At 56.4% G+C, this 55,082-nt stretch carries 63 protein-coding genes, 4 tRNA genes and 1 pseudogene (2 of these 68 cut by a window edge); 12 read left to right on the top strand and 56 right to left on the bottom strand.

Going from position 1 to position 55,082, the window contains the following annotated elements; genetic code table 11:
* A protein-coding gene (locus ACOYXE_RS25980; RefSeq protein ID WP_460926831.1) for a mechanosensitive ion channel family protein crosses the window boundary here: on the bottom strand, positions 1-1,244 show its 5' portion. Its footprint begins 853 nt before the window's first position; 1,244 of the gene's 2,097 nt are visible here — the first part of the coding sequence; the start codon lies at positions 1,242-1,244; its stop codon lies beyond the left edge, outside the window.
* A gap of 454 nt (positions 1,245-1,698) precedes the next feature.
* Between ACOYXE_RS25980 and ACOYXE_RS25975 the strand changes: the two genes are divergently transcribed.
* From ACOYXE_RS25975 to ACOYXE_RS25960, 4 genes are read left to right on the top strand one after another with little or no spacing between them, the layout of a single operon-like run.
* Positions 1,699-2,625 (top strand): DUF72 domain-containing protein, encoded by a 927-nt coding sequence (locus ACOYXE_RS25975; protein WP_160059606.1) that lies wholly within the window; start codon positions 1,699-1,701, stop codon positions 2,623-2,625.
* Positions 2,622-3,419 carry an endonuclease/exonuclease/phosphatase family protein gene (locus ACOYXE_RS25970; protein WP_160059607.1) on the top strand — a complete coding sequence of 266 codons (798 nt, stop codon included), beginning with the start codon at positions 2,622-2,624 and terminating at the stop codon, positions 3,417-3,419. Before ACOYXE_RS25975 ends, ACOYXE_RS25970 begins: the two co-directional genes overlap by 4 nt.
* Positions 3,416-4,690, top strand: coding sequence for a cardiolipin synthase ClsB (clsB, locus tag ACOYXE_RS25965; RefSeq protein WP_160059608.1), 1,275 nt, complete (start codon positions 3,416-3,418; stop codon positions 4,688-4,690). The genes ACOYXE_RS25970 and clsB overlap by 4 nt, the downstream gene beginning before the upstream one ends.
* The gene (locus ACOYXE_RS25960) at positions 4,687-5,673 is read left to right on the top strand and encodes a lysylphosphatidylglycerol synthase domain-containing protein (RefSeq protein ID WP_460926830.1); all 987 of its coding nucleotides are present in this window, start codon (positions 4,687-4,689) and stop codon (positions 5,671-5,673) included. The genes clsB and ACOYXE_RS25960 overlap by 4 nt, the downstream gene beginning before the upstream one ends.
* Positions 5,674-5,787: 114 nt before the next feature.
* Here the strand turns inward: ACOYXE_RS25960 and ACOYXE_RS25955 are convergent, their stop codons facing one another.
* The 3 genes from ACOYXE_RS25955 to ACOYXE_RS25945 all read right to left on the bottom strand — a co-directional run bounded on the left by ACOYXE_RS25955 (position 5,788) and on the right by ACOYXE_RS25945 (position 8,929).
* Positions 5,788-6,546, bottom strand: coding sequence for an alpha/beta hydrolase family protein (locus ACOYXE_RS25955; protein ID WP_016983578.1), 759 nt, complete (start codon positions 6,544-6,546; stop codon positions 5,788-5,790).
* Complete coding sequence (locus ACOYXE_RS25950) at positions 6,536-7,645, bottom strand: DUF3182 family protein (RefSeq protein WP_160059610.1); 1,110 nt, start codon at positions 7,643-7,645, stop codon at positions 6,536-6,538. The genes ACOYXE_RS25955 and ACOYXE_RS25950 overlap by 11 nt, the downstream gene beginning before the upstream one ends.
* Positions 7,646-7,927: 282 nt before the next feature.
* Positions 7,928-8,929, bottom strand: a complete 1,002-nt coding sequence (locus ACOYXE_RS25945) for a GlxA family transcriptional regulator (protein WP_160059611.1) — start codon at positions 8,927-8,929, stop codon at positions 7,928-7,930.
* A 101-nt stretch (positions 8,930-9,030) separates the two neighbouring features.
* Here ACOYXE_RS25945 and ACOYXE_RS25940 point away from each other — a divergent pair, with 101 nt between their 5' ends.
* From ACOYXE_RS25940 to ACOYXE_RS25910, 7 genes are all read left to right on the top strand, one after another.
* Complete coding sequence (locus ACOYXE_RS25940) at positions 9,031-9,585, top strand: cysteine hydrolase family protein (protein WP_160059612.1); 555 nt, start codon at positions 9,031-9,033, stop codon at positions 9,583-9,585.
* A 145-nt stretch (positions 9,586-9,730) separates the two neighbouring features.
* A complete protein-coding gene (locus ACOYXE_RS25935) occupies positions 9,731-10,399 on the top strand; it encodes a YjfI family protein (protein WP_460926829.1) in 669 nt (222 codons plus the stop codon).
* Between the two features lie 17 nt (positions 10,400-10,416).
* On the top strand, positions 10,417-11,115 hold the full coding sequence (locus tag ACOYXE_RS25930; protein WP_064118871.1) for a PspA/IM30 family protein: 699 nt from the start codon (positions 10,417-10,419) through the stop codon (positions 11,113-11,115).
* A 213-nt stretch (positions 11,116-11,328) separates the two neighbouring features.
* Positions 11,329-11,979, top strand: coding sequence for a DUF2491 family protein (locus tag ACOYXE_RS25925; RefSeq protein WP_160059613.1), 651 nt, complete (start codon positions 11,329-11,331; stop codon positions 11,977-11,979).
* Between the two features lie 15 nt (positions 11,980-11,994).
* Positions 11,995-12,420, top strand: coding sequence for a DUF350 domain-containing protein (locus ACOYXE_RS25920; protein ID WP_160059614.1), 426 nt, complete (start codon positions 11,995-11,997; stop codon positions 12,418-12,420).
* Positions 12,421-12,437: 17 nt separating this feature from the next.
* Complete coding sequence (locus ACOYXE_RS25915) at positions 12,438-13,139, top strand: DUF1190 domain-containing protein (RefSeq protein ID WP_460926828.1); 702 nt, start codon at positions 12,438-12,440, stop codon at positions 13,137-13,139.
* Between the two features lie 2 nt (positions 13,140-13,141).
* Positions 13,142-14,299 carry a glutathionylspermidine synthase family protein gene (locus tag ACOYXE_RS25910; protein WP_160059616.1) on the top strand — a complete coding sequence of 386 codons (1,158 nt, stop codon included), beginning with the start codon at positions 13,142-13,144 and terminating at the stop codon, positions 14,297-14,299.
* A 118-nt stretch (positions 14,300-14,417) separates the two neighbouring features.
* Here the strand turns inward: ACOYXE_RS25910 and ACOYXE_RS25905 are convergent, their stop codons facing one another.
* Both ACOYXE_RS25905 and ACOYXE_RS25900 read right to left on the bottom strand, forming a co-directional pair.
* Positions 14,418-14,945: a single-stranded DNA-binding protein gene (locus ACOYXE_RS25905; RefSeq protein WP_127929967.1), complete on the bottom strand. Its 528-nt coding sequence runs from the start codon at positions 14,943-14,945 to the stop codon at positions 14,418-14,420.
* 9 nt (positions 14,946-14,954) lie between these two features.
* Positions 14,955-16,352, bottom strand: a complete 1,398-nt coding sequence (locus ACOYXE_RS25900) for an MFS transporter (RefSeq protein ID WP_160059617.1) — start codon at positions 16,350-16,352, stop codon at positions 14,955-14,957.
* Positions 16,353-16,543: 191 nt separating this feature from the next.
* Here ACOYXE_RS25900 and uvrA point away from each other — a divergent pair, with 191 nt between their 5' ends.
* Positions 16,544-19,378, top strand: coding sequence for an excinuclease ABC subunit UvrA (gene uvrA, locus ACOYXE_RS25895; protein ID WP_160059618.1), 2,835 nt, complete (start codon positions 16,544-16,546; stop codon positions 19,376-19,378).
* Positions 19,379-19,443: 65 nt separating this feature from the next.
* Here uvrA and bfr read toward each other — a convergent pair whose 3' ends face one another.
* The 50 genes and pseudogenes from bfr to birA all read right to left on the bottom strand — a co-directional run.
* Complete coding sequence (gene bfr / locus ACOYXE_RS25890; protein ID WP_007918444.1) at positions 19,444-19,911, bottom strand: bacterioferritin; 468 nt, start codon at positions 19,909-19,911, stop codon at positions 19,444-19,446.
* Between the two features lie 149 nt (positions 19,912-20,060).
* Complete coding sequence (locus tag ACOYXE_RS25885) at positions 20,061-21,515, bottom strand: catalase (protein ID WP_160059619.1); 1,455 nt, start codon at positions 21,513-21,515, stop codon at positions 20,061-20,063.
* Positions 21,516-21,755: 240 nt separating this feature from the next.
* Entirely contained in the window at positions 21,756-22,142 is a 387-nt protein-coding gene (gene rplQ, locus ACOYXE_RS25880) for a 50S ribosomal protein L17 (protein ID WP_007918448.1), read from the bottom strand.
* Between the two features lie 42 nt (positions 22,143-22,184).
* On the bottom strand, positions 22,185-23,186 hold the full coding sequence (locus ACOYXE_RS25875; protein WP_003186012.1) for a DNA-directed RNA polymerase subunit alpha: 1,002 nt from the start codon (positions 23,184-23,186) through the stop codon (positions 22,185-22,187).
* 22 nt (positions 23,187-23,208) lie between these two features.
* A complete protein-coding gene (rpsD, locus tag ACOYXE_RS25870; RefSeq protein WP_003176404.1) occupies positions 23,209-23,829 on the bottom strand; it encodes a 30S ribosomal protein S4 in 621 nt (206 codons plus the stop codon).
* An 18-nt stretch (positions 23,830-23,847) separates the two neighbouring features.
* Positions 23,848-24,237, bottom strand: coding sequence for a 30S ribosomal protein S11 (gene rpsK, locus ACOYXE_RS25865; RefSeq protein WP_002555466.1), 390 nt, complete (start codon positions 24,235-24,237; stop codon positions 23,848-23,850).
* 30 nt (positions 24,238-24,267) lie between these two features.
* Positions 24,268-24,624 carry a 30S ribosomal protein S13 gene (gene rpsM, locus ACOYXE_RS25860; RefSeq protein WP_009045849.1) on the bottom strand — a complete coding sequence of 119 codons (357 nt, stop codon included), beginning with the start codon at positions 24,622-24,624 and terminating at the stop codon, positions 24,268-24,270.
* 129 nt (positions 24,625-24,753) lie between these two features.
* Positions 24,754-24,870: a 50S ribosomal protein L36 gene (gene rpmJ, locus ACOYXE_RS25855; RefSeq protein ID WP_002555468.1), complete on the bottom strand. Its 117-nt coding sequence runs from the start codon at positions 24,868-24,870 to the stop codon at positions 24,754-24,756.
* Positions 24,871-24,897: 27 nt separating this feature from the next.
* The gene (secY, locus tag ACOYXE_RS25850; RefSeq protein ID WP_003228718.1) at positions 24,898-26,226 is read right to left on the bottom strand and encodes a preprotein translocase subunit SecY; all 1,329 of its coding nucleotides are present in this window, start codon (positions 26,224-26,226) and stop codon (positions 24,898-24,900) included.
* Positions 26,227-26,664, bottom strand: a complete 438-nt coding sequence (rplO, locus tag ACOYXE_RS25845; protein WP_003228720.1) for a 50S ribosomal protein L15 — start codon at positions 26,662-26,664, stop codon at positions 26,227-26,229.
* Between the two features lie 3 nt (positions 26,665-26,667).
* Positions 26,668-26,844 (bottom strand): 50S ribosomal protein L30, encoded by a 177-nt coding sequence (rpmD, locus tag ACOYXE_RS25840; protein ID WP_003176408.1) that lies wholly within the window; start codon positions 26,842-26,844, stop codon positions 26,668-26,670.
* A 2-nt stretch (positions 26,845-26,846) separates the two neighbouring features.
* Positions 26,847-27,347, bottom strand: coding sequence for a 30S ribosomal protein S5 (rpsE, locus tag ACOYXE_RS25835; RefSeq protein WP_003186035.1), 501 nt, complete (start codon positions 27,345-27,347; stop codon positions 26,847-26,849).
* 3 nt (positions 27,348-27,350) lie between these two features.
* Positions 27,351-27,701, bottom strand: a complete 351-nt coding sequence (gene rplR / locus ACOYXE_RS25830) for a 50S ribosomal protein L18 (protein WP_003186037.1) — start codon at positions 27,699-27,701, stop codon at positions 27,351-27,353.
* A gap of 10 nt (positions 27,702-27,711) precedes the next feature.
* Positions 27,712-28,245 (bottom strand): 50S ribosomal protein L6, encoded by a 534-nt coding sequence (gene rplF, locus ACOYXE_RS25825; protein WP_003176412.1) that lies wholly within the window; start codon positions 28,243-28,245, stop codon positions 27,712-27,714.
* Between the two features lie 12 nt (positions 28,246-28,257).
* Positions 28,258-28,650, bottom strand: coding sequence for a 30S ribosomal protein S8 (rpsH, locus tag ACOYXE_RS25820; RefSeq protein WP_007918458.1), 393 nt, complete (start codon positions 28,648-28,650; stop codon positions 28,258-28,260).
* 209 nt (positions 28,651-28,859) lie between these two features.
* Complete coding sequence (gene rpsN, locus ACOYXE_RS25815; protein ID WP_007918460.1) at positions 28,860-29,165, bottom strand: 30S ribosomal protein S14; 306 nt, start codon at positions 29,163-29,165, stop codon at positions 28,860-28,862.
* 13 nt (positions 29,166-29,178) lie between these two features.
* On the bottom strand, positions 29,179-29,718 hold the full coding sequence (rplE, locus tag ACOYXE_RS25810) for a 50S ribosomal protein L5 (protein ID WP_003176415.1): 540 nt from the start codon (positions 29,716-29,718) through the stop codon (positions 29,179-29,181).
* 20 nt (positions 29,719-29,738) lie between these two features.
* Entirely contained in the window at positions 29,739-30,053 is a 315-nt protein-coding gene (gene rplX, locus ACOYXE_RS25805) for a 50S ribosomal protein L24 (RefSeq protein ID WP_003176416.1), read from the bottom strand.
* Positions 30,054-30,064: 11 nt separating this feature from the next.
* Positions 30,065-30,433 carry a 50S ribosomal protein L14 gene (gene rplN, locus ACOYXE_RS25800; RefSeq protein WP_002555479.1) on the bottom strand — a complete coding sequence of 123 codons (369 nt, stop codon included), beginning with the start codon at positions 30,431-30,433 and terminating at the stop codon, positions 30,065-30,067.
* A gap of 23 nt (positions 30,434-30,456) precedes the next feature.
* Positions 30,457-30,723 (bottom strand): 30S ribosomal protein S17, encoded by a 267-nt coding sequence (rpsQ, locus tag ACOYXE_RS25795; RefSeq protein ID WP_003176419.1) that lies wholly within the window; start codon positions 30,721-30,723, stop codon positions 30,457-30,459.
* Positions 30,724-30,725: 2 nt separating this feature from the next.
* A complete protein-coding gene (rpmC, locus tag ACOYXE_RS25790) occupies positions 30,726-30,917 on the bottom strand; it encodes a 50S ribosomal protein L29 (protein WP_002555481.1) in 192 nt (63 codons plus the stop codon).
* Positions 30,917-31,330: a 50S ribosomal protein L16 gene (gene rplP, locus ACOYXE_RS25785; protein ID WP_007896757.1), complete on the bottom strand. Its 414-nt coding sequence runs from the start codon at positions 31,328-31,330 to the stop codon at positions 30,917-30,919. Before rplP ends, rpmC begins: the two co-directional genes overlap by 1 nt.
* Positions 31,331-31,342: 12 nt before the next feature.
* Entirely contained in the window at positions 31,343-32,029 is a 687-nt protein-coding gene (gene rpsC, locus ACOYXE_RS25780; protein ID WP_003176422.1) for a 30S ribosomal protein S3, read from the bottom strand.
* A gap of 13 nt (positions 32,030-32,042) precedes the next feature.
* Positions 32,043-32,375, bottom strand: a complete 333-nt coding sequence (gene rplV / locus ACOYXE_RS25775) for a 50S ribosomal protein L22 (RefSeq protein ID WP_003103908.1) — start codon at positions 32,373-32,375, stop codon at positions 32,043-32,045.
* 11 nt (positions 32,376-32,386) lie between these two features.
* Positions 32,387-32,662: a 30S ribosomal protein S19 gene (gene rpsS, locus ACOYXE_RS25770; RefSeq protein ID WP_003228731.1), complete on the bottom strand. Its 276-nt coding sequence runs from the start codon at positions 32,660-32,662 to the stop codon at positions 32,387-32,389.
* 16 nt (positions 32,663-32,678) lie between these two features.
* Complete coding sequence (gene rplB, locus ACOYXE_RS25765; protein WP_003228734.1) at positions 32,679-33,503, bottom strand: 50S ribosomal protein L2; 825 nt, start codon at positions 33,501-33,503, stop codon at positions 32,679-32,681.
* Positions 33,504-33,517: 14 nt separating this feature from the next.
* Positions 33,518-33,817: a 50S ribosomal protein L23 gene (gene rplW, locus ACOYXE_RS25760; protein WP_002555488.1), complete on the bottom strand. Its 300-nt coding sequence runs from the start codon at positions 33,815-33,817 to the stop codon at positions 33,518-33,520.
* Positions 33,814-34,416 (bottom strand): 50S ribosomal protein L4, encoded by a 603-nt coding sequence (gene rplD / locus ACOYXE_RS25755; RefSeq protein WP_007918468.1) that lies wholly within the window; start codon positions 34,414-34,416, stop codon positions 33,814-33,816. The genes rplW and rplD overlap by 4 nt, the downstream gene beginning before the upstream one ends.
* 12 nt (positions 34,417-34,428) lie before the next feature.
* Entirely contained in the window at positions 34,429-35,064 is a 636-nt protein-coding gene (gene rplC, locus ACOYXE_RS25750) for a 50S ribosomal protein L3 (protein WP_003228738.1), read from the bottom strand.
* An 80-nt stretch (positions 35,065-35,144) separates the two neighbouring features.
* On the bottom strand, positions 35,145-35,456 hold the full coding sequence (gene rpsJ, locus ACOYXE_RS25745; protein ID WP_003186070.1) for a 30S ribosomal protein S10: 312 nt from the start codon (positions 35,454-35,456) through the stop codon (positions 35,145-35,147).
* A 156-nt stretch (positions 35,457-35,612) separates the two neighbouring features.
* Positions 35,613-36,806: an elongation factor Tu gene (gene tuf, locus ACOYXE_RS25740; protein WP_007918472.1), complete on the bottom strand. Its 1,194-nt coding sequence runs from the start codon at positions 36,804-36,806 to the stop codon at positions 35,613-35,615.
* A gap of 31 nt (positions 36,807-36,837) precedes the next feature.
* Positions 36,838-38,943 (bottom strand): elongation factor G, encoded by a 2,106-nt coding sequence (gene fusA / locus ACOYXE_RS25735; protein WP_007950179.1) that lies wholly within the window; start codon positions 38,941-38,943, stop codon positions 36,838-36,840.
* 30 nt (positions 38,944-38,973) lie between these two features.
* Positions 38,974-39,447 carry a 30S ribosomal protein S7 gene (gene rpsG / locus ACOYXE_RS25730; RefSeq protein ID WP_007916467.1) on the bottom strand — a complete coding sequence of 158 codons (474 nt, stop codon included), beginning with the start codon at positions 39,445-39,447 and terminating at the stop codon, positions 38,974-38,976.
* Between the two features lie 107 nt (positions 39,448-39,554).
* Positions 39,555-39,926, bottom strand: coding sequence for a 30S ribosomal protein S12 (gene rpsL / locus ACOYXE_RS25725; RefSeq protein WP_003186084.1), 372 nt, complete (start codon positions 39,924-39,926; stop codon positions 39,555-39,557).
* 216 nt (positions 39,927-40,142) lie between these two features.
* Complete coding sequence (gene rpoC, locus ACOYXE_RS25720) at positions 40,143-44,342, bottom strand: DNA-directed RNA polymerase subunit beta' (RefSeq protein WP_460926827.1); 4,200 nt, start codon at positions 44,340-44,342, stop codon at positions 40,143-40,145.
* Positions 44,343-44,406: 64 nt separating this feature from the next.
* Positions 44,407-48,482: pseudogene (gene rpoB, locus ACOYXE_RS25715) on the bottom strand (DNA-directed RNA polymerase subunit beta).
* A 221-nt stretch (positions 48,483-48,703) separates the two neighbouring features.
* Entirely contained in the window at positions 48,704-49,069 is a 366-nt protein-coding gene (gene rplL, locus ACOYXE_RS25710) for a 50S ribosomal protein L7/L12 (RefSeq protein ID WP_007916477.1), read from the bottom strand.
* Between the two features lie 78 nt (positions 49,070-49,147).
* The gene (gene rplJ, locus ACOYXE_RS25705; protein ID WP_007916479.1) at positions 49,148-49,648 is read right to left on the bottom strand and encodes a 50S ribosomal protein L10; all 501 of its coding nucleotides are present in this window, start codon (positions 49,646-49,648) and stop codon (positions 49,148-49,150) included.
* A gap of 200 nt (positions 49,649-49,848) precedes the next feature.
* On the bottom strand, positions 49,849-50,544 hold the full coding sequence (rplA, locus tag ACOYXE_RS25700; RefSeq protein ID WP_007916481.1) for a 50S ribosomal protein L1: 696 nt from the start codon (positions 50,542-50,544) through the stop codon (positions 49,849-49,851).
* Entirely contained in the window at positions 50,544-50,975 is a 432-nt protein-coding gene (gene rplK / locus ACOYXE_RS25695; protein WP_003228756.1) for a 50S ribosomal protein L11, read from the bottom strand. Before rplK ends, rplA begins: the two co-directional genes overlap by 1 nt.
* A 117-nt stretch (positions 50,976-51,092) precedes the next feature.
* Positions 51,093-51,626, bottom strand: coding sequence for a transcription termination/antitermination protein NusG (gene nusG / locus ACOYXE_RS25690; protein ID WP_007916492.1), 534 nt, complete (start codon positions 51,624-51,626; stop codon positions 51,093-51,095).
* A gap of 9 nt (positions 51,627-51,635) precedes the next feature.
* Complete coding sequence (secE, locus tag ACOYXE_RS25685; RefSeq protein ID WP_007916493.1) at positions 51,636-52,004, bottom strand: preprotein translocase subunit SecE; 369 nt, start codon at positions 52,002-52,004, stop codon at positions 51,636-51,638.
* A 45-nt stretch (positions 52,005-52,049) separates the two neighbouring features.
* Positions 52,050-52,125, bottom strand: a tRNA-Trp gene (locus tag ACOYXE_RS25680).
* A gap of 53 nt (positions 52,126-52,178) precedes the next feature.
* On the bottom strand, positions 52,179-53,372 hold the full coding sequence (gene tuf / locus ACOYXE_RS25675) for an elongation factor Tu (protein WP_053124324.1): 1,194 nt from the start codon (positions 53,370-53,372) through the stop codon (positions 52,179-52,181).
* 85 nt (positions 53,373-53,457) lie between these two features.
* Positions 53,458-53,533: transfer RNA gene (locus ACOYXE_RS25670), tRNA-Thr, on the bottom strand.
* A 26-nt stretch (positions 53,534-53,559) separates the two neighbouring features.
* Positions 53,560-53,633, bottom strand: a tRNA-Gly gene (locus ACOYXE_RS25665).
* 25 nt (positions 53,634-53,658) lie between these two features.
* Positions 53,659-53,743, bottom strand: a tRNA-Tyr gene (locus ACOYXE_RS25660).
* Positions 53,744-53,886: 143 nt separating this feature from the next.
* Positions 53,887-54,318, bottom strand: a complete 432-nt coding sequence (locus tag ACOYXE_RS25655) for a hypothetical protein (RefSeq protein WP_460926826.1) — start codon at positions 54,316-54,318, stop codon at positions 53,887-53,889.
* Positions 54,319-54,325: 7 nt separating this feature from the next.
* Positions 54,326-55,078: a pantothenate kinase gene (locus tag ACOYXE_RS25650; protein WP_460926825.1), complete on the bottom strand. Its 753-nt coding sequence runs from the start codon at positions 55,076-55,078 to the stop codon at positions 54,326-54,328.
* Positions 55,068-55,082, bottom strand: the 3' portion of a protein-coding gene (gene birA / locus ACOYXE_RS25645) for a bifunctional biotin--[acetyl-CoA-carboxylase] ligase/biotin operon repressor BirA (RefSeq protein ID WP_160059623.1). It continues 939 nt past the right edge of the window; 15 of the gene's 954 nt are visible here — the last part of the coding sequence; its start codon lies off the right edge, out of view — the gene reads right to left on this strand; its stop codon occupies positions 55,068-55,070. Before birA ends, ACOYXE_RS25650 begins: the two co-directional genes overlap by 11 nt.

Raw genomic sequence — 55,082 nt, 5'->3', positions numbered from 1 at the left:
AGCGCGTTGCTGATGGCCCGGCCGACCGTACTGCTCTGGGCAAAATCGAGCAGCGACACGCCCCAGATCCGCCCGAGAATATCGATGAAGGCGATAGCGATGACGATCCGCAGCAAGGCATGCAAGAGGCTGAGAAAACGTTCCTTGTAGGCGCTGCTGCGCTGGATCGCTTCGGCTTTTCGTGACTTGAACAAGTGCTGCAGGATCGTGCTGAGGAATACCGTGCCGATTAACAAAACCGTGGTGAACAACGCGCAACGCAGGGCCTTCTGATTGTCCTCGCCGATGCCGATCAGATTGACCGCCGAGACCAGCACCATCAACACGATTGGCCAATACCACAGCCCCGAGAAAATCCGCAGCGACTCCTGCAACGAGGGTTGTTTCAGCCGCTGACTCAGTGAACGATTGCGGATCAGATGCGCCACCGGACGACGCAGGCGAATCACCAGCAAACCAAAAATGATCGAGGCGATCAGCCCGGTGAACACCGCGATACTGCTGGTGATGTTGCCGCCCAGTTGCCGGGCAATCTGCGGACTGGTCAGCGCATCGCTGAGGGCGGCGAGGAAACCGATCAGAAACAGTGGTCGAGGACAGTAATTGCGGATGATCCGCGCCGCCGGACGTTTATGGCCGACGTTGAACATCACCACCACGCACAACAACATCGAGGTGGAAAAGATGCCGCTGCTGGTGGCGTAGGCCAGACACAGAGCCAGCGCACGCCCTACCGAGGCTTGCAGAAAATGGCTGATATACAACGTCAACGGCAGACAGATCAGCGCCGGTACGGTGTACGGCAGCAAGTAACCAATCAGGTCCTGACTGCGCTGGCGGGTACGCAACCAGCGGCCCTCGCGCAGGCGCTTGGCCAACAGGCTGCCGAGTACGGTCAATAACGCGAAACTGCCGAGCCAGACGCCCGACAGCGTGAGGAAATCCCCGGCGACGCTCCAGCCCGAGCGATTCGACGGTTGATTGACCAGTTTGTCGACTTCATCGGCGGCGCGATCGGCGCGCAGGCGCCAGGCGTCGACCAGATGCTCGTTGATGTCGAGTTTGTCCTGGACGTCGTCGATGCTCGAACTGATCGCACCGAGCAGCCCGCCCTGCACAATCGGTTCAGGTTTGGCCGCCTCTTCGGTGGCGTCCGGGACGCCCGGCAGTGCGGCGGCGTCGATTTCACTGGCGCCGAGAAACAGCAGTGCTCCCAGCACAATGGCGATCCTGAACTTGATCAAAACTCCGATCTCCCGTGACTGAACCTGTAAGGAACTGATCGGTAATTGCACAGCAAGTTCAAGAGCACCCTCACCCCAGCCCTCTCCCAGAGGAAGAGGGAGCCGACCGAGTTGAATATTAGAAGTACATCGACCTGCAAGTCCGGAGTCGAACTCAAACCCTGAAGATCAGCTCCCCTCCCCCTCGCCCTCTCCCTGCGTGAGAGGGAGCTGACCGAGTTGCCTGCGAGAAGTACACCGACTTGCAAGTCCTGAGTCGAACTCAAATCCTAAGAACCCTGAAGATCAGCTCCCTTCCCCCTCGCCCCCTTTGGGGGAGAGGGTTGGGGTGAGGGGGAGCGCTTTTGATCTTCGCCTTGGACGTGACCGTCCGTAACGCCATCGAAACTTTCCCGGCCCGCCAGCAGTCATCAAAAGATACCGGCAACACGAGGACTTTCGACGGGAGGGCGGCATGGCAACGATTCACATCGGTATTTCCGGCTGGCGCTACGCACCGTGGCGCGGGGACTTCTACCCCAAGGGACTGGCGCAGAAACGCGAATTGCAGTTCGCGTCGCGAGCGGTCAACAGCATCGAAATCAATGGATCGTTCTACGCCCTCCAGCGGCCCGAACGTTACGCGCAGTGGTACGCCGAAACACCCGATGACTTCGTCTTCAGCGTCAAGGCGCCGCGCTTCATCACCCACATCCGTCGCTTGCGCGAGATCGAAAAACCACTGGCGAATTTCTTCGCTTCGGGAATTCTGGAACTCAAGGAAAAGCTCGGGCCGATCCTGTGGCAGTTCCCGCCGAACTTCAAATTCGAGCCTGAGCGCTTCGAACACTTCCTCGCATTATTGCCCCACGACACCGAAGCCGCCGCCACCCTCGCCCATCAACACGATTCGCACCTGCACGGCCACGCCAGCATGAAAGCCTGGCGCAAAAAGCCGCTGCGCCATGCCGTGGAAATCCGCAACGAGACTTTCATCGATCCGGAGTTCGTACGCTTGTTGAAACGCCACAACACCGCGCTGGTGATCGCCGACACCGCAGACAAATGGCCGTACCGCGAAGACCTCACCAGCGACTTTGTCTACTTGCGCCTGCACGGTGCCGAAGAGCTGTACGCCAGTGGCTACACAGCACCGGCACTCAAACGCTGGGCCGAGCGCATTGACGCTTGGCACCACGGCGAGCAACCGAAAGATGCGAACCTGATCGCCCCCCGACTGAAGCCGCGCGCGCGCAAATCCCGAGAGGTGTTCTGCTATTTCGACAACGACATCAAAGTCCGCGCGCCGTATGACGCGCGCGAACTGCTACATCGTTTCGACCTGGATAAAGACCTCGCCACCACCCCCGGTGAACCTGTTGCCGAAGGGGTACTGCCATGAGCATTCCAGAACCGGTCGGTTTCACCGATGAGGGCTCCGTGGTCGCGCCGTCAGTGCGCACGTTTACCGTGCTTACGGTGAATACCCACAAGGGTTTCACCGCGCTCAACCGGCGTTTCATCCTGCCGGAACTGCGCGAGGCGGTGCGCAGCGTCGCCGCCGATGTGGTGTTTCTGCAGGAAGTCCACGGTACCCACGAACAGCATCCCAAGCGCTACAACAATTGGCCGACGATGCCGCAGTACGAATTCCTCGCCGACAGCCTCTGGCCACAATTCGCCTATGGGCGCAACGCGGTGTACCCGGAGGGCGATCACGGCAACGCGCTGCTGTCGAAATTCCAGATCATCCGTCACGACAATCTCGACGTGTCGATCAGTGGCCACGAGAACCGTGGCCTGTTGCATTGCGTGCTGCGTCTGCCCGGTGACGGCACCGAGGTGCATGCGATCTGCGTGCACCTGGGCCTGCGTGAAAGTCATCGCAACGCCCAGTTGGACTTGCTCATGCAACGCTTGGCGGAACTGCCTGACGACACACCGGTGATCGTCGCCGGTGATTTCAATGACTGGCGCCAGCGCGCCGATGCCCAACTCAAGCCCTGTGGCCTGCGCGAAGTATTTGCCGAGCATCAGGGCAAACCGGCGCGCAGTTTCCCGGCGCGCCTGCCGACACTGCGACTCGACCGTATTTACGTGCGCAACCTCAAGGCCAGCCGGCCGAAAGTCCTGGCGAACCGGCCTTGGTCGCACCTTTCCGACCACGTTCCTTTATCGGTAGAGATAGAACTATGAGCAGCGCGCCGCTGGAGAAGTCCGCCGTGGAACCGGTAACCATCAACCCGCCGATACGCGAGCCCGGCCAGGTTGATGTCGAGTACAGCTGGCAGGGCAATAATCGCGTTGAGTTGCTGGAGAACGGCGAGGAGTATTTCCCGCGAGTGTTCGAGGCGATGCGCGCGGCGAAGAGTGAAATCCTCCTCGAGACCTTTATCGTTTTCGAAGACAAGGTCGGCGCCGAGTTGCAGGAGATTCTGATCGACGCCGCGCGACGAGGCGTGCGTACCACCGTCAGCCTCGACGGCTTTGGTTGCGGCGAGTTGACCACCGCTTATCTCACCGCGCTGAGTGAAGCCGGTGTGCATCTGCAAATCTTCGATCCGGCACCGAAACACCTGGGCATCCGCACCAATTGGTTTCGCCGTTTGCATCGCAAGATCGTGGTGGTCGACGGCCTGATCGCGTTTATTGGCGGGATCAACTTTTCTGGCGATCACCTCGCTGATTTCGGCCCTGAAGCCAAACAGGATTACTCAGTGGAAGTTCAGGGCCCGGTCGTCGCTGACATCCACCATTTTGCCCTACTGCAAAGTGGTCGTCCCGGACGCGCACGCTTCTGGTGGCAACGTCGGCGCCAGCGCCGCGCGGAGATGGCTTTCGAAGACCACGACGGCCAGGTGCGTCTGGTATTCCGCGATAACGACCAGCACCACTCCGATATTGAAGATGTGTATTTGCAGGTACTTCGCCGTGCCAAACGCCGGGTCGTGATCGCCAACGCCTACTTCTTCCCCGGTTATCGCTTGCTGCGGGAAATCCGTAACGCGGCGCGGCGCGGGGTTGAGGTACGCCTGATTCTGCAAGGCCAGCCAGACATGCTGGTGGCCAAACTGGCGGCACGCATGACCTACGACTACCTGCTCAAGGCCGGGGTGCAGATTCACGAATATTGCCAGCGACCGCTGCACGGCAAAGTGGCGCTGGTCGACGAAGAGTGGAGCACCGTCGGTTCGAGCAATCTCGACCCGCTGAGCCTGTCGCTGAACCTGGAAGCCAACGTGCTGATCCGCGACCGCGCCTTTAATCAGCACTTGTTCGAGCGCCTCGAAGACCTCAGTCAAAACCATTGCAAAGCCATGGATGCCAGCAAGTCTCCGCGTGGACGCATCTGGCACATGACCGTGGGGTTTCTGGTGTTCCACTTTTTGCGGCATTTCCCGGCGATGGCCGGTTGGTTGCCAGCGCATAAACCCCGGCTCAAGCCATTTCGAGGTAACACGCCATGAGCCATTCCGAAGCGCAATCGAGCGGCCACTCGGCAACAGCGACTCACTCGAAATGGAGTCGCTGGAAGCGCCCGTTGACCCTGCTGTTTTTCCTCGCACTGATCGTGTTGCTGACGCTGTTCGCCACGCGCATCGAATGGGCCGAAGTGCTGCAAACCCTCGCCGACTTCAAGGTGCGCACGCTGATCATCGCCGCCAGCCTGACCCTGCTGAGCTTTCTCGTGTACGCCAGTTTCGACCTGATCGGCCGCACCTACATTCGTCAGGACCTGACCTGGAAACAGATTCTGCCGGTAGGAATCATCAGTTATGCGTTCAACCTCAATCTGAGTGCCTGGGTCGGCGGCATCGCCATGCGTTATCGGCTGTATTCGCGCCTTGGCGTGAGCAAAAGCAACATCGCCAAGATTCTCGGCTTGAGCCTGGCGACCAATTGGTTTGGCTACATGACCATTGCCGGCGTGGTGTTCAGCAGTGGGCTGGTGACAATGCCGCCGGGTTGGAAAGTCAGCAGCGCGGCGTTGCAAGGCATTGGTGTTCTGTTACTGCTGATCAGCGCCGGCTATCTGGCGGCGTGTCAGTTTTCCAAACGTCGCGAATGGTCGATTCGCGGGGTGGAAATCAATCTGCCGTCGCTGCGCATGGCGGTCCTGCAACTGCTGTTGGGGGCATTGAACTGGTCGCTGATGGCGGCGGTGATTTTCACCTTGTTGCCGAGCAAACTGGATTATCCGCTGGTGCTGGGGGTGCTGTTGATCAGTGCGATTGCAGGGGTCATTACACATATTCCGGCGGGGCTTGGGGTGTTGGAAGCGGTGTTTGTCGCGTTGCTGCAACACGAGGCTTCGCGCGGCAGTCTGGTAGCGGGGTTGCTGGCATATCGGGCGATTTATTTTCTGTTGCCGCTGTTGATTACGGTGGTGATGTATCTGGTGGTTGAAGCGAAGGCGAAGGCGCTGCGAATAGAGAAGAAACCTTCCTGAGGGAGTTGGTGAGTTTGAAAAAGCTATCGCGAGCAGGCTCACTCCTACAAGTGAACGCATTCCAAAATGTAGGAGTGAGCCTGCTCGCGATAGCGTTCGAACGAACAACAAAGCTCATGCTGATTGAATAATGCTCAACCGCTCACCCACGACCATCTCGGTAATCCAGTCCACCAGAATCGAGGTGTACGCCTGCTGCGACACCGGCTCGCTCAGCGCATGATCGGCGCCATCGATAATCCGGTGCGTCAGTGAATGCGTCTGCTGGCACGCCGCGCGGTAACTCATGATCGCCGCGTGGGGCACGTAATCGTCGGTTTCCGATTCGACCAGCAACACATCACCAGTGAATTGCGAACAGGCATGCAGCGCGCGGTTAGTGTCCGCGCGCACCAGCGTGCTGCGATAATCACGCAGATCAGCCTTGTCCAGCTCACGCTTGGGCGTGTGCCATTGCTCATCGCGATACAGTGCCGGCACGCGCAACGCCAGCCAGCGCACCGGGCGCAGCGAAGTCAGGATCGAAGCCAGATAACCGCCATAACTGGTGCCGACCACGGCGATCGCCGAGGTGTCGAGCGCCGGATGCGCGAGCAAGCGGTCATACGCCGCGAGCAGATCGCGCAGATTGTCTTCGCGAGTGACACGGGTCAGCGGAATTCCGGTACCGCCAGTGTGCCCGCGCAAGTCGAAGGTCAGGCACACACAGCCGAGACCGGCGATGCCTTTGGCGCGCTCAAGGTCGCGCTCCTGACTACCGCCCCAACCATGGACAAACAACACCCCCGGGACTTTCGATTTGGGACTGAGAAATGTCCCGCTCATCTGTTCATCATCAATGTCGATTTGAATGCTTTCGCTTCTAGCCGTCATAGGATTTGACCGTAACGTATTTGAGGAGAAATTCGCTGTTCTCAGCCGGGCCGCGATAGACCTCGATGGCATCCGCCGGCAACGGCTGATCGATGTAGGTTTCTACCGAAGACACACGGATCGCGCGCATCCCCGGATCGTTGACGAAGCTTTGCAACGCGGCAACTTCAGCACTGCTGGCACCGCCCATGCGCCAAGATTGTTCGAGTACGCCGCTGCGGGATTTGCCGTTGCTGTCCAGGCCCTGAGCGATATCGTAGTTGCGCCGCGAAGCATAGAAGCGCGGATAGGCTTGATTGGCGGCCGCGTCGAAAACCTGCGCCTGCTCAATGGCCAGACGCACATCGTCGGGCAGGTCGAGCTTCAGCAGTTCGTCATAATTACCTTGCACCACCAGCAGATTCGAGCCGCCGTAGACCTCTTCACCGTGGGCATCCTTGGTCAAGTATTGATCACCGCAGTAGCTCAACACTCTGCCGCCGATGAATGACTGGCCGACGCTGTGGGTGACGACATCGCTCAGGTCCTGCTCCAGCACCACGCCTTCGCTGAACTGCTTTTCAATGTCAGGGCGGGCAAGGATTTCGTCGAAGGCATCCAGGCTTTTGATCACTTCCTGCCCGCGACCGGCGCAGGCGTGAACCGGTTTCAAACGAATCGGGCCGTTGTACAGCAAATGCTCGGCAGCCGGCCGCGCATCCTCCAGCGAGAACACGCTGAGCCCGTCGAGCACCACATTGCGCGTTCGCTCGGAAAATAATGGCGACCAGCCTTGCGGCGCCTGAGCCAGATGACTGCGCAAACCGTGGCTGATGGCTTTGGTGCAGATGAAATCGTGCTCGACAAAGCCACCCCACAAATCGTCGGGGCCTCTGATACCAAGTTGCTGAGCACTGGCAGTGCCAACAATGGTTTGCGTCGGTAGCAGATACAGATCACGGCCGCGATGTTTGTCCGGATCGTAACTGCCGCCGAATTTGCATCCGAGAATCTGCGCCAGCCATCGTGCCAGCGCCTTGTTGGTCTGTACCTCATGCTGCGGCGCATCAGGGCGCACCGAGTGAGCGACGACGATTTTCCTGCGGGGTGTCGGGGTCATGCGTCCCCCTTCCATCGGTTCGATGACTGTAGCGGTGAGAGGTGCAGAGATCAGGCCAACGGCCGCTCTACGAAAATCCTAGTCCAATCAGAAACTTACCAGAAACGTGCTGGCACCACGCCTGTTTCAATCTGCACGACCGCGCGCAAAACTCCGGCAAATTGCACGATCCCATAGTCCTATACAGTTCAATGTGGGAGCGAGCTTGCTCGCGAAGGCGCCGAGTCAGGCGACATCAAACTTACAGCCTCCACCGCTTTCGCGAGCAAGCTCGCTCCCACATTAGGTAATGGATGCTTTCGGGTTTGGGGTCACACCAAACCGCGCCCGATAATCACTCGGCGCCAGCCCGGTAATCTTCTTGAAGATTGCGCGAAACGCGCCCGGATCCTGATAGCCCACCGTCCACGCAATGTGATCGATCGTGCCATTGCTGAACTCAAGCATCTCGCGCGCCTTGCCCACCCGCAGATGCTGGCAGTACTCGGTCGGTTTCAAGCCGCTCGCCGCGCGGAACCGCCGCAGAAATGTGCGTTCCTCCAGGCCTGCCCGCTCGGCCATCGCCGTCAGCGAAACATCCGTCGCGCCGGTGCTTTGCAGCCAGTGCTGAACCTTGAGAATCGCCGCATCGCCATGCCCGAGAATCGGCGCAAAGTTACTGCCGCACTCACTGGCGCTGTCACTGTGCTCTATCACCAGAAATCGCGCGGTGCCGGTGGCAATGCTCGGCCCGAGCAACCTGTCGACCAGACGTAATCCCAGCTCCGACCACGCCATCAGTCCGGCGGTGGTGATCAGGTCGCCGTCATCGACAATCGGTGTATCGGCCTTGAGCCTGATGTTCGGATATCGCTCGGCGAAAGTCTTGGCCGAGGTCCAGTGAGTGGTGGCGCTGCGGCCGTCGAGCAGACCGCTTTCAGCCAACATCAGCGAGCCTACGCAAACCCCACCCAGCGTCGCACCGCGGGCGTGTTGATCGCGTAACCATTGCATCAGGCTGGCCGGCGCTTGCGCCGCCGAGAACCCGCCGATCGATGGCGGAATCAGCACCGCCAGCAAAGCGCTGTCGTCCCCTGGATGGCTGGCGTAAATCCGCGTTGGCGGCTGATCACCTTCGACCTGCCAGTGACTGACCCGCAGCACCGGCAACTGCGCGGCCTGATGTTCGGCGGCAATCCGGTTGGCCACCGCAAACAAATCCGTCAGACCATGCACCGCCGCCATTTGCGCGCCGGGATAGATCAGCACGCCCAATTCAGCGATGGCGGCCCTTTCTGCGCCCATTGTCAGTTTTCCCCTGTCTATTGTCGGTGCGGCCAATCCTCGAAGCGCTGGCCAGGGCCAATACTGAAGCCACTTCCAGCCAACACATCGAGGACACACCAATGGCCAAGCAAGCGCTCATCGTAGTCGATATCCAGAACGACTACTTCCCTCAAGGCAAGTGGCCGCTGGCCGGTGCTGATGCCGCCGCCGACAACGCCGCCCGGCTGATCGCCGCGTTCCGCGAGGCCGGCGATTCTGTAATACACATTCGCCACGAATTCACCTCAGCCGACGCGCCGTTTTTCACCCCAGGTTCCGAAGGCGCCAAGCTGCATCCGAAAGTGCTCAATCGCGCTGATGAACCGGTGGTGCTCAAACACTTCGTCAACTCGTTCCGCGAAACCGAACTGCAAGCAATCCTCGACGAACAAGGCATCAAGGAACTGGTAGTGGTCGGCAGCATGAGCCACATGTGCGTTGACGGCATTACCCGTGCCGCAGCGGATCTGGGTTATGCCGTCACAGTGATTCACGATGCCTGCGCCAGCCGCGACCTGGAGTTCAATGGCCTGACGGTGCCGGCCGCCCATGTTCACGCTGCTTTCATGTCGGCACTCGGTTTCGCCTACGCCAGCGTGGTGTCCACTGACCAATTCCTCTCCTCCCAGCGCTAAGCAATATTCTGCAAAAACACCGGGCCCGCCTTGCAGCGGGTCTTTTTTCGTCTGTCATAAAAATCTCACGCGTGAGCCATTGATGGCACTTTGAATTGGTTGTAGTGTGGCTCACGCGTGAGATGTTCATAACCGAGCCACTGCCATGAAAAGCCGTTCCCCCACCGCGAAATCAGAGAGCCCCAAGGGAGAGCGTGCGAAAGCGTCCACGAAAAAACCGTCGAGCTTCTATATGAAGCAGATGCGCGCGGGCCTGGCCGCTGCCGGTTATGTGAAACACGAAACTTGGGTGCTTCCCGAAAACCGAAGCTTGCTCAAGCAAATGGAGCAACAGCTACGCCAACCGATTCTGGCTGGCTCTTTCATGTCGGAGAATTACATGAGCGCAGGCAACAACTGGACCATCGATAGCCTCTTCAACGCCCTCAAGGCCCTGGACGAGGTGGCTTCGCAAGAAATCACACTGTCGCTGATCCAGAGCTCCGAACCCAGCATCAAGCTGGAAATGAACGAATTCGGCGGTCTGCCGATTCACATCGCCCTGGCCGGCCAGCAGATCATCGTCGACACCGTGCTGGTGGACATCGATTCGATCTCGGACGTAGCGGCCTTCAACGAAGCCGTGTTGCGCAGCCGGGAAATGTTCCCGCTGTCGTCGATCGGTATCGAGTCGATGCCGAACGGGCAGACCGTTTACAACATGTTTGGCGCCCTCAGCGCCGACTCGAGCCTGACCAACGTCGTTACCGAGGTGAAAACCCTGGTCGACAACGTGCAGCGCGCGAGTGAAGCCTTCGAACACTTCTTCAAGTAATCAACAGGGAATATCCAATGACTCAGTCCATCTGGAGCAAGTTGTTCACCGCACTGCGCGGCGGCGCCAATGAAGTCGGCGAAGCGATCGCCGACCAGCAGGCCCTGCGCATCCTCGATCAGGAAATCCGCGACGCCGACACCGCCCTGTCGAACGCCCGTCGCGAACTGGTCACCATCATGGCCAAACACAAACTGGCCGCCGACCGCGTGAGCGAGTACGACGCCAAGATCAAGGATCTGGAAGCCAAGGCCGTCTCGGCACTGAATGCCGGCCGTGAAGACCTCGCGCTGGAAGTGGCCGAAGCGATTTCGACCCTGACCAACGAGCTGGATGTCGAGAAAAAGCAGAGCGACGAATTCGGCACCTACGCCGAAAACATGCGCAAAGACATCAGCAAGGCCGAGTCGCGGATCAAGAGCCTGCGCCAGCAAGTGGACATGGCCAAGGCCCGCGAAAGCGTGCAGAAAGCCCAGGTCAGCGCGTCCATCGCCAGCGGTGGCGCCAATGGCAAACTGGAAACCGCCGTCGGTACGTTGAACCGTCTGCAAGCCAAGCAGCAGCAACGCGCGGCTGAACTGAGCGCTGCCGACGAACTGGCCGACGCTTCGACCGGCAACGATCTGGAACGCAAACTGCGCGACGCCGGCATCACGCCGAACGAAGGCAGTGCCAATGCGATTCTTGAGCGCCTGAAGCAAAAGTCCGCTCAGTAATCACTGCGGAAAAAAACTGTGGGAGCGAGCTTGCTCGCGAAAGCGTCGTACCAGTCGACATCAATGTTGGCTGACAGGCCCTCTTCGCGAGCAAGCTCGCTCCCACAGGGTTTATGGCGTGGAAATCGCTATCCTCGTTCGCCGCGTAGCCCGGTACACTAGCCACGCTTTTTTCGCCGACGAACACCTCCACCCGCTTCAAGGAACGTACCCATGGGATGGTTTAAAGACTTGCTGGGCACCAGCAACTGGCAGACCGCTGCGCCAACACCGACCGTTGCCAGTGGCCCACTCGGCATGGCGCAAGGCAAGGCTGTCAGGTTCGATACGACGCTGGCGCTGTTGCTCGACGGTTCGACCACGGTGCGCGTGCCCTTTGATCAGGCGATCTGGAGCCACGGCTGGGTAGACCTCGGCCAGTCCAATAAACTGCACCGCTATTACATGAATGACGAGGACTTCTGGCTGCAGATCCACGTCACCGGTGACGACCAGATCGAATCGGTCACCCTGTTCAACTACCTCAGTTACGTGACGGTCAACAGTGACGCCGAACTGCACCGCCTGGCCGGCCCCAACAGCTCGATCGGTCTGCCGACCTACACCCACGAAGGTGTCGAATACACCCGCGAGTGGGGCACTGAACAAGGCCAGACAGAACTCGTGCCGATGACCGAACAAGTGGTCAATCCGGACGAGAGCTACACCATCGAACACCACTCCATGCTTTATGCGCGCGAGACCGGCCTGACCGATCGCCGCGAATTGCTGCTGTTCTCCGTCGAACAAGATGAAGAAGGCACCGTCAGCCTGAGCACCTCGCTGGGCATTTCGCTGTACACGACAGATCTGAGCACCATTTAAAAAAGGAAGTTTTACATGCTGGAAGTGCTGGCCGTTTCCCTGAACAAAACCGCGCTGGTCGGTTTCGTCGTCTACCTCATCGGCGCCGTACTGCTGTTCATGCTGTTTCAATTCGTCTACACGCGCATCACGCCGCACAAGGAATTCGAGCTGATTCGCTCCGGCAACGTTGCCGCTGCCATCGCCCTGGCCGGCGCGCTCATCGGCTTCGCGATTCCGGCCAGTAACGTGATCGCGTTTTCGGTCAACGTCCTCGACTTCGTACTGTGGGCGGTGATTGCCGCCGTCGTGCAACTGCTGGCGTTTCTTGCGACGGGTCTGGTGCTCAAAGGCACCTCCCAGCGTATCGCCAACGGTGAAATCGCCTCCGGCATCTACGTCGCGGCGGTCGCGATCAGCGTCGGCATGCTCAACGCGGCGTGCATGACACCGTCTAACTGATCGGCAGGAAGCCTTCGATGAAACGCAGCAAATACGTTCAGCTGTCCCTCGCGGCCTCGGTGGCGATGGCCATTTCCGGCCAGGTGACAGCCGCGGATCAACCGCGCAATTTCCAGAGTCTGGAACAGTGTGTCGACGCCGAAGTGGCTGCCGATGTCTGCTCCAACGCCTACGTCGCCGCCCTGACCGAACACCGGCGCATCGCCCCGGCTTACGACGACAAGGCCAAGTGCGACGCGGACTTCGCCGCCGACTGGTGTCAGAAGAACTCCGACGGCCGCTTCGTGCCGAAACTCGGCGGCTTCAAAGTGCCTGCGAACGGTGAGCCAGCGCAGAACCTCGGCGCCATCGCCGATGCCCAAATGCCCGCCGGTGACGCGACAGCGCAGCATGTGCAAAGCACTTCGCACGTTTCCAGTGGCAGTGGCGGTGGTGGAAATGGCTGGCTAACCGGCTGGCTGATCGGCAACGCGATGAGCAACAACGCCGAACGCACGGTTTACCGCGATCGCGAAACGCGCCAGCCATACAACACCTCGACGCAGTACCGCAGAGCCGAAACCACGACGCGCAGCCAAACGGATTACGAGAGCAGCAAAAGCAAACCGGTCAACGTGGCTTCTTCGACGTCACGCGGCGGCTTCGGCAGCCAATCCAGCGCCCGTAGCGGTTGGGGTGGCTGGGGCAGCAGTTCTGGTTCTGGTCGTTCGAGCAGCTGACGATGAAGAAGATCTTCTGCGCCGAGCGCCCCGACTGGAAACAGACCGCCGAAAGCCTCGGCTTCATGTTCCACACCATCGACGACGAGCCGTACTGGGACGAAAGCGCGTACTACCAGTTCACGCTCGCGCAAATCGAAAACGATCTCGAGGATCCGACCACCGAACTGCACGAGATGTGCATGGACCTGGTCGACCGTGTGGTGCACAGCGAAGAACTGCTGGGTCGCCTGAGCATCCCGGCGCCGTACTACGACATGATCCGAACCTCCTGGCTGGAAGGTCATCCGCATCTGTACGGCCGCATGGACTTTTCCTACAGCGGCAACGGCCCGGCAAAACTGCTGGAGCTCAACTACGACACACCGACCAGTCTTTATGAAGCAGCGGCGTTCCAGTGGGGCTGGCTGGAACAATGCATCGAGCGCGGCACGCTGCCGCGTCATGCCGACCAGTTCAACAGCATCGACACTCAGTTGCATCGGGCCTTCGCCGAATTACAGCTGAAGCGGCCGTTCTACTTTGCCTCGATGAAAGACTCGGTCGAAGACAAGGGCACCACGGATTACCTGCGCTTGATCGCCGAGAAAGTCGGCATCGAATCACGGCACATCGATATTGAAGATATCGGTTTGACGGCTGAAGGGCGTTTCGTCGACCTGGAAGATCGCTGGATTCCGCACCTGTTCAAACTGCATGCCTGGGAATTCATCTTCCACGAGCCCTTCGGCGCGGCGATTGCCGAGTGCGATACGCAGTTTTTCGAACCGGCGTGGAAGGCGATCCTGTCGAACAAGGGGGCACTGCCGTTGCTGTGGGAGATGCACAAGGGCCATCCAAATCTGCTGGCGGCGCATCTCGACCCGAATCCGGCCAGCATCGTGCCCAAGGGCTGGGTACGCAAGCCGTACTTTTCCCGGGAAGGCGCCAACATTGAGCTGCAAACGGCTGATGGTCTGATCGTCAAAGAGGACGGGCCCTACACTGATGCGCCGTTTATCCTGCAAGAATTTGCGCCACTTCCGAAGTTTGGTGAGAGTTACACGCTGATCGGTTCGTGGGTGATTGGCGATCAGGCAGCGGGGATTGGTGTACGGGAAGACAACAGCCTGATCACCAAAGATTCGAGCAGGTTTCTGCCGCATCTGATCCTCGACTGAACCACAGATCCTGCTCGCCCCTACAGTTGATCGGGGATGACCATAAGTTTTCACCCAACAAAAAGGCCCGTCGTTTAAGCGACGGGCCTTTTTATTTGCAGCGGTTTACAACAGCAAATCAGAACGGAATATCGTCATCAAAGCTGTCGAAATCCGGAGCCGGTTGCGGTGCGGCCTGTTGTGGAGCCGGGGCCGAACGCTGCTGTGGAGCCGACTGCTGCGGACGGGGAGCCTGCTGACGTGGCGCAGATGGAGCCGACTGCTGGTAGTTGTTGCCACCGCCTTGTTGATCGCCCTGTTGTGGACGGCCGCCGAGCAGTTGCATGGTGCCTTGCATGTCGACCACGATTTCGGTGGTGTAACGCTTGATACCGTCTTTTTCCCACTCACGGGTCTGCAGCTTGCCTTCGATGTAAACCTGCGAACCCTTGCGCAGATATTCGCCGGCGATTTCCGCAACCTTGCCGAACATCGAAACACGGTGCCACTCGGTCTTCTCGACCTTCTGACCGGTTTGCTTGTCGGTCCATTGTTCGCTGGTGGCCAGACTCAGGTTGGTCACGGCGTTACCGTTAGGCAGGTAGCGAACTTCGGGATCCTGGCCGCAAGTGCCGACCAATATGACTTTGTTAACCCCACGGGCCATAACGTTCTCCTAGGCTTCGCAAGCAGCCCCGGCCGGGTTGTTCACCAGGCGTTCGAGGGTGTCGCGATCCACTAATTCTTTGTCCAGTTTGATGTAAACAGCCGCTTCGTCAGCAACTATCACTGCATCGGTTACCCCTACGAGGGCCTTGAGGCGCTCGACCAGACCCGCTTCGCGGATCGCCTCGGGCGACAACGGCAAGCGCAGGCTCGTCACGTAGGGAGGTTCGCGCATGGTAACAGCAAAGGCCAACCAAAGTGCAGCCAGCCCGGCACATCCAAGGAACACAACCGACAGACCGCCATGCTGAAACAGCCAGCCGCCGAGTATCCCGCCGAGTGCCGATCCGAGGAACTGGCTGGTGGAATACACGCCCATGGCCGTGCCCTTCCCGCCTGCCGGTGAAACCTTGCTGATCAGCGACGGCAATGAAGCCTCCAGCAGATTGAACGCAGTGAAAAACACCACCGTGCCGATCACCAGAGCCCGCAGGCTGTCGCCGAACTGCCAGAAGAATAGCTCAGTCAGCATCAGCGTCATGACGGCGCCGAGCAAAACTCGTTTCATTTTGCGTTTCTTCTCGCCATAGATGATGAACGGGATCATGGCGAAGAACGAAATCAGCAGCGCGGTGAGGTAGACCCACCAGTGCTGCTCCTTGGGCAAACCGGCTTTTTCCACCAGTGCCAGTGGCAGCGCGACGAAGCTCGACATCAACATGGCATGTAACACAAAGATGCCCAGGTCGAGGCGCAGCAGGTCCGGATGCTTGAGCGTCGGCATCAAGGCCTGACGCGCCACACCGGATTCACGATGCTGCAGCGGGCCCGTGGAGCGCGGCACCATGAACATGATGATCAGGATCCCGACCAGCGCCATGCCACCTGTAGCGAGGAACAATCCGGAAAGGCCGAAAGCACGGGTCAGCAGCGGCCCGACCACCATGGCCACGGCAAACGACAGGCCGATGGTCATACCGATCATCGCCATCGCTTTGGTGCGATGTTGCTCGCGAGTCAGGTCGGAGAGCAGTGCCATGACCGCAGCAGAGATTGCTCCGGCACCTTGCAGGATCCGGCCGGCAATCACGCCCCAGATCGAATCGGCCTGAGAGGCCAGCACGCTGCCGAGCGCGAAGACGATCAGCCCGAGATAAATCACCGGGCGACGACCAATGCGGTCAGAAATGACCCCGAACGGAATCTGGAAAATCGCCTGAGTCAGGCCGTAAGCGCCGATGGCCAATCCGATCAGCGCCGGGGTCGCTCCAGCCAGATCCATGCCGTAGGTCGCCAGTACCGGCAACACCATGAACATGCCCAGCATACGGAAGGCGAACACCAAGGCCAGACCGCTCGCCGCGCGGGTCTCGCTGCCACTCATGCGTTCGCTGTGGGGATCGTGCATGGAAAAACCTCGTGTGAACCGGCGGCGATTCTACCAGTCCCATCGAAAGACGGGGTAGATCGCGACGCTTTGACGCGTATAGATGAAACTCTCTTCATCCAGGGTAAAAAACCCTTCGTTTGATAGTGTGCATCCATCCAGTATTTGCCCGTATACTCCTACGTTTTCGACGCCCGCCGAGCGAGGCCACTTTGGACAAGATCCTGATACGTGGGGCCCGTACCCACAACCTGAAGAACATCGACCTGACCCTGCCACGGGACAAGCTGATCGTCATCACCGGCCTGTCCGGATCCGGCAAGTCGTCCCTGGCCTTCGACACACTGTACGCCGAAGGTCAGCGCCGCTATGTCGAATCGCTGTCGGCCTACGCCCGCCAGTTCCTGTCGATGATGGAAAAACCCGACGTCGACACCATCGAAGGCCTGTCGCCGGCGATCTCCATCGAACAGAAGTCGACCTCGCACAACCCGCGCTCCACGGTCGGCACCATCACCGAAATCTACGACTACCTGCGTCTGCTCTACGCCCGCGTGGGCACGCCGCGCTGCCCGGATCACGACATTCCGCTGGAAGCACAAACGGTCAGTCAGATGGTTGACCTGGTGCTGGCGCAACCGGAAGGCAGCAAACTGATGCTGCTGGCGCCGGTGATCCGCGAGCGTAAAGGTGAACACCTGTCGGTCTTCGAAGAGCTGCGCGCACAAGGTTTCGTTCGCGCCCGGGTCAACGGCCGCATCTGTGAGCTCGACGAACTGCCGAAACTGGATAAACAGAAGAAGCATTCGATTGACGTGATCGTCGACCGTTTCAAGGTACGCGCCGATCTGCAGCAACGCCTGGCCGAGTCTTTCGAGACTGCGCTGAAACTGGCGGACGGCATTGCACTGGTCGCGCCGATGGACGATGAGCCGGGTGAAGAGATGATCTTCTCCGCGCGCTTTGCCTGCCCGATCTGCGGCCACGCCATCAGCGAACTTGAGCCGAAGCTGTTCTCCTTCAACAACCCGGCTGGCGCTTGCCCGACCTGTGATGGCCTGGGCGTGAAGCAGTTCTTCGACATCAAACGGCTGGTCAACGGCGACCTGACCTTGGCCGAGGGTGCGATTCGCGGCTGGGACCGGCGCAACGTCTATTACTTCCAGATGCTCGGCTCACTGGCCTCACACTACGGTTTCAGCCTCGAAGTACCGTTCAACGAACTGCCGGCCGATCAGCAGAAATTCATCCTGCATGGCAGCGGCTCGCAAAACGTCGACTTCAAATACCTCAACGACCGTGGCGATATCGTCAAACGCTCTCACCCGTTCGAAGGCATCGTGCCCAACCTTGAGCGTCGCTACCGCGAGACCGAGTCGGCGAGCGTTCGTGAAGAGCTGGCCAAGTTCCTCAGCACTCAGTCCTGCCCGGATTGCCGTGGCACTCGCCTGCGTCGTGAAGCGCGGCACGTATGGGTTGGCGAGAAGACATTGCCGGCAGTGACCAATCTGCCTATCGGCGATGCTTGCGAATACTTCGGCCAGTTGAAGATGACCGGCCGCCGTGGCGAGATCGCGGACAAGATTCTCAAGGAAATCCGTGAGCGTCTGCAGTTCCTCGTCAACGTCGGTCTCGATTATCTGTCGCTGGATCGCAGCGCTGACACCCTTTCCGGTGGTGAAGCACAACGTATTCGTCTGGCCAGCCAGATCGGTGCTGGCCTGGTGGGTGTTTTGTACATCCTCGACGAACCGTCCATTGGTTTGCACCAGCGTGACAATGATCGACTGCTCGGCACGCTCAAGCACCTGCGCGACATCGGTAACACGGTAATCGTGGTCGAGCACGACGAAGATGCGATTCGCTTGGCTGACTATGTCGTCGATATCGGCCCGGGCGCCGGGGTGCACGGCGGGCAGATCGTTGCCGAAGGCACGCCGGCCGAAGTCATGGCGCATCCGGACTCCCTGACGGGTAAATACCTTTCAGGCCGGGTGAAGATTGAAGTGCCGGCCAAACGTACACCGCGCAACAAGAAGCTAAATCTGTCGCTCAAAGGGGCGCGCGGTAACAACCTGCGTAATGTCGATCTGGATATCCCGATCGGTCTGCTGACGTGCGTCACCGGCGTGTCCGGTTCGGGCAAATCGACACTGATCAACAACACGCTTTTCCCGCTCAGCGCCACGGCGCTCAACGGCGCGACGACCCTGGAAGCGGCAGCGCACGACAGCATCAAAGGCCTGGAGCATCTCGACAAAGTCGTCGATATCGACCAGAGCCCGATTGGCCGTACACCGCGCTCTAACCCAGCGACGTATACCGGGCTGTTTACGCCGATCCGTGAACTTTTCGCCGGTGTGCCCGAGTCACGCTCCCGTGGTTACGGCCCCGGGCGTTTCTCCTTCAACGTCAAGGGCGGTCGCTGCGAAGCTTGTCAGGGCGATGGCCTGATCAAGGTTGAGATGCACTTCCTGCCGGACATCTACGTGCCGTGCGACGTGTGCAAGAGCAAGCGCTACAACCGCGAAACCCTTGAGATCAAATACAAGGGCAAGAGCATCCACGAAACCCTCGAAATGACCATCGAGGAAGCCAGGGAGTTCTTCGATGCGGTGCCGGCGCTGGCGCGCAAGCTGCAGACGTTGATGGATGTCGGTCTGTCGTACATCAAGCTCGGACAGTCGGCGACGACGCTGTCCGGCGGTGAGGCGCAGCGGGTCAAGCTGTCTCGCGAACTGTCCAAGCGTGACACCGGCAAGACCCTGTACATCCTCGATGAGCCGACCACCGGTCTGCACTTCGCGGATATCCAGCAGTTGCTCGATGTGTTGCATCGACTGCGCGACCACGGCAACACCGTGGTGGTGATCGAACACAACCTCGACGTGATCAAGACTGCCGACTGGCTGGTGGACCTGGGGCCGGAGGGCGGCTCCAAAGGTGGGCAGATCATTGCCACCGGCACGCCGGAAGATGTGGCCGAGATGAAGCAATCTCACACCGGCCATTACCTCAAGCCGTTGTTGATCCGTGATCGGGCTTAAACGCCGGGCATGAAAAAGCCCCTGTCACTTCATCAGTGACAGGGGCTTTTTGGTATCGATTGCAATCAGGAAGTGTGGGATTGCAGATAGTTCTCGAGACCGATCAGTTTGATCAGGCCCAACTGCTTTTCCAGCCAGTAGGTGTGATCTTCTTCGGTATCGTTGAGCTGAACGCGCAGGATCTCGCGGCTGACATAGTCTTTGTGCTGCTCGCACAGCTCGATGCCTTTGCACAGTGCGGCGCGTACTTTGTACTCAAGGCGCAGATCGGCTTCGAGCATCTCCGGCACAGTGGTGCCGACATCCAGATCATCCGGACGCATGCGCGGCGTGCCTTCGAGCATCAGAATCCGGCGCATCAACGCATCAGCGTGACCTGCCTCTTCTTCCATCTCGTGGTTGATTCGCTCGTAGAGCTTGGTGAACCCCCAGTCCTCATACATCCGCGAATGAACGAAATATTGATCACGCGCGGCCAGTTCGCCGGTCAGCAACGTGTTGAGGTAATCGATTACGTCTGGGTGGCCTTGCATCGCCCTACATCTCCCTACTTGAAAGTCTGTAGTTTGAACCAACCTGACTGGAAGGTCACCCGTTACGCGCAATAAAAGCGAAGATATTCTGAGAAAAGCAGCCTAAATAACGCAAAAACCGCCCAAATGAGGGCGGTTCTGCTTCTCGTTTAGACTTCGTTAAGCTGTACGTTGAGCAGCTTTGCGATTGCTTCTCCATACGCCGGGTCGGCTTTGTAGAAATGCTGCAGCTGACGATCGACCACATCACTGGAAACGCCCGACATGGCACCAGCGATATTGCTGACCAGCAATGCTCTCTGCTCGTCGCTCATCAGTCGGAACAGCGCACCGGCGTGGCTGTAGTAATCGGTATCCTCGCGGTGATCGTAGCGATCTGCAGCACCGCTCAAGGCCAGTGCAGGTTCAGCGTAACGCGGAGCTTGTTTCGGCGCTTCGGTATAGCTGTTCGGTTCGTAGTTAGGCGCGGCACCACCGTTGCTGCCGAACGCCATCGAGCCGTCGCGCTGGTAAGTGTTCACCGGGCTACGTGGCGCGTTCACTGGCAACTGCTGGTGATTGGTACCCACGCGATAGCGGTGAGCATCGGCATAGGCGAACACGCGACCTTGCAGCATGCGGTCTGGCGAGAGACCAACGCCTGGGACCATATTGCTCGGGCCGAACGCGGCCTGCTCGACTTCAGCGAAGTAGTTCAGCGGGTTGCGGTTTAGCTCCAGCTCACCGACTTCGATCAGCGGGAACTCCTTCTGCGACCAGGTCTTGGTCACGTCGAACGGGTTCTCGTAATGCGCCGCGGCCTGGGCCTCAGTCATGATCTGGATGCACACGCGCCATTTCGGGAACTCACCGCGCTCGATTGCTTCGAACAGATCTCGCTGGGCGTAATCCGGATCGGTGCCGGCCAACCGAGCTGCATCGGCCGGCGCCAGATTCTTGATGCCCTGCTTGGTCTTGTAGTGCCATTTGACCCAGTGACGCTCACCTTTAGCGCTGATCAGGCTGTAGGTGTGGCTGCCGAAGCCGTGCATGTGACGGTAGCCGTCAGGAATGCCGCGGTCAGAAAACAGGATGGTGACCTGATGCAGCGCCTCAGGTGAATGTGACCAGAAGTCCCACATCATCTGCGCGCTTTTCAGGTTGCTTTGCGGCAAGCGTTTTTGCGTGTGGATGAAGTCAGGAAATTTAAGTGGATCACGGATGAAGAATACGGGCGTGTTGTTGCCAACAATGTCCCAGTTGCCTTCTTCGGTGTAGAACTTCAACGCGAAACCGCGTGGATCGCGCTCGGTATCTGCCGAACCACGTTCTCCACCCACTGTAGAAAAGCGCAGGAACGTCGGTGTTTGCTTGCCAACAGATTCAAACAATTTGGCGTTGGTGTACTCGGTAATGTCACGAGTCACAGTAAACGTACCGTAAGCACCCGAGCCTTTGGCGTGGACACGACGCTCAGGGATGTTTTCACGATTGAAGTGCGCAAGCTTCTCGATCAGGTGAAAATCGTCGAGCAGCAGTGGGCCACGCGGGCCGGCGGAGCGAGAATTCTGGTTATCAGCGACAGGTGCGCCACTGGCGGTCGTAAGCGTTTTGATCTGGCTCATACGGTCTTCTTCCTCTGTCAGTCTTGAAACTGCCGGCTAATCGGCTTGCTGGGAAGTATCGATCATCCATGTGACAGCTACAAATTCATTAACTTGCAGACATCGATAGATAATTACTAATTATGTTTCCCAGCCCATAGTGACAAGAGAGACATGTCAGAAGCTTGTATGAACAGCGCATTTTCTTGCAGGCACAAAAAACCGGGCACTAGGCCCGGTTCTTTGTTTCAGACTGACGTCTTACTCGGCGGATACAGCTTCGCCAGCAGTAGCACGATCAACCAACTCGACGTACGCCATAGGTGCGTTGTCGCCAGTGCGGAAACCGCACTTGAGGATGCGCAGGTAGCCACCCTCACGGGTAGCGTAACGCTTGCCCAGGTCGTTGAAGAGCTTACCAACGATAGCTTTCGAACGAGTACGGTCGAAAGCCAGACGGCGGTTAGCCAGGCTGTCTGTCTTGGCCAGAGTGATCAGCGGCTCAGCAACGCGACGCAGTTCTTTGGCTTTTGGCAGAGTAGTTTTGATCAGCTCGTGCTCGAACAGCGACACCGCCATGTTTTGAAACATGGCCTTGCGGTGCGAGCTGGTGCGGCTCAGGTGACGACCACTTTTACGATGACGCATGGTTCATTCCTTACCAAACACTACGTTCGGTGATTACGACGATCAGGCAGTCGCCTTGTCGTCCTTCTTAAGACTTGCAGGCGGCCAGTTGTCGAGGCGCATGCCGAGGGACAGACCGCGGGAGGCCAGAACGTCCTTGATTTCAGTCAAGGATTTCTTGCCCAGGTTCGGAGTCTTCAACAGCTCCACTTCGGTGCGCTGAATCAGGTCACCGATGTAGTAGATGTTTTCCGCCTTAAGGCAGTTAGCCGAACGTACAGTCAGTTCCAGATCGTCAACCGGGCGAAGCAGGATCGGATCGATCTCGTCTTCCTGCTCGACAACCACTGGCTCACTGTCACCTTTGAGGTCGACGAACGCAGCCAACTGCTGTTGCAGAATGGTTGCAGCGCGGCGGATAGCCTCTTCAGGATCCAGAGTACCGTTGGTTTCCAGATCAATAACCAGCTTGTCCAGGTTAGTACGCTGCTCGACACGGGCGTTTTCCACCACGTATGCGATACGGCGAACCGGGCTGAACGAAGAGTCAAGCTGCAAGCGACCGATGCTGCGGCTTTCGTCTTCATCGCTCTGACGCGAGTCTGCTGGTTCATAACCACGACCACGAGCTACGGTGAGCTTCATGTTCAGGGCGCCGTTAGACGCCAGGTTAGCGATTACGTGATCGGGGTTAACGATCTCGACATCATGATCCAGCTGAATATCGGCAGCGGTAACCACCCCCGAACCCTTCTTCGACAAGGTCAGCGTAACTTCGTCACGACCGTGCAGCTTGATGGCCAGACCTTTAAGGTTCAACAGGATTTCAATTACGTCTTCCTGTACACCTTCGATGGCGCTGTACTCGTGGAGCACACCGTCAATCTCGGCCTCGACTACTGCGCAGCCGGGCATTGAGGACAACAGGATGCGTCGCAGCGCGTTGCCCAGGGTGTGGCCAAAACCACGCTCGAGAGGCTCGAGTGTGATCTTGGCGCGGGTTGGACTGACAACCTGCACATCAATATGGCGGGGTGTCAGGAACTCATTTACCGAAATCTGCATGGATGCACCTATTTTCTAGCCCTTACTTGGAGTAGAGCTCGACAATCAGGCTTTCGTTGATGTCGGCGGACAGATCACTGCGAGCAGGAACGTTCTTGAAAACGCCCGACTTCTTCTCAGTGTCTACTTCTACCCATTCTACGCGGCCACGTTGGGCACACAGATCGAGAGCTTGGACAATGCGAAGTTGGTTTTTTGCTTTCTCGCGAACTGCAACCACGTCACCAGCACGAACCTGATACGACGGAACGTTTACGGTCTGACCGTTAACGCTGATCGACTTGTGCGATACCAGTTGACGGGATTCGGCACGAGTCGAACCAAAGCCCATACGATATACAACGTTGTCCAGACGGCATTCGAGCAGTTGCAGCAGGTTTTCACCGGTTGCACCTTTCTTGCCAGCAGCTTCTTTGTAGTAGCCGCTGAACTGACGCTCGAGAACGCCGTAGATACGACGGACCTTCTGCTTTTCACGCAGTTGGGTGCCGTAGTCGGACTGGCGACCGCGGCGTTGGCCGTGGATACCAGGTGCTGCTTCAATGTTGCACTTCGATTCGATCGCGCGCACGCCGCTCTTCAGGAAGAGATCGGTGCCTTCGCGACGAGCGAGTTTGCATTTTGGACCAATGTAACGAGCCATTCTTTACAATCTCCTGGATTACACGCGGCGCTTCTTCGGCGGACGGCACCCGTTGTGCGGGATTGGCGTCACGTCGGTGATGCTGGCGATCTTGTAGCCACAGCCGTTCAAAGCGCGGACTGCGGATTCACGACCTGGACCTGGACCTTTGACGTTGACGTCGAGGTTTTTCAGGCCATATTCCAGCGCAGCTTGACCAGCACGTTCAGCAGCTACTTGAGCAGCAAACGGGGTGGACTTGCGGGAACCGCGGAAACCCGAACCACCAGAGGTAGCCCAAGAAAGCGCGTTACCTTGACGGTCGGTGATGGTCACGATTGTGTTGTTAAAAGAAGCATGGATGTGGGCGATGCCATCAACCACTGTCTTTTTAACTTTTTTACGAGGACGAGCAGCAGGTTTTGCCATGATTAATTTCCTGTCGATTCGCGTGGGCGATTACTTGCGGATCGGCTTACGCGGACCTTTACGGGTACGCGCGTTAGTCTTGGTACGCTGACCGCGTACTGGAAGACCACGACGATGACGCAGACCACGGTAGCAACCGAGGTCCATCAAACGCTTGATTTTCATGTTGATTTCGCGACGCAGGTCACCTTCAGTGGTGAACTTCGCCACTTCGCCACGCAATTGCTCAATCTGCTCGTCGCTCAGATCTTTGATCTTTGCGGCTGGGTTTACCCCAGTCTCTGCGCAAATTTTCTGCGCAGTAGTGCGACCGACACCATAGATGTAGGTCAGCGAGATAACAGTGTGCTTGTTATCTGGAATGTTAACGCCTGCAATACGGGCCATTCAGTGGGACTCCAATTGACAGCTACCTACGCCCCGGAAGCCAAGAAATAGGGCGCGAGATAATATCGCTGTAATAACAAATAATCAACCCGGCAGCGCACTAGCTGCCGGGCTTCAAGCGGATCACACTCAGCCTTGGCGCTGTTTGTGACGCGGTTCCGCGCTGCAAATTACTCGAACAACACCTTCGCGGCGAATAATCTTGCAGTTACGGCACAGCTTTTTCACCGATGCACGAACTTTCATCACCAACTCCTCGAACCTTATGGGTACTCAGCGCAACATGCCGCTGCCGTAACCCTTCAGGTTGGCTTTCTTCATCAGGGATTCGTACTGGTGCGAAACGAGGTGCGATTGTACTTGGGACATGAAGTCCATCACAACCACGACCACGATCAGCAACGAGGTCCCGCCAAGGTAGAACGGAACGTTTGCTGCAACCACCAGGAACTGGGGCAACAGGCACACGGCCGTCATGTAAAGAGCACCGAACATGGTCAAGCGAGTCAGAACGCCATCAATGTAGCGCGCAGACTGCTCACCTGGACGGATGCCCGGAATAAAGGCACCGGACTTCTTCAGGTTTTCCGCTACGTCTTTCGGATTGAACATCAACGCCGTATAGAAGAAGCAGAAGAAAATAATCCCTGCACTAAACAGCAGAATATTCAACGGCTGACCAGGAGCGATCGACTGCGAGATGTCCTGCAACCAGCCCATACCTTCAGACTGACCAAACCAGGCACCCAGCGAAGCCGGGAACAGCAAAATGCTGCTCGCGAAAATAGCCGGAATAACACCAGCCATGTTCACTTTCAGCGGCAAGTGGCTTGTCTGCGCAGCAAAAACCTTGCGGCCCTGCTGACGCTTGGCGTAGTGAACAGCGATACGACGCTGACCACGCTCAATGAACACCACAAAACCGATAATCGCTACTGCCAGCAAACCGATGGCAACCAGGGCGAAGATGTTGATATCACCCTGACGCGCAGACTCGAAAGACTGCCCGATTGCTCTCGGAAGACCGGCGACGATACCCGAAAAAATCAACATCGAGATACCGTTACCTACACCACGCTCAGTAATCTGCTCACCTAGCCACATCATGAACATCGCACCAGCCACAAAAGTGGATACCGCGACGAAATGGAAGCCAAAGTCACCAGTGAACGCAACGCCCTGCCCCGCCAGACCAATGGACATGCCAATAGCCTGAACAAGAGCGAGGACGACGGTGCCGTAGCGGGTGTACTGGCTGATCTTGCGACGGCCAGCTTCACCTTCCTTCTTCAACTGCTCCAGCTGCGGGCTGACGGCGGTCATCAGTTGCATGATGATCGAAGCCGAAATGTACGGCATGATCCCCAGTGCAAAGATGCTCATCCGTTCCAGCGCGCCGCCGGAGAACATGTTGAACAAGCTAAGAATGGTCCCCTCATTCTGTCGAAACAGGTCTGCGAGTCGGTCCGGGTTGATACCTGGAACCGGGATGTGTGCGCCTATTCGGTAGACGATAATCGCCAGGAACAGAAAACGCAGACGAGCCCAGAGTTCAGACATACCGCCTTTGCCGAGCGCAGAGAGAGCACCTTGCTTAGCCATTTATTCCTCGAACTTGCCGCCAGCTGCTTCGATAGCCGCACGCGCACCTTTGGTGGCGCCGATTCCCTTGCCGATAGTGACAGCGCGAGTCACTTCACCGGACAGCATGATTTTCACACGCTGTACGTTGACGTTGATCACGTTGGCATCTTTCAGGGACTGCACGGTGACGATGTCGCCTTCCACTTTAGCCAGCTCGGACAAACGCACTTCTGCGCGATCCATGGCTTTCAGGGAAACGAAACCGAACTTCGGCAGGCGACGATGCAGCGGCTGTTGACCGCCTTCAAAGCCTGGAGCGATGGTGCCACCGGAGCGGGAGGTCTGACCTTTGTGGCCACGGCCACCAGTCTTACCCAAACCGCTACCGATACCACGGCCCGGACGATGCTTTTCACGACGGGAACCCGGCGCTGGACTCAGATCATTGAGTTTCATCGATTAACCCTCGACACGCAGCATGTAGTAAGCCTTGTTGATCATCCCGCGATTCTCGGGAGTATCCTGGACTTCTACAGTGTGACCGATGCGACGCAGACCCAGACCCTTAACGCACAGTTTGTGGTTAGGGATGCGGCCGGTCATGCTTTTGATCAGCGTTACTTTTACGGTAGCCATGATCAGAAGATCTCCTTGACGCTTTTGCCACGCTTGGCGGCAATGGATTCAGGAGACTGCATAGCCTTCAAACCTTTGAAAGTGGCGTGAACCACGTTTACCGGGTTAGTCGAGCCGTAGCACTTGGCCAGAACGTTCTGAACGCCAGCAACTTCGAGGACAGCACGCATAGCGCCGCCAGCGATGATACCGGTACCTTCAGAAGCAGGCTGCATGTACACCTTCGAAGCGCCGTGAGCGGACTTCATTGCGTACTGCAGAGTGGTGCCGTTCAGATCAACTTGGATCATGTTGCGGCGAGCAGCTTCCATTGCCTTCTGGATCGCAGCAGGCACTTCACGCGACTTGCCACGGCCGAAGCCAACACGCCCTTTACCATCACCAACCACGGTCAACGCAGTGAAAGTGAAGATACGGCCGCCTTTAACGGTTTTGGCTACGCGGTTAACTTGAACCAGCTTCTCAATGTAGCCTTCGTCGCGCTTTTGGTCGTTATTTGACATAACTTAGAACTCCAGCCCAGCTTCACGAGCAGCATCAGCCAGCGCTTTAACGCGGCCGTGGTACTTGAAGCCAGAGCGGTCGAAAGCCACTTGCGAGACGCCAGCGGCCTTAGCACGCGTAGCGACCAGCTGGCCAACCTTTGTGGCCGCGTCGATGTTGCCAGTGGCGCCATCACGCAGTTCTTTATCCAAAGTCGAGGCGCTTGCCAGGACTTTGTTGCCGTCGGCCGAGATGACCTGGGCGTAGATGTGCTGCGACGAGCGGAACACGCAGAGACGCACGACTTCGAGTTCGTGCATTTTCAGGCGTGCTTTGCGAGCGCGACGCAGTCGAGTAACTTTTTTGTCGGTCATTTGCTATGCCCTACTTCTTCTTGGCTTCTTTACGACGGACGACTTCGTCCGCGTAGCGCACACCTTTGCCTTTGTACGGCTCTGGTGGACGGAAGTCGCGGATCTCAGCGGCCACTTGACCTACCAGCTGCTTATCGATGCCCTTGATCAGGATATCGGTCTGGCTAGGAGTCTCAGCGGTGATGCCTTCCGGCAGTTCGTAATCCACTGGGTGCGAGAAGCCAAGGGCCAGGTTCAGAACCGTGCCTTTTGCTTGCGCCTTGTAACCAACACCGACCAGCTGGAGCTTGCGCTCGAAGCCTTGGCTTACGCCTTGGACCATGTTGTTTACCAACGCACGCGTGGTACCGGCCATTGCGCGAGTTTGTTGATCGCCATTGCGAGCAGCGAAACGCAGCTCACCAGCTTCTTCAACGATCTCAACGGACGAATGGATGTTCAGTTCAAGAGTGCCCTTGGCACCCTTCACCGAAAGCTGTTGGCCTGCGAATTTTACTTCGACACCGGCTGGCAGCTTAACGGGGTTCTTAGCGACGCGAGACATGCTTATCCCCCCTTAGAACACAGTGCAAAGAACTTCGCCGCCGACACCGGCAGCGCGCGCAGCACGATCCGTCATCACACCTTTGTTGGTGGAGACGATAGACACGCCAAGACCGCCACGAACTTTCGGCAGATCTTCAACGGACTTGTACTGACGCAGGCCTGGACGACTAACGCGCTTCACTTCTTCGATAACCGGACGGCCTTCGAAGTACTTCAGCTCGATGGACAACGACGGCTTAGCGTCGGTGGTGATCTGAAAATCCGCGATGTAACCTTCGTCCTTCAGGACTTTTGCTACAGCCACCTTCAGCGTGGAAGACGGCATGCTTACGACAGACTTTTCAGCCATCTGGGCATTACGGATTCGAGTTAGCATGTCCGCTAACGGGTCCTGCATACTCATGGGCTAGACGCTCCTAATACAGAAAAATTAGCCTTACGGCTACTACTTGTCGCCGAGAACTTCCGGGTATGAAAAACACGGGCTCAGGCGAGCCGGTCATTCTAGACACACCCCAGAAATGAATCAAGCCCCAAAAGGGGCTTGATTCAGATTCAAGGCCACCGATGGTCAGGTTCTTGCGAACCCGAACATCGAGACTTTGACAGCAATTACCAGCTGGCTTTAACCAGACCTGGTACGTCACCACGCATTGCAGCTTCACGCAGCTTGTTACGGCCAAGGCCGAACTTGCGGTAAACGCCGTGCGGACGACCAGTCAGGCGGCAACGGTTACGCATGCGCGCAGCGCTTGCGTCACGTGGTTGCTTCTGCAGTGCTACGGTAGCTTCCCAACGCGCTTCTGGACTTGCGTTCAGATCGACGATGATAGCTTTCAGCGCTGCACGCTTGGTGGCGTACTTGGCAACAGTGAGCTGACGCTTCAGCTCACGGTTTTTCATGCTCTTCTTGGCCATTTTCCTACTCCAATCAGTTGCGGAACGGGAATTTGAAAGCACGCAGCAGAGCGCGGCCTTCATCATCGTTCTTGGCAGTGGTGGTCAGGGTAATGTCCAGACCGCGGAGAGCATCGATCTTGTCGTAGTCGATTTCCGGGAAAATGATCTGCTCTTTCACGCCCATGCTGTAGTTACCACGACCATCGAAGGACTTGGCATTCAGGCCGCGGAAGTCGCGAACCCGAGGCAGGGAGATCGACAGCAGACGATCCAGGAACTCATACATACGCTCACGGCGCAGAGTCACCTTGACGCCGATCGGCCATCCTTCACGGACTTTAAAGCCAGCGATGGATTTACGAGCGTAGGTCACAACGACTTTTTGGCCGGTGATCTTTTCCAGGTCAGCAACAGCATGCTCGATGACTTTCTTGTCACCAACAGCTTCGCCCAGACCCATGTTCAGGGTGATCTTTGTAACGCGTGGAACTTCCATCACGTTCGAAAGCTTAAGTTCTTCCTTAAGCTTCGGTGCGATTTCCTTCCAGTAAATCTCTTTTAGTCGTGCCATGGTCTTCTACCTAGCAGTGTTCAAGCATCAACCGCTTTTTGGGTCGACTTGAAGACACGAATTTTCTTGCCGTCTTCTACTTTGAAACCAACGCGGTCAGCCTTGTTGGTTTCGCCGTTGAAAATGGCGACGTTAGAAGCGTCCAGTGGAGCTTCTTTTTCGACGATACCGCCTTGTACGCCCGACATCGGGTTAGGCTTGGTATGACGCTTGACCAGGTTCAGACCACCAATAACCAGACGGTTATTAGCAAGAACCTTAAGCACCTTACCGCGCTTACCTTTGTCTTTGCCGGCGATCACGATGATCTCGTCGTCACGACGAATCTTTTGCATGTCGGATCTCCTTACAGCACTTCTGGGGCGAGCGAGACGATCTTCATGAACTTCTCAGTACGAAGTTCACGGGTCACTGGCCCAAAGATACGGGTGCCGATCGGCTCTTGCTTGTTGTTCAGAAGAACAGCAGCGTTGCCATCAAAGCGGATAATGGAGCCATCAGCACGACGTACGCCGTGACGAGTGCGGACTACAACAGCAGTCATCACTTGGCCTTTTTTCACTTTACCGCGAGGAATTGCTTCCTTCACGGTAACTTTGATGATGTCACCGATACCAGCGTAACGACGATGGGAGCCACCCAGCACCTTGATGCACATAACGCGGCGAGCGCCGCTGTTATCGGCCACATCGAGCATGGATTGAGTCTGAATCATATAATTTCTCCGACCCCTAGTCCTTAGACTTCCACAGCGCGTTCGAGAACATCAACCAGCGCCCAAGACTTGGTCTTGGCCAAAGGACGAGTTTCACGAATAGTGACTTTGTCGCCGATGTGGCACTGATTGGTTTCGTCGTGCGCGTGCAGCTTAGTCGAACGCTTAACGTATTTACCGTAGATCGGGTGCTTAACGCGACGCTCGATCAGTACGGTGATGGTTTTGTCCATCTTGTCGCTGACAACACGGCCAGTCAGCGTACGGACAGTTTTTTCGGCTTCAGCCATGATTACTTACCTGCCTGCTGGTTGAGCACAGTCTTCACGCGAGCGATGTCACGCTTAACTTGCGAGAGCAGATGAGACTGCCCCAACTGGCCAGTTGCTTTCTGCATACGCAGATTGAACTGGTCGCGCAGCAAGCCGAGCAGTTGCTCGTTCAGCTGCTGTGCGGATTTTTCACGAAGTTCATTCGCTTTCATCACATCACCGTCCGTTTAACAAAGGCGGTGGCGAGCGGCAGCTTTGCAGCAGCCAGGGCAAAAGCCTCACGCGCCAGCTCTTCAGAAACACCCTCGATTTCATACAGGACTTTGCCTGGCTGAATCTGGGCAACCCAGTACTCCACACTACCCTTACCTTTACCCATCCGAACTTCGAGTGGCTTCTTGGAAATAGGCTTGTCCGGGAATACACGGATCCAGATCTTGCCGCCACGTTTAACGTGACGGGTCAGAGCACGGCGCGCTGACTCGATCTGACGAGCGGTGAGACGACCACGAGCTACAGACTTCAGCGCGAACTCGCCGAAGCTGACTTTGCTACCGCGCTGAGCCAGACCACGGTTGTGGCCTGTCATCTGCTTGCGGAACTTCGTACGCTTAGGTTGCAACATTTGGCGTACCCCTTACTTAGCAGCTTTTTTACGAGGCGCTGGTGCTTGTGGTTTCAGCTCTTCTTGGCGACCACCAATTACTTCGCCTTTGAAGATCCAAACCTTTACACCGATCACACCGTAAGTGGTGTGAGCTTCGTAGTTGGCATAGTCGATGTCGGCACGCAGGGTGTGCAATGGCACACGACCTTCGCGATACCATTCAGTACGTGCGATTTCAGCACCGCCGAGACGACCGCTCACTTGGATTTTGATGCCTTTGGCACCAATGCGCATGGCGTTCTGAACGGCGCGCTTCATAGCGCGACGGAACATTACACGACGCTCCAGCTGCTGAGCTACGCTCTGCGCAACCAGCATACCGTCGAGCTCCGGCTTGCGGATCTCTTCGATATTGATGTGCACAGGCACACCCATTTGCTTGGTCAGGTCCTGACGCAGTTTCTCAACATCTTCACCTTTCTTCCCGATAACGATACCCGGACGAGCGGTGTGGATGGTGATACGTGCAGTTTGGGCCGGACGATGGATATCGATACGGCTTACGGACGCGCTTTTTAGTTTGTCTTGGAGATACTCACGCACTTTCAGATCTGCGAACAAATAGTCCGCATAAGTCCGACCGTCTGCGTACCAGACGGAGGTGTGCTCCTTGACGATTCCCAGGCGAATGCCAATGGGATGTACTTTCTGACCCATCTCTTCGACTCCGTTACTTGTCAGCAACCTTGACAGTGATATGGCAAGACCGCTTGACGATGCGATCAGCACGGCCTTTGGCACGTGGCATGATGCGCTTCAGCGAACGCCCTTCGTTGACGAAAACGGTGCTGACTTTAAGGTCATCAACGTCTGCGCCTTCGTTATGCTCGGCGTTGGCTACGGCCGACTCCAGCACTTTCTTCATGATCTCGGCGGCTTTCTTACTGCTGAAAGCCAACAAGTTGAGCGCTTCGCCCACCTTCTTCCCGCGGATCTGGTCGGCGACCAAGCGGGCTTTCTGGGCGGAGATTCGAGCGCCCGACAACTTAGCGGCTACTTCCATTTCCTAACCCCTTAACGCTTGGCTTTCTTGTCAGCCACGTGCCCACGATATGTGCGGGTACCGGCGAACTCGCCCAGTTTATGGCCGACCATGTCTTCGTTCACGAGAACTGGGACGTGCTGACGACCGTTATGTACGGCGATGGTCAGACCGACCATCTGTGGCAGGATCATCGAACGACGCGACCAAGTCTTAATTGGTTTGCGATCGTTCTTTTCCGCCGCCACTTCGATCTTCTTCAGTAGGTGAAGATCAATAAAAGGACCTTTTTTCAGAGAACGTGGCACTGTCGTATCCCTCTATTTACTTGCGACGACGGACGATCATTTTGTCGGTACGCTTATTACCACGAGTCTTCGCGCCCTTAGTCGGGAAGCCCCATGGCGATACCGGATGACGACCACCAGAGGTACGACCTTCACCACCACCATGCGGGTGGTCAACCGGGTTCATGGCAACACCACGAACGGTTGGGCGAACGCCACGCCAGCGTTTGGCACCAGCTTTACCCAGCGAACGCAGGCTGTGCTCGGAGTTCGAGACTTCGCCCAGGGTCGCACGGCATTCAGCCAGGACTTTACGCATTTCACCGGAACGCAGACGCAGGGTAACGTACACGCCTTCACGAGCGATCAGCTGAGCCGAAGCACCAGCGGAACGAGCGATCTGTGCGCCTTTACCTGGCTTCAGTTCGATGCCGTGTACGGTAGAACCGACTGGAATGTTGCGCAGTTGCAGAGCGTTGCCTGGCTTGATTGGAGCCAGAGCGCCCGCGATCAGCTGGTCACCAGCACTCACGCCTTTAGGGGCGATGATGTAGCGGCGCTCGCCGTCTGCGTAGCAGAGCAGTGCGATGTGAGCAGTACGGTTTGGATCGTATTCGATACGCTCGACAGTGGCGACGATGCCATCTTTGTCGTTGCGACGGAAATCGACCATACGATAATGCTGCTTATGACCACCACCGATGTGACGCGTGGTAATACGGCCATTGTTGTTACGACCACCAGTCTTCGATTTTTTCTCGAGCAGCGGTGCGTGAGGAGCGCCTTTATGCAGCTCCTGGTTGACCACCTTGACCACAAAACGGCGGCCAGGGGAAGTCGGTTTGCATTTAACGATTGCCATGATGCACCCCTTCCTTACTCAGCACTGCTGCTGAAATCGAGATCTTGGCCTGGCTGAAGGGAGATAACTGCCTTCTTCCAGTCATTACGCTTGCCCAGACCGCGAGCAGTGCGCTTGCTCTTACCCAGAACGTTCAGGGTAGTGACGCGCTCTACTTTCACGCTGAACAGGCTTTCGACGGCCTTCTTGATTTCCAGCTTGGTTGCATCAGTAGCAACCTTGAAAACGAACTGGCCTTTCTTGTCTGCCAGAACCGTAGCCTTCTCGGAAACGTGCGGGCCAAGCAGAACTTTAAATACGCGTTCCTGGTTCATCCCAGCAGCTCCTCGAATTTCTTCACGGCCGACACGGTGATCAACACCTTGTCGTATGCGATCAGACTAACTGGATCGGAACCTTGAACGTCACGCACATCTACGTGCGGCAGGTTACGAGCAGCCAGGTACAGGTTCTGATCAACAGCGTCCGACACGATCAAAACGTCGGTCAGGCTCATGTTGTTCAGTTTGCCCAGCAGGTCTTTGGTTTTCGGCGTTTCAACAGCGAAATCCTGAACCACGACCAGACGATCAGTACGCACCAGCTCAGCAAGGATGGAACGCATTGCTGCGCGATACATCTTCTTGTTCAGCTTCTGGGAGTGATCCTGTGGACGAGCTGCGAAAGTGGTACCGCCGCCACGCCAGATTGGGCTACGGATAGTACCGGCACGAGCACGGCCAGTACCTTTCTGACGCCATGGGCGCTTGCCGCCACCACGAACGTCGGAACGGGTCTTTTGCTGCTTGGTACCTTGACGGCCGCCGGCCATGTAGGCCACGACTGCTTGGTGAACCAGCGTCTCATTGAACTCGCCGCCAAACGTCAGTTCGGAAACTTCGATCGCTTGAGCGTCATTTACATTTAATTGCATGTCAGCTTCCCCTTAACCGCGAGCCTTGGCTGCTGGACGTACAACCAGGTTGCCGCCAGTAGCGCCAGGAACAGCACCCTTGACCAACAACAGATTGCGTTCAGCGTCCACGCGCACTACTTCCAGGGACTGCACGGTCACGCGCTCAGCGCCCATATGACCGGACATTTTTTTGCCCTTGAATACACGACCAGGAGTCTGGCACTGGCCGATAGAGCCTGGGACGCGGTGGGATACGGAGTTACCGTGGGTGTTATCTTGCCCGCGGAAATTCCAACGCTTGATCGTACCCTGGAAGCCTTTACCCTTGGACTGACCGGTTACATCAACCAGCTGACCAGCGGCGAAGATTTCAGCGTTGATCAGATCGCCAGCCTGGTACTCGCCTTCTTCAAGACGGAATTCCATGGTAGTGCGACCAGCGGCAACGTTCGCCTTGGCGAAGTGGCCAGCCTGAGCTGCTGTTACACGCGAAGCGCGACGCTCGCCGACAGTGACTTGCACTGCACGATAGCCATCGGTCTCTTCAGTTTTGAACTGGGTGACGCGATTCGGTTCGATCTCAATGACCGTGACCGGAATGGAGACACCTTCTTCGGTGAAAATACGGGTCATACCGCATTTACGACCGACTACACCAATAGTCATGTTGTAAACCTCATGAGTGTACGGGGCTTTCACCCGCTATGGCCGCCCATTTCAGAGCGTTACACGACTAAGACCGAGTCTTAGCCGAGGCTGATCTGCACTTCCACACCGGCCGCAAGATCAAGCTTCATAAGTGCATCAACGGTTTTATCCGTTGGCTGGACGATGTCCAGAACGCGCTTATGAGTGCGGATTTCGTACTGGTCGCGCGCGTCTTTGTTGACGTGCGGAGAAACCAGAACGGTGAACCGCTCTTTACGGGTAGGCAGTGGAATTGGACCACGCACTTGAGCACCAGTACGTTTCGCGGTTTCCACGATTTCCTGGGTTGATTGGTCGATCAGGCGATGGTCAAAAGCCTTCAACCTGATACGGATTTGCTGATTTTGCATTGGATTTCAGACTCCGGCTGCTATTCCCACCGAGCGCAATACGCCCGTTAAAAGGAGGCGCAATTCTATAGACGCCCCAGATAGGTGTCAACCCAATAAAAAAGCCCCCGCTGAGCGGGGGCTTTCACATCATCAAGCAATCTCTATAAAAGAGAATTACGCGATGATTTTGGCTACGACGCCAGCGCCGACGGTACGACCGCCTTCACGGATAGCGAAACGCAGGCCATCTTCCATTGCGATGGTTTTGATCAGGGTAACAGTCATCTGAATGTTGTCACCTGGCATTACCATTTCAACGCCTTCTGGCAGCTCGCAGTTACCAGTCACGTCAGTAGTACGGAAGTAGAACTGTGGACGGTAGCCTTTGAAGAACGGAGTGTGACGACCGCCTTCTTCCTTGCTCAGAACATAAACTTCTGCGGTAAAAGTGGTGTGCGGCTTAACCGAACCCGGCTTAACCAGAACCTGACCACGCTCAACGTCGTCACGCTTGGTACCACGCAGCAGAACGCCGCAGTTCTCGCCAGCACGACCTTCGTCGAGCAGCTTGCGGAACATTTCAACACCGGTGCAAGTAGTAACGGTGGTGTCACGCAGACCAACGATTTCCAGCGGATCTTGAACGCGAACAATACCGCGCTCGATACGACCAGTCACAACAGTACCGCGACCAGAGATCGAGAATACGTCTTCGATTGGCATCAGGAACGGCTTGTCAGTCACGCGAACTGGTTCTGGGATGTAGCTGTCCAGAGTTTCAACCAGTTTCTTGACGGCAGTGGTGCCCATCTCGTTGTCGTCTTTGCCTTCCAGAGCCATACGAGCCGAACCGATGATGATTGGAGTGTCATCGCCCGGGAAGTCGTAGGTGGACAGCAGGTCGCGAACTTCCATCTCAACCAGTTCCAGCAGCTCAGCGTCGTCTACCAGGTCAGCCTTGTTCAGGAAAACCACGATGTACGGAACGCCAACCTGACGGGACAGCAGGATGTGCTCACGGGTTTGTGGCATCGGACCATCAGCGGCCGAGCAAACCAGAATAGCGCCGTCCATTTGAGCAGCACCGGTGATCATGTTCTTCACATAGTCAGCGTGACCTGGGCAGTCAACGTGAGCGTAGTGACGGATCTTCGAGTTGTACTCAACGTGTGCGGTGTTGATGGTGATACCGCGAGCTTTCTCTTCCGGTGCGCTGTCGATCTTGTCGAAGTCAACGATTGCGGAACCGAAAACTTCGGAGCAAACGCGAGTCAGAGCAGCAGTCAGAGTGGTTTTACCGTGGTCAACGTGACCAATGGTGCCAACGTTGACGTGCGGTAGGGAACGATCAAATTTTTCTTTAGCCACGACAATTAACTCCTAGCCTAAAGGGGCTGAATCAGCCTTGTTTTTTGGTTACGGATTCGACGATGTGCGACGGAGCCGTATCGTATTTTTTGAATTCCATAGAGTAGCTTGCGCGACCCTGGGACATGGAACGAACGTCGGTCGCATAACCGAACATCTCACCCAGTGGAACCTCGGCACGGATAACCTTGCCGGACACTGTGTCTTCCATACCCTGGATCATGCCGCGACGACGGTTAAGGTCGCCCATCACATCACCCATATAGTCTTCAGGCGTAACAACCTCTACAGCCATGATCGGCTCAAGCAACTCACCACCGCCCTTCTGGGCCAGTTGCTTGGTCGCCATGGAGGCAGCCACTTTAAACGCCATCTCGTTGGAGTCGACGTCGTGGTAAGAACCATCGAACACGGTAGCCTTCAGGCCGATCAGCGGATAGCCGGCAACAACGCCGTTCTTCATCTGCTCTTCGATACCCTTCTGGATAGCCGGGATGTATTCCTTAGGAACCACACCACCTACAACTTCGTTCACGAATTGCAGACCTTCCTGACCTTCGTCAGCGGGAGCAAAACGGATCCAGCAGTGACCGAACTGACCACGACCGCCGGATTGACGAACGAACTTGCCTTCGATTTCACAGTTCTTCGTGATGCGCTCACGATAGGAAACCTGAGGCTTGCCGATGTTGGCTTCGACGTTGAACTCACGGCGCATCCGGTCAACCAGGATGTCCAGGTGCAGTTCGCCCATGCCGGAGATGATCGTTTGACCAGTCTCTTCATCAGTTTTAACGCGGAAAGACGGGTCTTCCTGAGCAAGTTTGCCCAGAGCGATACCCATTTTTTCCTGGTCATCCTTGGTCTTAGGCTCTACGGCAACCGAAATAACCGGCTCCGGGAAGTCCATGCGAACCAGGATGATTGGCTTGTCAGCGTTGCAGAGGGTTTCACCAGTGGTGACGTCCTTCATGCCGATCAGGGCCGCGATGTCACCAGCGCGCACTTCCTTGATCTCTTCACGGGCGTTTGCGTGCATTTGCACCATACGACCCACGCGCTCTTTTTTGCCTTTAACCGAGTTGATCACGCCGTCGCCGGAGTTCAACACGCCCGAGTAAACGCGGACGAAGGTCAAGGTACCCACGAATGGGTCGGTAGCGATCTTGAACGCCAGAGCCGAGAACGGCTCCGCATCGTCTGCATGACGCTCCAGCTCGATTTCCTCGTTATCCGGGTCAGTACCCTTGATAGCAGGAATGTCGGTTGGCGCAGGCAGGAAGTCGATAACGGCGTCGAGAACCAGGGGAACACCCTTGTTCTTGAACGAAGAACCGCAAACAGCCAGTACGATTTCGCCGGCGATAGTACGCTGACGCAAAGCAGCTTTGATCTCTACGATCGACAGCTCTTCGCCTTCCAGGTACTTGTTCATCAGCTCTTCGTTGGCTTCAGCAGCAGCTTCAACCATGTTGTTGCGCCACTCTTCAGCCAGCTCTTGCAGCTCAGCAGGGATGTCCTTGCGAACAGGGACCATACCTTTGTCAGAGTCGTTCCAGTAGACAGCTTGCATGTTGATCAGATCGATCTGACCCTGGAAGTTGTCTTCTGAACCGATGGCCAACTGGATTGGCACCGGAGTGTGACCCAGACGCTGCTTGATCTGACCGATCACGCGCAGGAAGTTGGCGCCGGCACGGTCCATCTTGTTCACGTAAACAAGACGTGGAACGCCGTACTTGTTGGCTTGACGCCATACGGTTTCCGACTGAGGCTCAACACCCGAAGTACCGCAGAATACAACGACAGCGCCGTCGAGTACGCGCAGGGAGCGTTCAACTTCAATAGTGAAGTCAACGTGGCCCGGAGTATCGATTACGTTGAAGCGATGCTCGTCTTTGTACTGCTTCTCGGAACCTTTCCAGAAGGCGGTAATAGCAGCAGAAGTAATGGTAATACCACGCTCCTGCTCCTGAACCATCCAGTCTGTGGTCGCGGCGCCGTCATGCACCTCGCCCATTTTGTGACTTTTGCCGGTGTAAAAAAGGACGCGCTCGGTGGTGGTGGTTTTACCAGCATCCACGTGAGCGACGATACCGATGTTACGGTAGCGGCTAATCGGAGTAGTACGAGCCATAAAGCCCTCGCAAAATTAGTGAAGCTAAAATTAGAAGCGGTAGTGCGAGAAAGCTTTGTTAGCTTCAGCCATACGGTGCACGTCTTCACGCTTCTTAACAGCAGCACCTTTACCTTCAGCAGCATCCAGCAGTTCGCCAGCCAAACGCAGAGCCATAGACTTCTCGCCACGCTTACGGGCGAAGTCTACCAACCAGCGCATTGCCAGAGCGTTACGACGGGAAGGACGAACCTCGACCGGAACCTGGTAAGTAGCACCACCAACGCGGCGCGACTTCACTTCGACCAGCGGAGCGATGGCGTCGAGTGCTTTTTCGAAGAGTTCCAGGGGATCGGTGCCAGCCTTACGGGTCGCAACGGTTTCCAGGGCACCATAAACGATACGCTCGGCAACGGCTTTCTTGCCGCTTTCCATAACGTGGTTCATGAATTTGGCGAGGATCTGGCTTCCGTATTTCGGATCGTCCAGAATCTCACGCTTTGCTGCTACGCGACGTCTTGGCATGATAAGCCCTCAAGCGGTCTTCAGGTTAGCTCGGGACAGATCCAATGGATGCGTGCCCGACCTTACTCTTATCGACTCAATAAAATGAAAATCTGCAAAACGGCCGATTACTTCGGACGCTTGGTACCGTACTTCGAACGACCCTGGTTACGACCTTTAACGCCGGAAGTATCCAAAGAACCGCGAACGGTGTGGTAACGAACACCTGGCAAGTCTTTTACACGACCGCCGCGGATCAATACCACGCTGTGCTCTTGCAGGTTGTGACCTTCACCACCGATGTACGAGGAAACCTCGAAACCGTTGGTCAGGCGCACACGGCATACTTTACGCAGTGCCGAGTTAGGTTTTTTCGGCGTGGTGGTGTACACACGGGTGCACACGCCACGACGTTGCGGGCAGTTCTGCAGCGCAGGTACGTCGGATTTCTCGACGATACGCTTACGCGGCTGACGTACCAGCTGGTTGATAGTTGCCATCTACTAGCTCCACTGTTGTCTTGCGACGCTATTGTCTTGCAAGAAAAGCAAAATGGCAGGAACGAATTCCCGCCAAATTTAGGGGATCAAGAGTCTAAAGAGGATCTTGCCCCCAGTCAAGGCAAGGCCCCGACCTCCCCGCCCCTCGAACCTCGACAAATTGTCTCGATTCGATGAACGGAGCGACCAGGGCCTTACGCTCATTTATCGCAGAACTCAGTTACCGCTCGAGTTCAGCGCTTCGGTCAGTGCAGCTTCCACTTCACTGGCGCTTACGCGCAACGGCTTGTCTGCTTCACGACGACGCTTGCGCTCGCTGTGATATGCCAGGCCGGTACCTGCCGGGATCAGACGACCCACGACAACGTTTTCTTTCAGGTCGCGCAGGTAGTCGCGCTTGCCGGTGACTGCCGCTTCGGTCAGTACACGGGTGGTTTCCTGGAAGGAAGCCGCCGAGATGAACGATTCGGTGGACAACGACGCCTTGGTGATACCCAGCAGAACGCGAGTGTACTTGGAGACGAACTTGTCTTCGCCACCCAGACGCTCGTTCTCTACCAGTACGTGGGTCAATTCCATCTGGTCGCCCTTGATGAAACTGGAATCGCCGGATTCAGCGATTTCAACTTTACGCAGCATCTGACGCAGGATGGTCTCGATGTGCTTGTCGTTGATCTTCACGCCTTGCAGACGGTAAACGTCCTGGATCTCGTTGACGATGTACTTGGCCAGCGCGCTCACACCCAGCAGACGCAGGATGTCGTGCGGATCGCTTGGGCCGTCGGAGATTACTTCGCCGCGGTTTACCTGTTCGCCTTCGAACACGTTCAGATGACGCCACTTCGGAATCAGCTCTTCATACGGATCGCTACCGTCGTTCGGGGTAATAACCAGACGGCGCTTGCCTTTGGTCTCTTTACCGAACGCGATGGTGCCGCTGACTTCAGCCAGAATCGACGCTTCTTTCGGACGACGCGCTTCGAACAAGTCGGCAACACGCGGCAGACCACCGGTGATGTCGCGGGTCTTCGACGTTTCTTGCGGGATACGAGCGATAACGTCACCGATCGCGATTTTCGCACCATCCGCTACACCGACCAGGGCGTTGGCTGGCAGGAAGTACTGAGCGATAACGTCAGTGCCTGGCAGCAACAGATCCTTGCCGTTGTCGTCGACCATCTTCACTGCTGGACGGATTTCTTTGCCCGCAGCTGGACGATCTTTCGCGTCAAGTACTTCAATGTTGGTCATACCGGTCAATTCGTCAGTCTGACGCTTGATCGTGATGCCTTCTTCCATGCCCACGTAGGTCACGGTACCTTTCATTTCGGTAACAATCGGGTGGGTGTGCGGATCCCACTTGGCCACGATTGCGCCAGCGTCGACCTTGTCACCTTCTTTAACCGAAATCACAGCACCGTACGGCAGCTTGTAACGCTCGCGCTCACGACCGAAGTCATCAGCGATGGCCAGCTCACCGGAACGGGACACAGCAACCAGGTGACCGTCCACTCGCTCCACGTGCTTCAAATTGTGCAGACGAACGGTACCGCCATTCTTCACCTGAACGCTGTCCGCAGCGGAAGTACGGCTTGCCGCACCACCGATGTGGAACGTACGCATCGTCAGCTGAGTACCCGGCTCACCGATGGACTGGGCAGCGATAACGCCGACCGCTTCACCGATGTTCACTTGGTGACCACGAGCCAGATCACGGCCGTAGCACTTGGCGCAAATGCCATAGCGGGTTTCGCAGCTGATCGGCGAACGCACGATCACTTCGTCGATGCTGTTCAGCTCGATGAATTCAACCCACTTCTCGTCTACCAGAGTACCGGCCGGAACGATAACGTCCTCGGTGCCTGGCTTGAATACGTCACGGGCAATAACACGACCCAATACGCGCTCACCCAACGGCTCTACAACGTCACCGCCTTCAATGTGCGGAGTCATCAGCAGACCGTGTTCGGTGCCGCAATCGATCTCGGTTACAACCAGATCCTGCGCAACGTCTACCAGACGACGAGTCAGGTAACCGGAGTTCGCAGTTTTCAACGCGGTATCCGCCAGACCTTTACGAGCACCGTGAGTCGAGATGAAGTACTGAAGTACGCTCAAACCTTCACGGAAGTTCGCAGTAATCGGCGTTTCAATGATGGAACCGTCTGGCTTGGCCATCAGACCACGCATACCGGCCAGCTGACGAATCTGTGCTGCGGAACCCCGCGCACCCGAGTCAGCCATCATGTACATCGAGTTGAAGGACTCTTGGTCGACTTCGACGCCATGACGGTCGATGACTTTCTCTTTCGAGAGATTGGCCATCATCGCCTTGGAGACTTCGTCGTTCGCTTTCGACCAAAGGTCGATCACTTTGTTGTACTTCTCGCCCTGGGTTACCAGGCCGGAGGCGTACTGGCTCTCGATCTCTTTCACTTCGTCGGTGGCAGCACCGATGATGCGGGCTTTTTCATCCGGGATAACGAAGTCGTTAACACCGATGGAAACGCCGGAGATGGTCGAGTAAGCGAAACCGGTGTACATCAACTGGTCAGCGAAGATCACGGTCTCTTTCAAACCAACCACGCGGTAGCACTGGTTGATCAGCTTGGAGATCGCCTTTTTCTTCATCGGCAGGTTGACGACGTCGTACGACAGACCTTTTGGCACAACCTGGAACAGCAGCGCACGGCCGACAGTGGTGTCGACGATACGGGTACCGCTCACGCTGTTGCCGTCACGGTCGTTGACGGTTTCGTTGATACGAACCTTGACCTTGGCGTGCAGTGCGGCTTCGCCGGCACGGAACACACGGTCAACTTCCTGCAGATCCGCGAACACACGACCTTCGCCTTTGGCGTTGATCGCTTCACGAGTCATGTAGTACAGACCCAATACAACGTCCTGCGACGGAACGATGATTGGCTCACCGTTGGCTGGCGACAGAATGTTGTTGGTCGACATCATCAACGCACGCGCTTCGAGCTGGGCTTCCAGCGTCAGCGGTACGTGCACGGCCATTTGGTCGCCGTCGAAGTCGGCGTTGTACGCGGCGCAGACCAGAGGGTGCAGCTGGATAGCCTTACCTTCGATCAGTACCGGTTCAAACGCCTGGATACCCAGACGGTGAAGGGTCGGTGCACGGTTGAGGAGAACCGGGTGTTCGCGAATCACTTCAGCGAGAACGTCCCAAACCTCTGGCAGTTCGCGCTCGACCATTTTCTTGGCCGCTTTGATGGTGGTCGCGAGACCACGCATCTCGAGCTTGCCGAAAATGAACGGTTTGAACAGCTCGAGAGCCATCTTCTTCGGCAGACCGCACTGATGCAGACGCAGAGTCGGGCCTACGGTAATTACCGAACGACCGGAGTAGTCAACACGCTTACCGAGCAAGTTCTGACGGAAACGACCTTGCTTACCCTTGATCATGTCAGCCAGGGATTTCAGAGGACGCTTGTTCGAACCGGTGATAGCGCGGCCACGACGGCCGTTGTCGAGCAGTGCATCGACAGCTTCCTGCAACATACGTTTTTCGTTGCGCACGATGATGTCCGGAGCGGACAGGTCCAGCAGGCGCTTCAAACGGTTGTTACGGTTGATCACTCGACGATACAGATCGTTGAGGTCGGAAGTCGCGAAACGACCGCCGTCCAGTGGGACCAGTGGACGCAGATCTGGCGGCAGAACCGGCAGAACGGTCAGCACCATCCACTCTGGCAGGTTGCCGGAACCCTGGAAGGCCTCCATCAACTTCAGACGCTTGGACAGCTTCTTGATCTTGGTTTCGGAGTTGGTTTGCGGAATTTCTTCACGCAGACGGCCAATCTCGTGTTCCAGGTCGATAGCGTGCAGCAGTTCACGGACAGCTTCAGCACCCATACGGGCGTCGAAGTCGTCACCAAACTCTTCCAGCGCTTCGAAGTACTGCTCGTCGTTCAGCAGCTGACCTTTTTCAAGGGTGGTCATGCCTGGATCGATAACGACATAGCTCTCGAAGTAGAGAACGCGTTCGATATCACGCAGGGTCATGTCCATCAGCAAGCCGATACGGGACGGCAGCGATTTCAGGAACCAGATGTGGGCAACCGGCGAAGCCAGTTCGATGTGTGCCATGCGCTCACGACGAACCTTGGCCAGTGCAACTTCAACGCCGCACTTCTCGCAGATCACACCACGGTGCTTCAAGCGCTTGTACTTACCGCACAGGCACTCGTAATCCTTTACCGGGCCAAAGATCTTGGCGCAGAACAGACCGTCACGCTCAGGTTTGAACGTACGGTAGTTGATGGTTTCCGGCTTTTTAACTTCACCGAACGACCATGAGCGGATCATCTCAGGCGAGTCCAATCCGATACGGATGGCGTCGAACTCTTCGACTTGACCCTGGTTTTTCAGCAAATTCAGTAGGTCTTTCAAGGCCTTTCCTCCTGGCGGAGCAGAGAGCGGGCAATCCTGCCCCGCTCTCGATTCGCGTCACGTGTTATTCGGTTTCCAGATCGATATCGATGCCGAGGGAACGAATTTCCTTGATCAACACGTTGAAGGACTCGGGCATGCCCGGCTCCATACGGTGATCGCCATCCACGATGTTTTTGTACATCTTGGTACGGCCGTTCACATCGTCCGACTTCACTGTGAGCATTTCTTGCAGAGTGTAAGCAGCACCGTATGCTTCCAGTGCCCAGACCTCCATCTCCCCGAAACGCTGACCACCGAACTGCGCCTTACCACCCAGCGGCTGCTGGGTAACCAGGCTGTACGAACCGGTAGAACGAGCGTGCATCTTGTCGTCTACCAAGTGGTTCAGCTTCAGCATGTACATGTAGCCAACGGTAACTGGACGCTCGAATTTGTTGCCGGTACGGCCGTCTGTCAGCTGCATCTGGCCGCTTTCCGGCAGGTCTGCCAGTTTCAGCATGGCCTTGATTTCGCTTTCCTTGGCGCCGTCGAACACTGGAGTGGCCATTGGAACGCCGCCACGCAGGTTCTTCGCCAGATCGAGGATTTCCTGATCGGAGAAGCTGTCCAGATCTTCGTTACGACCGCCGATCTGGTTGTAGATCTCGTCCAGGAAAGTACGCAGTTCAGCGACTTTACGCTGCTCTTCGATCATCCGGTTGATCTTCTCGCCCAGACCTTTGGCCGCGAGGCCGAGGTGGGTTTCAAGGATCTGACCAACGTTCATACGCGAAGGTACGCCCAGTGGGTTGAGGACGACGTCGACCGGGGTGCCATTGGCATCGTGCGGCATGTCTTCAACCGGCATGATCACGGAGACCACACCTTTGTTACCGTGACGACCGGCCATCTTGTCGCCCGGCTGGATGCGACGACGGATTGCCAGGTAAACCTTGACGATTTTCAGCACACCTGGAGCCAGGTCATCGCCCTGCTGCAGTTTACGCTTCTTGTCTTCGAACTTGTCGTCCAGCAGACGGCGACGATCAACGATGTAGACGCTCGAGCCTTCTCGAGCTGCTCGTTCAGAGCATCTTCAGCCATGCGCAGTTTGAACCACTGACCATGCTCAAGACCGTCGAGAACTTCGTCGGTAATGTCCTGACCTTTCTTCAGACCTGCGCCGCCTTCAGCCTTGTGGCCTACCAGAGCGGAACGCAGACGTTCGAAAGTTGCGCCTTCAACGATACGGAACTCTTCGTTCAGATCCTTGCGAATCTCGTCCAGCTGGGACTTCTCGATCGACAGAGCACGAGCATCACGCTCAACGCCGTCACGAGTGAAGACCTGTACGTCAATGACAGTACCTTTGGTACCGGTAGGTACACGCAGGGAGGTGTCTTTAACGTCGCTGGCTTTTTCACCGAAGATTGCACGCAGCAGTTTTTCTTCCGGAGTCAGCTGGGTCTCGCCTTTCGGAGTGACTTTGCCGACCAGGATGTCGCCCGCGCCAACTTCAGCACCTACGTAAACAATACCGGCTTCGTCCAGCTTGTTCAGTGCAGCTTCACCCACGTTCGGGATGTCTGCAGTGATTTCCTCAGGCCCAAGCTTGGTGTCACGTGCCACACAGGTCAGTTCCTGGATGTGGATCGTGGTGAAACGGTCTTCCTGAACCACACGCTCGGACAGGCAGATGGAGTCTTCGAAGTTGAAGCCGTTCCATGCCATGAACGCGATGCGCATGTTCTGACCCAGTGCCAGTTCACCCATGTCGGTGGACGGGCCGTCGGCCATGATGTCGCTACGCTGAACGCGATCACCCTTGCTCACCAGCGGACGCTGGTTGATGCAGGTGTTCTGGTTCGAGCGGGTGTATTTGGTCAGGTTGTAGATGTCGACACCAGCTTCGCCGGTTTCAACTTCGTCATCAGCAACACGAACCACGATACGGCTGGCGTCTACGGAGTCGATCACGCCACCACGACGAGCCACGACGCAAACGCCGGAGTCACGGGCTACGTTACGCTCCATGCCGGTACCTACCAGCGGCTTGTCAGCGCGCAGGGTTGGTACAGCTTGACGCTGCATGTTCGAACCCATCAACGCACGGTTGGCGTCATCGTGCTCGAGGAACGGAATCAGCGACGCTGCTACCGAAACTACCTGCTTCGGCGAAACGTCCATCAAGGTGACTTCTTCAGGCGCCTTAACGGTGAATTCGTTCAGGTGACGTACGGCTACCAGTTCGTCGATCAGGACTTTCTGGTCGTTCATGGTCGCCGAAGCCTGCGCGATCACGTGATCAGCTTCTTCAATAGCGGACAGGAACACGATCTCGTCGGTGACCACACCCTCTTTCACCACGCGGTACGGGCTTTCCAAGAAGCCGTACTGGTTGGTGCGAGCGTAAGCAGCCAAGGAGTTGATCAGACCGATGTTCGGACCTTCCGGCGTTTCAATCGGGCATACACGACCGTAGTGAGTCGGGTGTACGTCACGGACTTCAAAGCCTGCGCGCTCACGAGTCAGACCACCAGGGCCGAGTGCAGAGACACGACGCTTGTGGGTGATCTCGGACAGCGGGTTGTTCTGGTCCATGAACTGCGAGAGCTGGCTGGAACCGAAGAACTCTTTCACCGCCGCAGCCACTGGCTTGGCGTTGATCAGGTCTTGCGGCATCAGGCCTTCGCTTTCAGCCATCGACAGACGCTCTTTGACCGCACGCTCAACACGTACCAGGTCAACGCGGAACTGGTTCTCGGCCATTTCGCCTACGCAGCGAACACGACGGTTACCCAGGTGGTCGATGTCATCGACGATGCCTTTACCGTTACGGATGTCGACCAGAGTCTTCAGTACCGCGACGATGTCTTCCTTGCACAGCACGCCCGAACCTTCGATCTCGGTACGACCGATACGACGGTTGAACTTCATCCGGCCGACCGCAGACAGGTCATAGCGCTCAGGGCTGAAGAACAGGTTGTTGAACAGGGTTTCGGCAGCGTCTTTGGTTGGCGGCTCGCCTGGACGCATCATGCGATAGATTTCGACCAGCGCTTCCAATTGGTTGCTGGTGGAGTCGATCTTCAGCGTGTCGGAGACGAACGGACCGCAGTCGATGTCGTTGGTGTACAGAGTTTCGATGCGAACAACGCCGGACTTGGCAATTTTTGCCAGGACTTCAGTGTTCAGCTCGGTGTTGCACTCTGCCAGGATTTCGCCGGTAGCCGGGTGCACGATAACCTTGGCGGTAGTGCGACCGAGGACGTAGTCCAGAGGCACTTCCAGGGTCTTGATGCCGGCTTTTTCGATCTGGTTGATGTGGCGCGCGGTAATACGGCGGCCCGCTTCAACGATGACCTTGCCCTTCTCGTCCTGAATATCCAGAACCGCAATTTCACCACGCAGACGCGAAGCAATCAGTTCCAGGCTGAGGGTTTCGCCGCTCAGGTGGAAAACGTTGGTGGTGTAGAAAGCGTCCAGCACTTCTTCAGTGGTATAGCCGAGCGCGCGCAGCAGTACCGATGCCGGCAGCTTGCGACGACGGTCGATACGCACGAACACGCAGTCTTTCGGGTCGAACTCGAAGTCCAGCCACGAACCGCGGTAAGGAATGATGCGCGCGGAGTACAGCAGTTTGCCGGAGCTATGCGTCTTGCCGCGGTCGTGGTCAAAGAACACGCCCGGGGAACGGTGCAGCTGGGAAACGATTACACGCTCGGTACCGTTGATTACGAAGGTACCGTTCTCAGTCATCAGGGGAATTTCACCCATGTAGACTTCTTGCTCTTTGATGTCCTTGATCGCTTTGTTCGACGATTCTTTGTCGAAAATGATCAGGCGCACTTTTACCCGCAAAGGTACGGCGAAAGTTACACCGCGCAATACGCATTCTTTGACATCAAATGCCGGTTCGCCCAGGCGATAACCGACGTACTCCAGCGCAGCATTGCCGGAGTAGCTGATGATCGGGAAAACGGATTTGAAGGCCGCATGCAGGCCCACGTCGCGGAACTGATCTTTAGTCGCTCCCGCTTGCAAGAATTCACGATACGAATCCAGCTGGATGGCCAGGAGGTAAGGCACATCCATGACGTCCGGCAACTTGCTAAAGTCCTTGCGGATACGTTTTTTCTCAGTATATGAGTAAGCCATCAGCGTTCCCCAGCTTGGTCACCTGCTTGTTTGGCCCCTCCCGACGGGAGCAGCCAGAAAATCGTGCAAACCCCATGGTTTGCGCCACCGCATCGGGTGGTTACAGCGCCTTTATCAGCACCGACCCAGTCGGCTGCCAATAACGGAAAAAGGCCGGTGGCAAGAGCCACCAGCCATCAGCCTGTCGCTTGACGCTCGGGCTGGAGGAGCAAAGTCGATACTTATTTCAGCTCGACTTTAGCGCCTGCTTCTTCCAGCTTCTTCTTGGCGTCTTCAGCCGCTTCTTTCGAAACGCCTTCAGCTACAACCTGAGGAGCGCCGTCTACTTTCTCTTTGGCTTCTTTCAGGCCCAGACCGGTCAGTTCACGAACTGCCTTGATCACGTTAACCTTCTTCTCGCCAGCTTCCAGCAGAACAACGTTGAACTCGGTTTGCTCTTCAACAACAGCGGCGGCAGCAGCTGGACCAGCAGAAGCAGCGGCAGCGGATACGCCGAACTTCTCTTCCATTGCCTTGATCAGCTCAACGATTTCCAGAACCGATTTTTCGCCGATTGCGTCGATGATTTGTTCGTTAGTCAGAGACATGACTTATTTCCTGAATTGGGGGATAGCCTGGAGGCCATCGAAATAAACAAAAATACGCGAGAGAGGAAACGCTCAGCCTCAGGCTGCAGCAGCTTCTTTCTGGTCGCGAAGTGCCGCCAGAGTACGAGCCAATTTGCTGGTAGCGCCTTGAATCACGCTCATCAGCTGGGAAATTGCTTCGTCACGGGTCGGCAGGCTTGCCAGAACGTCGATCTGATTAGCTGCGAGGAACTTGCCCTCGAACGCAGCTGCCTTGATCTCGAACTTGTCCTGACCTTTAGCAAACTCTTTGAACAGACGAGCAGCAGCGCCCGGGTGTTCGTTGGAGAATGCGATCAAGGTCGGGCCGGTGAACACGTCGTTGAGAACACTGTATTCAGTGTCAGCAACAGCGCGCTTGAGCAGGGTGTTACGTACAACACGTACGTAAACGCCAGCTTCACGAGCCTCTTTACGGAGTCCGGTCATTGCGCCTACTGTTACGCCACGTGCATCAACCACGACAGCGGACAGAGCGACTTTGGCAGCCTCGTTGACTTCAGCGACGATGGCCTTCTTGTCTTCGAGATTAATTGCCACGGGTTTAACTCCTGCTTGTTACCGTTTCATTCGATCGAAACCGAATGTCGTTTTGGTGTCTGATTCGGTAAGGAACCGGGAGCACCATCTGCGTAGGCTTATGGTTTAAGACTTGCGTCGCCTACGGTCTTGGATAGCCCCCGCCAGGCAGGGACCCCAATCTTTCAATTGGCGCGAAAACAATCGCGCCAACCTTTGTCTTACGCGTCCAGCGAGCTCTGGTCGATAACCAGACCTGGGCCCATAGTGGTGCTCAGGGTAACGCGCTTGACGTAAATACCTTTCGAGGAAGCTGGCTTGATACGCTTCAGATCTGCGATCAGGGCTTCAACGTTTTCCTTCAGCTTGACGGCGTCGAAGCCCATCTTGCCAACGGAAGTGTGAATGATGCCGTTTTTGTCGGTGCGATAACGAACCTGACCAGCTTTAGCGTTTTTAACCGCGGTAGCTACGTCTGGAGTTACGGTACCAACCTTAGGGTTAGGCATCAGACCACGTGGGCCGAGGATCTGACCCAGTTGACCTACAACGCGCATGGCATCCGGGGATGCGATCACTACGTCATAGTTCAGGTCGCCGCCTTTCATTTCGGCAGCCAGGTCGTCCATACCTACACGGTCAGCGCCGGCAGCCAAAGCGGCCTCAGCAGCTGGACCCTGAGTGAACACAGCAACGCGAACAGTCTTGCCAGTGCCGTGTGGCAGCACAGTAGCGCTACGAACAACCTGGTCGGATTTACGCGGGTCTACACCCAGGTTTACAGCAACGTCGAACGACTCGCTGAACTTGACAGTCGACAGCTCAGCCAGCAGAGCAGCGGCATCTACAATGTTGTAGGCCTTGCCTGCTTCGATTTTGCCGGCGATAGCCTTTTGACGCTTGGTCAGCTTAGCCATTACACACCCTCCACGTTAAGGCCCATGCTACGAGCAGAACCGGCGATAGTACGCACGGCTGCATCCATATCAGCTGCAGTCAGATCCGCGTTTTTGGTTTTCGCGATTTCTTCCAGCTGAGCACGGGTAACGGTGCCAACCTTAACGGTGTTCGGACGAGCGGAACCGCTGGTCAGACCGGCCGCCTTCTTCAGCAGAACCGAAGCCGGGGTGGATTTGGTTTCGAAAGTGAAACTACGGTCGCTGTAGACAGTGATGATCACTGGAGTCGGCAGACCTGCTTCAAGACCCTGAGTACGGGCGTTGAAGGCCTTGCAGAATTCCATGATGTTCACGCCGTGCTGACCCAAAGCAGGACCAACAGGTGGGCTTGGGTTAGCCTGAGCGGCCTTCACTTGCAGCTTGATGTAAGCGGTAATTTTCTTGGCCATGAGGCACTCCAATTACGGGTTCGAACGCCTCGAAAGGCTCCCCGGTTACTTGCGCGTTTATCCCAGTGACGACAAAACCCCACAGCCTAGGGCTGCGGGGTTGGGATGCTTGTCCAGTTAGACCTTTTCGACCTGACTGAACTCCAACTCTACCGGGGTAGAGCGACCGAAAATGAGCACTGCCACTTGGATCCGGCTCTTTTCGTAATTAACTTCTTCAACAACGCCATTGAAATCAGCGAATGGACCGTCATTGACTCGCACCGTCTCACCTGGCTCGAAGAGAGTCTTCGGCTTAGGCTTGTCGCTACCATCAGCAACACGACGCAGAATTGCTTCCGCCTCTTTATCGGTGATCGGCGCAGGCTTATCGGCAGTACCGCCAATAAAACCCATCACCCGAGGTGTATCCTTGACCAAGTGCCAAGTACCCTCATTCATATCCATCTGAACCAGCACATAACCTGGAAAGAACTTGCGCTCGCTTTTGCGTTTCTGGCCATTACGCATTTCAACCACTTCTTCAGTGGGAACCAGAATCTCGCCGAAGCCATCTTCCATGCCAGCCAGCTTTACGCGCTCGACCAGCGAGCGCATCACATGCTTCTCGTAACCCGAGTAAGCATGCACAACATACCAACGCTTAGCCACGGGACACCCTTAGCCGACAATCAAGGAAACAAGCCAGCCGAGCAGGGAATCAAGCCCCCACAACAGCAACGCCATAACCAGAACAACAGCCACCACAATCAGGGTGGTCTGCGTGGTTTCTTGGCGAGTTGGCCAAACGACTTTACGAATCTCGGTGCGAGCTTCCTTAACGAGTACAAAGAAAGACTTGCCCTTCGCAGTCTGCAGGCCTACAAAGGCAGCTACAGCAGCAATGACAAGCAAAGCGAGTACACGGTACAGGATCGGCGAAGCAGAGTAATACTGATTGCCAACAACGCCAACAACCACCAAAGCGACAACTACAAGCCACTTGAGCAGATCGAAGCGAGAGCCTTGAGCTTCAGCTTTAGGAGTCATCTATGAAGATCCTGTGAAAAGAAAGCCAGACACACCAAGTGAATCTGGCAGGTCAGGAGGGAATCGAACCCCCAACCTACGGTTTTGGAGACCGTCGCTCTGCCAATTGAGCTACTGACCTAAAACAAAATCAGGCCGACCATTATGCCGGCCCGAAAAATACATTACAACCACTTACTCGATGATTTTAGCTACGACACCAGCGCCGACGGTACGACCGCCTTCACGGATAGCGAAACGCAAACCGTCTTCCATCGCGATGGTTTTGATCAGGGTAACAGTCATCTGAATGTTATCACCCGGCATTACCATCTCAACGCCTTCTGGCAGCTCGCAGTTACCAGTCACATCAGTAGTACGGAAGTAGAACTGTGGACGATAGCCCTTGAAGAACGGAGTGTGACGACCGCCTTCTTCCTTGCTCAGAACGTAAACTTCTGCAGTGAACTTGGTGTGCGGCTTAACCGAACCCGGCTTAACCAGAACCTGGCCACGCTCAACATCGTCACGCTTGGTGCCACGCAACAGAACGCCGCAGTTCTCGCCAGCACGACCTTCGTCGAGCAGCTTGCGGAACATTTCAACACCGGTGCAAGTAGTAACGGTGGTGTCACGCAGACCAACGATTTCCAGCGGATCTTGAACGCGAACGATACCGCGCTCGATACGACCAGTCACAACAGTACCGCGACCAGAGATCGAGAATACGTCTTCGATTGGCATCAGGAACGGCTTGTCAGTCACGCGAACTGGTTCTGGGATGTAGCTGTCCAGAGTTTCAACCAGCTTCTTGACGGCAGTGGTGCCCATCTCGTTGTCGTCTTTGCCTTCCAGAGCCATACGAGCCGAACCGATGATGATTGGAGTGTCATCGCCCGGGAAGTCGTAGGTGGACAGCAGGTCGCGAACTTCCATCTCAACCAGCTCCAGCAGCTCAGCGTCGTCTACCAGATCAGCCTTGTTCAGGAAAACCACGATATACGGAACGCCAACCTGACGGGACAGCAGGATGTGCTCACGGGTTTGCGGCATCGGACCATCAGCGGCCGAGCAAACCAGAATAGCGCCGTCCATTTGAGCAGCACCGGTGATCATGTTCTTCACATAGTCAGCGTGACCTGGGCAGTCGACGTGAGCGTAGTGACGGATCTTCGAGTTGTACTCAACGTGTGCGGTGTTGATGGTGATACCGCGAGCTTTTTCTTCTGGCGCGCTGTCGATCTTGTCGAAGTCAACGATTGCGGAACCGAAGACCTCGGAGCAAACGCGAGTCAGAGCAGCAGTCAGAGTGGTTTTACCGTGGTCAACGTGACCAATGGTCCCAACGTTGACGTGGGGCAGGGAACGATCAAATTTTTCCTTAGCCATCGATATCACCCTCAACAGAAGAAATTAGACAAACAATATCAACCATTAAAACAAAGGCAGATATTTTCATATCTGCCTTGTTATATGGAGCTCTTGAGCGGATTTGAACCGCTGACCTCACCCTTACCAAGGGTGTGCTCTACCAACTGAGCTACAAGAGCGAAACACTTTGCACAACCTGCAAACTTGGAGCGGGTAGCGGGAATCGAACCCGCATCATCAGCTTGGAAGGCTGAGGTTCTACCACTAAACTATACCCGCGGAGCCTGCAGCTCACGCTCAAATCTGGTGGAGGGAGAAGGATTCGAACCTTCGAAGTCGTAGACGTCAGATTTACAGTCTGATCCCTTTGGCCGCTCGGGAACCCCTCCTAATCAGGCCGGCATTCTATACTATGCCAAACCCCTGTCAAGCATTTTCTCATTTAAAAACCTGAGCTTAGCTGCGTTGACACCGCCTCACATTGAAATCCTGTTTGGGTCTTCGCTGTGGAGCGGGCGCCATTCTATGCAAACTATTCAGCAGGTGCAACCCCCTCACACAGCATTATTTTATGTTTTAACTCATTGAATTCCTTGGAAAGGTTCACCAGTTGCGCACCCCCCAACAAATGCTGGCTCTCAGGCGCAACAGACAGCCAATAACCAGTCCCAGGAGCATCCTTCGACGAAGGCTGCACATTAACGCCCATATCAGCCAAACGCTGCTGCAGCGCTGAAATCGACTCCTGTCGAGAGAAGCCACCCAGAAAGTGACACTCTTGGCGCCGCATGCCTTGTTTCTCTCGAATGTCACCAGTTGTCTCGCTCAGCAAACGAATATCCTGCTGCGCCCCCCGATACAAGCTAAGAGGCGTCACGTCCTTTGCCCGCAACGGCGCCTCCTGCTGATGCCAGACATAATAGAAAACATTGAGAACCAGAAGCAGGAGGAACAACCAACGCATACAAACCTCAGGACAAAGGACACGCCATAGCCAACCCCACAAACACCAGGTCGGGAACGATTCTGGCCTCGGGAGCAACACCTGCAACCAAATCGGCATCACCACCGGTTATAAAAACAGCGAAGTCAGCCCCCCAATAGGAGCGCGCCATTTCCAGCTGCGCCAATACGAACCCTCGCAACATCAATGAACACCCACGCTCTACCGCCTCAACGGTAGTCCGACCCGGCGCGTGACTGGACAGCGCCTGCTCGGCAGCCAAATCCCCATAACGAATCTTCCGGGTATGAGTACGCAACTGGTTACGCATCAGCGGCATTCCAGGACAAATAAAGCCGCCCAGATGCTCGCCATCAGCCGCGATAAAATCTGCGGTTACCGCTGTGCCAAAATCCAGCACCAGGCAAGCACCTCCTGAAGCGAGGTGAAACCCGCCCAGCATCGCCAGCCATCGATCCAGTCCAAGGCGCTCGTAGTCTACGTAACCATTTCTAACACCAGACATCTCGCGAGCAGACTCCGCGCGCATCACCGAAATACCGAACTCCCGCTCGATAATGTCGATCAGCGCGCCGGTTTCTTCGCCAGTCCTTACACTGACCAGTCGGCATTTACGCAGGGAAAGCCGATCAATCGCTCGCAAACTCTCAAGCAGCGCCAAATCAGAGTCGACCACCCCCTCGGAGATCAGGCCGCCGACCGTGGCATTCAGCACGCGCCATTTTATAAAGCTGTTTCCGCAGTCGAGCTCAAGAATCATCACG

Source organism: Pseudomonas sp. MC6, from assembly GCF_054790575.1.
Note: the sequence above shows the minus strand (reverse complement) of the source record. Positions and strands in the feature narration are given on the sequence as shown.

Excerpts from the sequence above, each read along its gene's own strand:
- ACOYXE_RS25975 (WP_160059606.1), top strand. The coding sequence starts at position 1,699 with ATGGCAACGATTCACATCGGTATTTCCGGCTGGCGCTACGCACCGTGG.
- ACOYXE_RS25970 (WP_160059607.1), top strand. The coding sequence starts at position 2,622 with ATGAGCATTCCAGAACCGGTCGGTTTCACCGATGAGGGCTCCGTGGTC.
- clsB (WP_160059608.1), top strand. The coding sequence starts at position 3,416 with ATGAGCAGCGCGCCGCTGGAGAAGTCCGCCGTGGAACCGGTAACCATC.
- ACOYXE_RS25960 (WP_460926830.1), top strand. The coding sequence starts at position 4,687 with ATGAGCCATTCCGAAGCGCAATCGAGCGGCCACTCGGCAACAGCGACT.
- ACOYXE_RS25955 (WP_016983578.1), bottom strand. The coding sequence starts at position 6,546 with ATGACGGCTAGAAGCGAAAGCATTCAAATCGACATTGATGATGAACAG.
- ACOYXE_RS25950 (WP_160059610.1), bottom strand. The coding sequence starts at position 7,645 with ATGACCCCGACACCCCGCAGGAAAATCGTCGTCGCTCACTCGGTGCGC.
- ACOYXE_RS25945 (WP_160059611.1), bottom strand. The coding sequence starts at position 8,929 with ATGGGCGCAGAAAGGGCCGCCATCGCTGAATTGGGCGTGCTGATCTAT.
- ACOYXE_RS25940 (WP_160059612.1), top strand. The coding sequence starts at position 9,031 with ATGGCCAAGCAAGCGCTCATCGTAGTCGATATCCAGAACGACTACTTC.
- ACOYXE_RS25935 (WP_460926829.1), top strand. The coding sequence starts at position 9,731 with ATGAAAAGCCGTTCCCCCACCGCGAAATCAGAGAGCCCCAAGGGAGAG.
- ACOYXE_RS25930 (WP_064118871.1), top strand. The coding sequence starts at position 10,417 with ATGACTCAGTCCATCTGGAGCAAGTTGTTCACCGCACTGCGCGGCGGC.
- ACOYXE_RS25925 (WP_160059613.1), top strand. The coding sequence starts at position 11,329 with ATGGGATGGTTTAAAGACTTGCTGGGCACCAGCAACTGGCAGACCGCT.
- ACOYXE_RS25920 (WP_160059614.1), top strand. The coding sequence starts at position 11,995 with ATGCTGGAAGTGCTGGCCGTTTCCCTGAACAAAACCGCGCTGGTCGGT.
- ACOYXE_RS25915 (WP_460926828.1), top strand. The coding sequence starts at position 12,438 with ATGAAACGCAGCAAATACGTTCAGCTGTCCCTCGCGGCCTCGGTGGCG.
- ACOYXE_RS25910 (WP_160059616.1), top strand. The coding sequence starts at position 13,142 with ATGAAGAAGATCTTCTGCGCCGAGCGCCCCGACTGGAAACAGACCGCC.
- ACOYXE_RS25905 (WP_127929967.1), bottom strand. The coding sequence starts at position 14,945 with ATGGCCCGTGGGGTTAACAAAGTCATATTGGTCGGCACTTGCGGCCAG.
- ACOYXE_RS25900 (WP_160059617.1), bottom strand. The coding sequence starts at position 16,352 with ATGCACGATCCCCACAGCGAACGCATGAGTGGCAGCGAGACCCGCGCG.
- bfr (WP_007918444.1), bottom strand. The coding sequence starts at position 19,911 with ATGCAAGGCCACCCAGACGTAATCGATTACCTCAACACGTTGCTGACC.
- ACOYXE_RS25885 (WP_160059619.1), bottom strand. The coding sequence starts at position 21,515 with ATGAGCCAGATCAAAACGCTTACGACCGCCAGTGGCGCACCTGTCGCT.
- rplQ (WP_007918448.1), bottom strand. The coding sequence starts at position 22,142 with ATGCGTCATCGTAAAAGTGGTCGTCACCTGAGCCGCACCAGCTCGCAC.
- ACOYXE_RS25875 (WP_003186012.1), bottom strand. The coding sequence starts at position 23,186 with ATGCAGATTTCGGTAAATGAGTTCCTGACACCCCGCCATATTGATGTG.
- rpsD (WP_003176404.1), bottom strand. The coding sequence starts at position 23,829 with ATGGCTCGTTACATTGGTCCAAAATGCAAACTCGCTCGTCGCGAAGGC.
- rpsK (WP_002555466.1), bottom strand. The coding sequence starts at position 24,237 with ATGGCAAAACCTGCTGCTCGTCCTCGTAAAAAAGTTAAAAAGACAGTG.
- rpsM (WP_009045849.1), bottom strand. The coding sequence starts at position 24,624 with ATGGCCCGTATTGCAGGCGTTAACATTCCAGATAACAAGCACACTGTT.
- rpmJ (WP_002555468.1), bottom strand. The coding sequence starts at position 24,870 with ATGAAAGTTCGTGCATCGGTGAAAAAGCTGTGCCGTAACTGCAAGATT.
- secY (WP_003228718.1), bottom strand. The coding sequence starts at position 26,226 with ATGGCTAAGCAAGGTGCTCTCTCTGCGCTCGGCAAAGGCGGTATGTCT.
- rplO (WP_003228720.1), bottom strand. The coding sequence starts at position 26,664 with ATGAAACTCAATGATCTGAGTCCAGCGCCGGGTTCCCGTCGTGAAAAG.
- rpmD (WP_003176408.1), bottom strand. The coding sequence starts at position 26,844 with ATGGCTACCGTAAAAGTAACGCTGATCAAAAGCATGACCGGCCGCATC.
- rpsE (WP_003186035.1), bottom strand. The coding sequence starts at position 27,347 with ATGTCAAATAACGACCAAAAGCGCGACGAAGGCTACATTGAGAAGCTG.
- rplR (WP_003186037.1), bottom strand. The coding sequence starts at position 27,701 with ATGACCGACAAAAAAGTTACTCGACTGCGTCGCGCTCGCAAAGCACGC.
- rplF (WP_003176412.1), bottom strand. The coding sequence starts at position 28,245 with ATGTCTCGCGTCGCTAAGAACCCCGTTAAGCTGCCAGCCGGTGTCGAA.
- rpsH (WP_007918458.1), bottom strand. The coding sequence starts at position 28,650 with ATGAGTATGCAGGACCCGTTAGCGGACATGCTAACTCGAATCCGTAAT.
- rpsN (WP_007918460.1), bottom strand. The coding sequence starts at position 29,165 with ATGGCCAAGAAGAGCATGAAAAACCGTGAGCTGAAGCGTCAGCTCACT.
- rplE (WP_003176415.1), bottom strand. The coding sequence starts at position 29,718 with ATGGCACGACTAAAAGAGATTTACTGGAAGGAAATCGCACCGAAGCTT.
- rplX (WP_003176416.1), bottom strand. The coding sequence starts at position 30,053 with ATGCAAAAGATTCGTCGTGACGACGAGATCATCGTGATCGCCGGCAAA.
- rplN (WP_002555479.1), bottom strand. The coding sequence starts at position 30,433 with ATGATTCAGACTCAATCCATGCTCGATGTGGCCGATAACAGCGGCGCT.
- rpsQ (WP_003176419.1), bottom strand. The coding sequence starts at position 30,723 with ATGGCTGAAGCCGAAAAAACTGTCCGTACGCTGACTGGCCGTGTTGTC.
- rpmC (WP_002555481.1), bottom strand. The coding sequence starts at position 30,917 with ATGAAAGCGAATGAACTTCGTGAAAAATCCGCACAGCAGCTGAACGAG.
- rplP (WP_007896757.1), bottom strand. The coding sequence starts at position 31,330 with ATGTTGCAACCTAAGCGTACGAAGTTCCGCAAGCAGATGACAGGCCAC.
- rpsC (WP_003176422.1), bottom strand. The coding sequence starts at position 32,029 with ATGGGTCAGAAAGTACATCCCATTGGCATTCGCCTGGGAATCGTCAAG.
- rplV (WP_003103908.1), bottom strand. The coding sequence starts at position 32,375 with ATGGAAGTAGCCGCTAAGTTGTCGGGCGCTCGAATCTCCGCCCAGAAA.
- rplB (WP_003228734.1), bottom strand. The coding sequence starts at position 33,503 with ATGGCAATCGTTAAATGCAAACCGACTTCCCCTGGCCGCCGTTTTGTG.
- rplW (WP_002555488.1), bottom strand. The coding sequence starts at position 33,817 with ATGAACCAGGAACGCGTATTTAAAGTTCTGCTTGGCCCGCACGTTTCC.
- rplD (WP_007918468.1), bottom strand. The coding sequence starts at position 34,416 with ATGCAATTAAATGTAAATGACGCTCAAGCGATCGAAGTTTCCGAACTG.
- rplC (WP_003228738.1), bottom strand. The coding sequence starts at position 35,064 with ATGACTATTGGTGTAGTCGGTCGTAAATGCGGTATGACCCGTATTTTC.
- rpsJ (WP_003186070.1), bottom strand. The coding sequence starts at position 35,456 with ATGCAAAATCAGCAAATCCGTATCAGGTTGAAGGCTTTTGACCATCGC.
- fusA (WP_007950179.1), bottom strand. The coding sequence starts at position 38,943 with ATGGCTCGTACTACTCCGATTAGCCGCTACCGTAACATCGGTATCGTC.
- rpsG (WP_007916467.1), bottom strand. The coding sequence starts at position 39,447 with ATGCCAAGACGTCGCGTAGCAGCAAAGCGTGAGATTCTGGACGATCCG.
- rpsL (WP_003186084.1), bottom strand. The coding sequence starts at position 39,926 with ATGGCAACTATCAACCAGCTGGTACGTCAGCCGCGTAAGCGTATCGTC.
- rplL (WP_007916477.1), bottom strand. The coding sequence starts at position 49,069 with ATGTCTCTGACTAACGAACAAATCATCGACGCAATCGGCGAAAAATCG.
- rplA (WP_007916481.1), bottom strand. The coding sequence starts at position 50,544 with ATGGCTAAGCTGACCAAGCGTCAAAAGGCTATCGCCGGCAAAATCGAA.
- rplK (WP_003228756.1), bottom strand. The coding sequence starts at position 50,975 with ATGGCCAAGAAAATTACCGCTTACATCAAGCTGCAAGTGAAGGCCGCT.
- secE (WP_007916493.1), bottom strand. The coding sequence starts at position 52,004 with ATGACTCCTAAAGCTGAAGCTCAAGGCTCTCGCTTCGATCTGCTCAAG.
- tuf (WP_053124324.1), bottom strand. The coding sequence starts at position 53,372 with ATGGCTAAGGAAAAATTTGATCGTTCCCTGCCCCACGTCAACGTTGGG.
- ACOYXE_RS25655 (WP_460926826.1), bottom strand. The coding sequence starts at position 54,318 with ATGCGTTGGTTGTTCCTCCTGCTTCTGGTTCTCAATGTTTTCTATTAT.
- ACOYXE_RS25650 (WP_460926825.1), bottom strand. The coding sequence starts at position 55,078 with ATGATTCTTGAGCTCGACTGCGGAAACAGCTTTATAAAATGGCGCGTG.